Raw genomic sequence first — 50,612 nt, 5'->3', positions numbered from 1 at the left:
ATAATTGGCACTGGCTTTACAAGCACCCTGTTGAGTTCTCAAAGAACAACCACACACCGACCAGAAGCCCCACCACAGTGGAACCCCAACCGGGGTATTTCCCGCTCTCGCACCCGGCGCTTTCAGCGCCAGGCACTTTTACTACGTTACCCGCTCGTTTCCGCCGTGTCAAACCGATATTTCGCGGTTCGTCATTGCTTCACCCGATAATGCGGGCACCATGTCGCAACCGGCTTGCGCCGCTCTCGTCATGGATTCGGTAGGCCGGCCGTCGCAGTTTCCCGCGACCCGCCCGGTGCCCTACCGGTTCGTAACCATACCCGGTCGGTTTCGCCGCGCCAAATCCGCCTCGCGGCGTTTCTGGTGGCACCTCCCGGTTGGGGCTCCGGTAGGCGTGCCCACCCGACCCCCAGGCCGTTGACCTGCGCTCCGGCCGTTTTCGGCTTTCGCCTGTTTCGTCCGTTCCGCGCTGGCAGAGAGAAAGTTACGCGTCCGGCGGGATGATCGTCAAATCCGCCGGACGCGTCCCCCGTCACATCGTCGACAGGTGGCTATTCGCCCAGCTCAACGCCCGCGAACGAACGCTTCCCCCGGCGCAGCACCAGGTATCGCCCATGCAGCAGATCGGCCGGCGACACCTCGGCGTCCACAGCGGTCACCCGGTTGTTGTTGACGTAGGCCCCGCCTTCGGCGATCACCCGCCGAGCCTCCTTGAGGCCACTCACCAGACCGGAGTCCCGCAGCAGACCCGCCACATCCGGCAATTCGCCGGTGAGGCGTACGAGACCCGCCTCGGTCAGGGCGGCGCGCAGGGTCTCCGGCGCCAGCTCGTCCAACGATCCGCGGCCGAAGAGCGCCTGGCTGGCGGCGATCGCCTGTCGGGTCTCGTCGGCACCGTGCACCAGGGTGGTCAGCTCCTCGGCGAGCGCCCGCTGCGCCAACCGGGCAGCCGGTCGTTCGGCGGTCGCCTTCGCCAGCTCCTCCAACTCGTCACGGGTCCGGAAGCTGAAGTACCGCAGGTAGCGGTCGACCTCCTGGTCCTCGACGTTGAGCCAGAACTGGTAGAACGCGTACGGGCTGGTCATCGTGGGGTCGAGCCAAACGGCGCCCCCCTCGCTCTTGCCGAACTTCGTGCCGTCGGCCTTGGTGACGAGGGGCGTCGTGAACGCCTGCACCGGCCCCGCGCCGCGTCGGCGGACGTAGTCGACGCCGGCGGTGATGTTGCCCCACTGGTCGGAGCCACCGAACTGGAGCTGACAGCCATGCCGGCGGTGCAGTTCGAAGAAGTCGTTGCCCTGAAGCAGCTGGTAGCTGAACTCGGTGAAGCTGATGCCGGTCTCCAGCCGGGCCCGCACCACCTCCCGCGCGAGCATCTTGTTCACCGGGAAGTGTTTGCCCACGTCGCGGAGGAACTCGACGATCGACATCTCGCCGGTCCAGTCCAGGTTGTTGACCAACTGGGCCGCGTTGTCCCCGGTGTACGACACGAACGGCGCCAGCTGGTCACGGATGCGCTCGACCCAGCCGGCGATCACCTCGGGCGGGTTGAGGGTCCGCTCGGCGCTCTCCTTCGGATCACCGATCTGCCCTGTCGCCCCGCCGACCAGCAGCAACGGGCGGTGGCCGGCGAGTTGCAGCCGGCGGGCCGTGGTGACCTGCATGAGGTTGCCGACGTGCAGGCTCGGGGCGGTGGGGTCGAAGCCCACGTAATAGGTGGCGGCCGTCCCGCCGTCGAGCAGCTCGCGCAGCTCGTCGAGGCCTGTCGAGTCCTGTATCAGGCCACGCCAGAGCAGGTCGTCGGTCAGGGAGTCCCGCCCGGGCGGCGGAGGGCTGCTGTCGGTCACGGTCACCGATTCTCCCCCATCGCCGGCATCGACCCGTACCGGGTTTGGCGCAACCCGCCCCGGCTAGGCTTGCGCCCCGTTGATCGAGGAGGGCTTTGCCATGGAGATTCCGGATCTGACGGGCGGTTTCGTTGCCCTGCTCGGCCTCACGTTCGAGGAGGCCAGCGCCGATCGGGTGGTCATCAGCTGGCAGGTCCGCCCGGAGCTGCACCAGCCGTTCGGCATCCAGCATGGCGGGGTGTACTGCTCGGTCGTGGAGACCGCGGCCAGCGTGGGCGGCTCCCTTTGGCTGGCCGACCGGGGCACTGTGGTCGGGGTGTCGAACCAGACCGACTTCCTGCGGGCCGTCCGGGACGGCGAGCTGAGGGCGGTCGGCACTCCCGTGCACCGGGGCCGCAGCCAGCAGCTGTGGCAGGTGGAGATCACCGACGCCGACGAGCGGCTGGTGGCCCGTGGTCAGGTCCGGCTACAGAACCTCTCGCCCGCCTGAGCGACGGCACTCGTCGGACGGGTCAGCTACGCGCCTCGTCCAGCACCGGCTCCGCGGCCTGGTCGGTGTCGGCGTCGCCGTCGGCTTCGTCGGGTACGCGGCTGACCCGTACCTCGGTGATCGCCCGGTGGTCGATGCCGGCCACCACCAGCACCCAACCGTCCAGCGTGACGTCCTCTCCGGCGACGGTGGGGATGTGCCCGAGCCGGGCCAGCACCAGCCCGGCGACTGTGGTGTAGTCACCAGCTGGGCGCGACGGCAGCTCCACGCCGATGTCCGGGAGGTCGTGCACCGGGAAGGTGCCGGGCAGCAGCAGAGCGCCGTCGGGGTCGCGGCGTACCGAGCGCACATCCCGGTCGGTCTCGTCGTAGATCTCGCCGACGATCTCCTCCAGGATGTCCTCCAGCGTCACGATGCCGTCGACGGCGCCGCGCTCGTCCACGACGAGCGCGATGTGCTGACGCTCGGCCTTGAACTGGCGCAGCGCTTCCACCACCGGTAGCGAGTCGGGCAGCAGCATGGGCGGTCGGGCGATCTCGTCGACCGGGCGGTCGTCGGGCACGCCGACCAGGTCACGCAGGTGGATCACTCCGGCCGTGTCGTCCAGGCCGCCGTGGCGCACGACCGGAGCCCGGGAGTGCCCGGTGGCGGCCAGCACGAGTCGCGCGGCCTCCGCTGTGGTCCCGCTGTCGAGCGTGAAGACCTGCAACCGGGGTACGAGGACAGCCCGCAACCGACGGTCGGCGATCTCCACGGCACCCGCGATGATGGTGCGCTGCTCCTTGGTGAAGCCGTGGTTGCCGGCGACGATGTCGCGCAGCTCGTCCGGGCCGATCTCCTCCGGCTCGTGTTTGGGGTTGAGCCCGACCAGGCGGACCACCACGTCGCTGGTGGCGCCGAGCGCCCAGACGGCCGGCCGGGTGATGCTGGCGAGCAGGTCGAGCGGGCGGGCCACCAGCAGCGCCCAGCGCTCGGCGGACTGCATGGCGATCCGCTTGGGCGCCAGCTCGCCGAAGACCAGGGTGACGAAGGTCAGCGCGAGGGTGACCGCCACGATCGCCACCGTCTCGGCGGCACCGCCGAACACCCCGAGCAGCGGCACCAGGGGTTTTGCCAGCGAGACCGCAGCGGCGGCGGAGGCCAGAAAACCAGCGAGGGTGATGCCGATCTGGATGGTGGCCAGGAAGCGGTTCGGGTCCTTGGCGAGCCGGGCCAGCACCCGCCCGGCCCGGCTGGTGCGCTCCAGCCGCTGGATCTGGCTGTCTCGCAGCGACACCAAAGCCATCTCGCTGCCCGCGAAGAGCGCGTTGATCACGACCAGGACTCCGACCAGGGCCAGTTGGCTCCCGTAGCTCTGCACGCCCGGTTCGCTCCCTCGTGGTGGTGGCACCGGCCGCTACGCGCGGCACCCGCCGGTCGGCGAGCCCGCCCGGCGTAGGCGTGTCTTTGCCCCGTCCGGCGCCGGACGAATCCTGCCTGGGCGAGGCTACGCCGAATCGGGCGACGGTGACGCTAGGCCGAATCGGGCGACGTGACGCAACGCCGGCTGGAGCGACGGTGAGTCAGGCCGACCGGGGCGCCGGTGAACCCGGCAGGTCGAGGACGTACGAGTCGCCGTCCCGGCGGAAGCCGAGCCGGTGGTAGTAGGGGGCCACCATCCGGGGCGGGCTGACCACCCGGTGGAAGCCCCTTTCGGTGAACAGGTGGCTGCGCCGGTAGACGAACTCGCCCGGGGTGAAGTCGCGGAACTTCGGGGTCACGTAGTCCAGGTCGATCTGGGCGACGCCTGGCGCCTCGGCGTGCGACAGGACCACGCCGACCACCTCGTCGGCCGTGACCACGAGGAACGCCGAGCGCCCCGACGCGGCCGGGTCCCAGTGGAAGCCGGGGTTGAACCGGGCGATGTCGGCGGAGTGCACCCGCAGCGTGTGCGCGAGGAACTGGTCCCCGACGCCGACCTCCACCACCTGGTAGGTCTTCTCGTCGTGCCGGGTGGCGAGCATTCCGCGCAGGTACCAGATGTTGATCACCGCGAGCACGACGTTGAGCCCGACGCCGGGCCAGACCTCGATGGCGGCGTTGTAGCCGATCAGCACGAAGCAGCCGACGAGGTTGAGCGCCCGCAACCGCAGGATGCGCGACTGCAGCAGCGACCAGACCAGCACCGCGGAGCCGGCCCAGCCGACGAGATCCAACCAGTTCACGCCGCGAGACTAGTGCCCGCCCAGGTCAGGGCCGTCGGCGGGCAGCTCCAGCAGCCACTCCTCCATGTCTTCGCCGCGGCCGTTGGCGTACCCCGAGTCTTCGCCGACCACCACGAACCCGCACTTGCGGAGCACCGCGAGGGAAGCGGCGTTGTCCTTGGCGGCGCGGGCGTGCACCGGCCTGGGCAGCTCGCGCAGCAGGGCGGCCAGGGCCGCCGTGGCGTGGCCCCGACCCCAGCGCGCCCTGTCGATCCAGTAGCTGACCTCGGTCTGCCCCTCGGCCGGCCAGGCGCTCACGTAGCCGACCACCTCGCCGTCGACCTCGGCGGTGCGGACCAGGTTCGCCGGGTTGGTGAGCACCCGGGCCCAGTGTGCGGCGAACTCCCGACGGTCGGACGGGTCCTTGGGGCCGAAGGCGGCCATCCGGTTGGCCTCCGGGTCCTGCTGGTGCAGGAAGAACTCGACGAGGTCGTCCTCACGGACCGGGCGCAGCAGCAGATCGGAGGTCATCGGCCGAGGGTACGCAACGGGGGCGCTGAGTCAGCCGGCGACGGCGACGACCGCCAGCACGGCGGCGCCCACTGAACTCGCCACCGACAGCAGTCGACGCCACGGCACCCGCGCGTCGACCACCGGCAGGGCGCGCCACCGGGTCGCCGCCAGGGCCACCCCCGCCGCCGACAGGCCGGCGCCGAGCGGCCACAGCCAGGCCGGCACCATCGACCAGTCCCCCATCCGGTGCCCCAGCCCGAGATAGGCGAACGCCCAGACCGCCGCCGCCAGCAGCGTCACCTGGTCCAGTTGGCGACGGCGGGCGGCGCCGAGCAGGGAGAGGCCGCCGAGGAAGGTGAGGACGACCGCGAGGCCGGCGCCGATCCACGGCAGCACCATCGACGTCGCCGAGTCGGCCTCCTTCGGCGGCACCCCGAGCAGCCGCAGCCCGATCGGCTCGACGCCCTTGTCGGTGTTGCCGAGCACCACCACCGCCCGGCCGGTCGCCCGTTCGAGGCCGACGTAGGACCGGAACCCGCCGGTAGCGCCGTTGTGCCAGACCACCTCGCGATCGCCGTGCCGGGTGGTGAACCAGCCGTACCCGACGTGGGTGTCGTCGTCCTCGCGGAAGCGGGCGGTGGCGGCGTCGGCACCCGGTGCGGTGCCGGCGAGGGTCGCGGCGAGCAGCAGGCCGAGGTCCTCGGCCGTCGACCAGGGGCCGGCGCCGGCCGGCGCGTAACCGGCTCCCGCCCACGGGTCGAGCGGTCGGCCGCCGGCCCGGCTGCCCTGGGCGCGATCGGCCGGCAGGTCGTCGTCGCGGGTGGCGACGACGGTGGCCGTCATGCCGAGCGGCCGTAGCAGCCGGTCGTGCAGCAGCTCGGGGTACGCGACGCCGGCCTTCGCGGCGAGCGCGTGGCCGAGCACCGACGGCCCGAGGTTGGAGTAGTGGACCTCGCCGCGCTCGTCGTCGTCGGTGCTGACCCGGTCGGTGGCGCTGCGGATGGCGTCGACGCCCTGCCCGGCGTAGGGGTTTCCGCCGGAGACGTTGGACCAGAGGATGCGTGCCCACCCCAGCGGGGAGCCGGGGGCGAGCCGGGGCAGGCCGGCGCGGTGGCTGGCGAGTTCGGCGAGTGTGACGTCGTGGGTGGGGCCGGTGACCTCGGGCCAGGTGGCGCCGAGCCGGTCGTCGGGGCCGACGACACCGGCGGCGACCTGGTCGGCGAGGAGCATGCCGGTGAGCGCCTTGGTGACCGAGCCGATCTCGAACGGGGTGCCCGGTTCCACGGATCTACCGGCGAGGTCCCGGTCACCCAGTCCGGCGGTGCGGATCCGGCCGTTCTCGACCAGGGCGACGGCGAGCCCGCGGAGCCCCGACGGGTCGGGCGTGGCCGAGCGTGCGGCAGCGGCCAGGTCGCGATCGCCGGTGGTCTGCCCGCCGAGTCGGGGCACCCGGGGCATCAACGCGACCCCGGCCAGGCCGGCGATCAGCGCGACGACGAGGACGGTGACTGTCGTCCGACGCATTGTGGTTCCTCCGTGGGGTCGTCGGATGGGCATCAGAGCCGCGTCTGGTCAGCGGCCGGCGGCGGTGAGGATGGCGAGCAGCGGCACCACGCGTTCGGCGGGGACCTCGTACCGGCCTCGGCCGGCGCTGCGCAGCCAACCGGCGGCGGTGATCTGGCGCAGGTGGTGGTGCAGTTGGCCGGTGGTGCCCAACTCCTCGATCTCGGCCAGCTCGCCGGTGCTCTGCCGGCCGCCGAGGATCTCCCGCAGCAGCCGCAGCCGCACCGGGTGAGCCAACGCGGAGAGGGTGCTGGGCAGCTCCTCCCAGTCGGCGGCGAGCAGGTCGTCGACGGTGCGGCCGTACTGCCAGTCGTAGTGCTGGCCGGCGACGCGGACGGTGCCGGTGTAGAGCACCGCGCCCGACCCGTCGGCTGGAAGGCGCTGCTTGAGGCCGTCGAGCGCCCAGAAGGTGCCCTCGGGCGCGGGTGGTGGTGGCGCGGCGGCGAGCCGTTCGCTCAGCGCGGCAACCTGTGCCTCCAGCGCGGCGAGTCGATCTTCCACGGTGTCCATACGACGATACTACGCACATACGTAGTTACGTGGAAGTGCGAACCGACAGGCCGCCGAGACCGGCGCGTCCGGCCCTTCCGGCGCGCGGGGCGGTCGACAATGACCTGACCGACCCAGGGAGCGCAGATGAACCGACCTGTCGTGGTGGGCGTGGACGGATCGCCGTCCAGCCTTGTCGCCGCCGAACACGCGGCGCGGGCCGCCGTGCTCCGCTCCCGGCCGCTGCTCCTGGTGCACGGCTACCTGCATACGTCCGGCTACGGCGTGCCGCTCAACCCGTACGACCTCGGGGTGCCGGCGCCCTCCGAGGAGGCGCAGCAGATGTTGGAGCGCACGGCGGCCGAGCTGACGGGCCGGTGGCCCGGCCTCGACGTCGAGGTGCGTCAGGTCCTCGGCGGCCCGGGGGCCACCATGATCGAGGAGTCCCGCCGGGCGGAGCTGGTCGTGGTGGGCAGCCGTGGCCTGGGCGGGTTCACCGGGCTGCTGCTCGGCTCGGTCGGCGCGCAGGTGGCCGCGCACGCGCACTGCCCGGTGCTGGTGGTCCGCCCGGACGAGCAGCCGATCCCGGTGGACGGCCCGGTGCTGGTGGGCGTGGACGGGTCCGAGTCGTCCCGGCTCGCCGTGGGCCTGGGCGCCGACGAGGCGGCGCTGCGGGACGTGCCGCTGGTGCTGGTGCACGTCGGTCCTCCGGACGGGGACCGGACGGTGCCGGAGGAGATCGAGGAGACGCAGGCCGCGTACCAGGCGGAGGCGGTGCGACTCCTGGCCGACGCCTCCGCCGTGGTGCGCGCCGACCACCCCGACCTGGTGGTGCGGGAACATCCGGTCCGGGCAGCCGGCGCGGCCCAGGGGCTCATCGAGGCCAGCGGCACTGCGTCGCTGCTGGTCGTGGGCACCCGGGGCCGGGCCGGGTTCGCCGGTCTGCTGCTCGGATCGGTCGGTCAGGCGGCGATCCAGCACGCGCACTGCCCGGTGCTGGTCGCTCACCCGGTCAGCTGACCGGCGCGCCGCCGTCGCCTCGGCCGAGCATCTGCAGGAAGTCGGTGGTGAGGGCGAACGGGTCGGCCGGCCCGGTGGCCGGTGGTCGGCGCTCGATCTGGTCGGTCAACTCCCCCGCGGCACGCCGGATCCGAGCGCGCAACGCGCCATCGGCGGTGCCGTCGGACCAGTCCTCCGGGGCGGCGAAGACCGCTGTCGGGACGACCACCGACCGAAGGTAGGCGAACATCGGGCGGACGGCGTGCTCCAGTGCCAACGAGTGCCGGGCGGTGCCGCCGGTCGCGCCGATCAGCACCGGCCGGTCGACCAGCGACTCGGAATCCAGCACGTCGAAGAAGGACTTGAACAGCCCGTTGTACGAGGCGCTGAAGATCGGGGTGACGGCGATGAGCCCGTCCGCCCCGGTCACCGTGTCGATGACCTCGCGCAGCGCCGCCGGCGCGAACCCGGTGAGCATGTTGTTCACCACGTCGTGGGCGTACTCGCGCAGGTCGACGACGTGCAGCTCCACTTCGGAGCCGCGCCGGACCAACTCGTCGCGGGTGGCCGCGACGAGCTGGTCGGCGAGCAGCCGGGTCGACGAGGGCTGGCTCAGCCCCGCCGAGACGACGGCCAGGGTGCGGCGGGTCATCGGGTCGCCCCCTCCGGCGCCTTGCCCGTGACGTCGTCGACGGCGTGCACGGTGCTGTCCTTGGCACCGCCCGCGGCGGCGACCAGCGAGGCGTGCGTCGGCGCCGCCGGCACGTGCGCCGGACGCAGCGCGGCGAACTCCTTGCGCAGCACCGGCACGACCTCCTCGCCGAGCAGGTCGAGCTGCTCCAGCACGGTCTTCAACGGCAGCCCGGCGTGGTCCATCAGGAACAGCTGCCGCTGGTAGTCACCGACGTACTCACGGAAACCGAGCGTGCGGTCGATGACCTGCTGCGGGCTGCCCACGGTCAGCGGGGTCTCCCGGGTGAACTCCTCCAGCGACGGCCCGTGCCCGTAGACCGGGGCGTTGTCGAAGTAGGGCCGGAACTCCCGGACCGCGTCCTGCGAGTTGCGCCGCATGAACACCTGCCCGCCGAGGCCGACGATGGCCTGGTCGGCGGAGCCGTGGCCGTAGTGCGCGTACCGCTGGCGGTAGAGCGCGACCATCCGCTGGGTGTGCTCCTTGGGCCAGAAGATGTGGTTGGCGAAGAAGCCGTCGCCGTAGTACGCGGCCTGCTCGGCGATCTCCGGGCTGCGGATCGAGCCGTGCCAGACGAACGGGGGCACGCCGTCGAGCGGGCGCGGCGTCGAGGTGAACGACTGCAACGGGGTGCGGTACTTGCCCTTCCAGTCGACCACGTCCTCGCGCCACAGCCGGTGCAGCAGGTCGTAGTTCTCGATGGCCAGGGGGATGCCGGCGCGGATGTCCTTGCCGAACCACGGGTAGACCGGGCCGGTGTTGCCGCGGCCCATCATCAGGTCCACCCGGCCGTCGGACAGGTGCTGGAGCATCGCGTAGTCCTCGGCGATCTTCACCGGGTCGTTTGTGGTGATCAGCGTGGTGGCGGTGGACAGCAGCAGGCGCTCGGTGCGCGCCGCGATGTAGCCGAGCATGGTGGTCGGTGACGACGGCACGAAGGGCGGGTTGTGGTGCTCGCCGGTGGCGAAGACGTCCAGACCGACCTCCTCGGCCTTCAACGCGATCGCGACCATCGCCTTGATCCGCTCATGCTCGGTCGGCTCCCGACCGGTGGTCGGATCGACAGTGACGTCACCGACGGTGAAGATTCCGAACTGCATGACCAGCTCCTCGCGTGTCAACCGGGTGCCGTCGTGGTACCCGGACGCAGCTCTCAACTTATTTGACGACGCAACTATTCCGACGGCGGGACGCCCCACAGTGGCGCCGATCACGCATATAACCGGACACCGGGTCGGGAATCCCCCCTCTGTCGGCCCGGTCAGCCGCCCGCCACCGAGGGGAGCACCTGCACCTCCGCGCCGTCCTTGACCGGCGTGGCCAGACCGCCGGCGTGGCGGCAGTCTTCCCCGTCGACGAAGACGTTGACGTAACGGCGCAGCTCGCCGCGCTCGTCACGGATGCGCCGGGCCAGCCGGGGGTGCGCGACGGCCATCTCGTCGAGGACCGCCCGTAGCGTCCCGGTGGCGGTGACGCTCAGCCGACTCGCGCCGCCGGCCTCGCCACGCAGCGGGCCGGGCAGCAACACGGTGACCACGCTCAGACCTCCGCTGCGCGAACACAGAGCACGTCGGGCAGGTGCGCCGCGACAGTCGACCAGGAGTCGCCCTCGTCGCGGCTGGCGAAGACCGAGCCGGAGCGGGTGCCGAAGTAGACCCCACCGGGGGTGGCGCCGTCGGCGCACATCGCGTCGCGCAACACCGCCGGATAGAACGGGCCCTCAGGCAGCCCGACCGACAGCGGCTCCCACTTGCCGCCGGCGTCGGCGGAGCGGAACACCCGGCAGCGGTGGTCGGTCGGGAACCGCTCGCCGTCGGCCACCAACGGGAACGTCCACACCACGCCGCCGCGCCCCGGGTGGGCCACCATCGGGAAGCCGAAGTCGCTGGGCAGCCCCTCGGCGATCGAGGTCCAGGTGCGGCCGTCGTCGTCGGAGCGGTAGACGCCGTGATGGTTCTGCGCGTACAGCCGCTCGGGGTTGCCGGCGTCCCGGGCGACCTTGTGCACGCACTGGCCGAACTCCGGCCACTCGTCGGGCATGAAGTAGGCGCGGATGCCGGTGTTGCCCGGTGCCCAGCTCGCCCCGGCGTCCTCCGAGCGGTAGACCCCACCGGTGGACATGGCGACCAGCAGCCGAGCCGGGTCACGCGGGTGGGGCAGCACGGTGTGCACGGCCTGACCACCGAAACCGGCCTCCCACTGCGGGCGGTGCGGGTGGTCCCAGAGGGAACGGACCAGCTCGAAGCTGCGGCCACCGTCGGTGGACTTGAACAGTGCCGAGGGCTCGGTGCCGGCCCAGATGACGTCCGGCTCGTCAGGGCCGGCAGGCATCAGCTGCCAGACCCGCCCGAGGGAGACGCCGGTGTCGGCCGGAAACGCGACAGGCGCCTCGTCGGGCTCGTCCCAGGAAGCGCCGAGGTCGTCGCTGGTGGCGACGCTGGGGCCGAAGTGTGAGCTGGTCATGCCGGCGAGCAGCCGTGGGGTGGAACGACGGGTGTCGACAGCGACCGCGTAGACACCGGTCATCGGGAAGTGCGGACCGGTGATCTCCCAACTGCGCCGGTCGTCGGTGCTGGTGGCGAGGAACAACCCCTTGGCCGTGCCGATCGCGAGCAGTGTTGCCATGACGTCCTCCGAACCGTCGGTGAGCAGGTCCGGTGATTATGGCCACACCCCCCGACAGAGTCCGCCGACCACACGCCGGACGGCGCGCTCAGCGCAGGCGCGGCACGTGCCGGCGGTAGGCGCTGACCGTGGGGTCGGCGTCCAGCCAGAACCGCCAGGGCAGATCGTGGGCGCCGGTCACGCCGACCCGGGGACCCGCCACCACCGTCTCCGGCGGCACCGGCCGGGCCGGAGGGCGCAGGCGGACCGGGCCGTCGCCGAGCAGGTACGCCCCGTACGCCTCGCGGTCGATGCCGAGCGCGGAACAGAGCCGTGCGGGCCCGCGGGCCAGGTCCACGTCCCGCCGGATGGCCGGCCGGCGCTCCCGTGCCGTGGTCAGCCCGTCGACCACCTCGCCGGCGCGCAGCAGCACGGCGGAGGCCTCTCCCTCGGCCCCGGTGACCACGTTCATGCACCAGTGCATGCCGTAGGTGAAGTAGACGTAGGCGTACCCGGCGGGGCCGAACATCACGGCGTTGCGCGGGGTGCGGCCCCGGTGGGCGTGCGAGGCGGGATCGCCGCCACTTCCCGCGTACGCCTCGACCTCGGTGATCCGGACGGTGACCCCGCCGGCGTACAGCCGGCAGCCCAGCAGCCCGCGCGCCGCCGGCAGCAGTGCACCGGCGAGCAGGTCCGCCAGCACCGCCAGGTCGGCGTCGGTGCCGCGATCACCGGACGACAGGGCCATGTCTCCGACGGTACCCATCCCGGTTCCCCGGCATCCGGCCGGGCGCACCGACCACCAAGCGCCGGACCGAACAAGACTCCCGTCGCACATCGGACAGCCGGCCGAACAGTGAAACCGGACCGTCGGCTCGGGAGTGTTCCCGATGTCGTCGCAGGGAGCGACGACATCACGGGAGGAAGTCACCATGACCGTACGAAGCATCCGACGACCACTGATCGCCACCGGCCTGGTCGCGGCAGCCGCGACACTGGCCTTCACCCCGTCGGCCAGCGCGAGCGTCCCGCTGCGGGCCGCGGCGCAGGCCGACAACGCGGCGCTGCCCACGATCGCGGTCGGCGCAACGGGCAAGATCGAGGCGAACGGCGCGGCGGCGATCGTGCCGGTCACCGTCACCTGCTCGAAGGCCCTCGAGTTCGACGTCACGGTCAAGGTCGCGCAGGCGGTCGGCCAGACGATGCGCGCGGGCACGACGGTTCGGAGGGTCACCTGCGCGGAGGGCACCCAGCAGGTGCGGATCGCGGTGGTTCCGGTCGAGCGTCCGTTCGCAGCGGGCGTCGCGTTCGGTGTGGTGACCGCGAGCCCCTGTGACCCGTACTGCACGCCCATCTTCGACGAGCGCAAGTTCAACCTGGCGCTCTGAGAGATCGCCTGGCGGCACGGCATCGCCCGTGCCGCCAGGCTTAAACAATCTGTTGACAATCAGACGTTCATACGGTGTGCTCGGGGTATGACGACCGAGGACATCTTCACCGCGCCGGACCCGGGCCGGGCCCGCGCCCACCGCACCCACGAGGCGTTACAGCGGATCAGCGAGCGGCACGCCGGCACCGACACGCGGCGGGGCCGGTGGGCCCACCCGTACGTGCTCGACCCGTGGGAGGCGGTAGCCCTGGTCACCGCGCTGGCCGCCGGCGGGGCCGAGCACGAACCCGCGGAGGAGCCGATCGACGCCGCCGACCTGACCGCCGCGCTGACCCTGCTGCCCCACGTCCGCGCCGAGTTGGACGCCCTCGAGGCCGGCCTGCTGACGCTGGCCCGCGACCGGGGGCTGACCTGGCAGGCGATCGCGTACGGGCTGGGGTTGGGCAGCGCGCAGGCGGCCCGGCAGCGCTACGAGCGGGTTGCCGCCCGCTCGGCCGAGCAGACCCCCTGACGACAAGCGCTCGCCCGTGTGCGAGCGCGAGCGGGCCGGGCGGATCGGCACGCCGCGCTTGCGACGGCGTCCGGGCGGGCACACTGTGCGCACGACGAGGAGGCACCCATGGAGCGCGCGGAGATGCTGGCGTACTGCCTGGCCAAGCCGGGAGCGTGGCTGGACCAGCCGTGGGAGGGCGACGAGGTGGTGAAGGTGGGCGGCCGGATCTTCGCGTTCCTCGGCAGCGACAGCGGCAAGCCGACGGTCGGCATCAAGTGCGGGGCGACCCGGGAGGTGGCCGACGAGTGGCTGCACCGCCACCCCGGCGACGCCAGCGTGATGCCCTACATCGGCCGGTCCGGGTGGAACACGCTGCGCCTGGACGGCGGGATCGACGACGAGGAGCTGACCGAGGCGGTCGACTCGTCGTACGACATGGTGGTGGCCAAGCTCCCCAAGCGGGAGCGCCCGACGGCCTGAACCGCCGCGGCGCCGGCGGCCAGCGCCGACGCCACGGCACAGCTCAGCGGGGAACGACCCGCTCGGAAGCCCACTCCCGCCAGCTGGCCAGCCGGTCCGCCGCATCGGCGAGCTGGTCGGCGACCGGGCCGGGGCCGGTGGAACCGGGCGTCGTCCGGGCGGCGAGAGCCGAACGGACCGAGAGCACGTCGCGCACCGACGGGTCGAGGTGCCCGCTGATCGCGGCCAGGTCCTCGTCGGAGACGTCGTTGAGCTCGCACTCCCGAGCCGCGCAGAGCGCCACCAGCTGGCCGGTGATCTCGTGCGCGTCGCGGAACGGCACGTTGCGTCGGACCAGCCAGTCGGCGACCTCGGTGGCGAGGGAGAAGCCGACCGGGGCGGCGGCGACGAGGCGGTCCACCCGCACCGTCATCGTGGAGATCATTCCCGCCAGGGCCGGAAGCAGCAGTTCCAGGGTGTCGACCGCGTCGAAGGCCGGCTCCTTGTCCTCCTGCATGTCCCGGTCGTAGGTCATCGGCAGGCCCTTGAGCATGGTGAGCACTGTCATCAGACCACCGACCAGACGCCCGGACTTGCCCCGGGCCAGCTCGGCGATGTCCGCGTTCTTCTTCTGCGGCATGATCGACGAGCCGGTGGCGAAGGAGTCGTCCAGCTCCACCCAGCCGAACTCGTGCGAGGTCCAGAGCACCACCTCCTCGCCGAGCCGGGACAGGTGCACCCCGATCAGGGCGGTGGTGAAGAGGAACTCGGCGACGAAGTCCCGGTCGGCGACGGCGTCCATGGAGTTGGCGAACGACGTACGGAAGCCCAGCTCCTTGGCCACCGCCACCGGGTCAAGTGGGAGCCCGGAACCGGCCAGTGCGCCCGCGCCGAGCGGGCTGATCGCCGCCCGGTGGTCCCAGTCGCGCAGCCGCTCAAGGTCGCGCAACAGCGGCTGCACGTGGGCGAGCAGCCAGTGCCCGAAGGTGACCGGCTGGGCGTGCTGGAGGTGGGTCATACCCGGCGCGGCGGTGTCGATGTGCCGCTCGGCCTGCTCGACCAGCGCCTCCGCCAACTCGACCAGGCGGCTGGCCACGCCCCGGGCGTGGTCGCGCAGGTAGAGCCGCAGGTCGGTGGCGACCTGGTCGTTGCGGGACCGGCCGGCGCGCAGCTTGCCACCGAGGCTGCCGAGACGCTCCAGCAGGCCGCGCTCCAGCGCGGTGTGCACGTCCTCGTCGTCGATGGTGGGGCGGAACGTTCCGGAGGCGCACGCGGCCTCCAGGTCGTCCAGCGCGGCCAGCATCCGGCCCAGTTCCTCCGGATCGAGCAGGCCGGCGCCGGCCAGGACCCGGGCGTGCGCCCGGGAACCGGCGATGTCGTACGGGGCCAGGCGCCAGTCGAACTGCACGCTCACCGACAGTCGGGCGAGCGCCTCGGCGGGGCCGCCCGCGAACCGGCCACCCCAGAGGCTCGTCCGGTTGGTGGCGGCGCTGTTCTCGGTCAGGCTCTTGTCGTCCACGTCGCCCATCATTGCGTTGGTTGCCTCTCGCTCGCGACTGCGGGGCCCGCTCGTCGCGCCTGCTCGGTCTTCGCGCTCACACGTGTCACTGTCCGTCACCGCCCAACCGGCCCGCCGGAGTACGCGAGCACGATCCGCTCGGTCATGACGTGGTGTTCCCTTCAGCGGTGTCGTCCCGGCGGGCCCAGCCGGCGAGCTTGTCTCCGAGCGCGGCCCCGCCGACGGCCTCACGGGCCACGACGAGGATGGTGTCGTCCCCGGCGATGGTGCCGACGATCTCGGGCAGGCCCGCCCTGTCCAACGCGCTGGCCAGGTACTGGGCTGCGCCCGGCGGTGTCCGCAGCACGGCGATGTTGCCGCTGGAGTCGACCCCGTTGAGCAGCTCGCGCAGCAGCCGTACCAGCCGGGCCGGCGCGGCCTCGGCGTCGCGCAACGGTCGCTGCCCGTCCTCGGGGATCAGGTAGACGGCCGGACCGTCGCCGCCGCGCACCTTGACCGCGCCCAGCTCCTCCAGGTCCCGCGAGAGGGTGGCCTGGGTGACGCCGACCCCGTCGGCGGCGAGCAGGTCGGCCAGCTCGGTCTGCGACCGGATCGACCGGTCGCGGATCAGCTCCACGATCCGGGCGTGCCGGGCCGCGCGAGTGAGCGGCGCGGTCATCGCGGCCCTCCGGTGGCGGCATCGCCGGTCGCGGGGCCTCCCGTCGCGGTTCCCAGCAGGAACGTCAGCAGCGCCTTCTGCACGTGCAGCCGGTTCTCCGCCTGGTCGAAGACCGCGCTCTGCGCGCCGTCGAGCACCTCGTCGGTGATCTCCTCACCACGGTGTGCGGGCAGGCAGTGCAGCACTATCGCGTCCGGTGCGGCCTGACCGAGCAGTTCCTTGTTGACCTGGTACGGCAGGAACGGGGTGATCCGGTCCAACCCGTCGGACTCCTGCCCCATCGACGTCCAGGTGTCGGTGGCCAACACGTCGGCGTCGCGTACCGCCTGGGCCGGGTCGGTCAGCACCCGCACCGACCCGCCGGTCTCCGCGGCGATCTGGGCGGCCCGTTCCACAACGGCCGCGTCCGGCGCGAACCCGGCCGGGCCGGCGATCCGCACGTGCATCCCGGCGGTCGCCCCGGCCAGCAGGTACGACTGCGCCATGTTGTTCGCGCCGTCCCCCACGTACGCCAGGGTCCGTCCGGCCGTGCCACCGCACCGCTCCCGGATGGTGAGCAGGTCGGCCAGCAGCTGGCACGGGTGAAAACCGTCGGTGAGCGCGTTGACCACCGGCACCGTCGCGCCCGCCGCCACCTCGGCGATCCGCTCGTCACCGTGGGTCCGCAGCACGATCGCCGCGACGTAGCGGGACAGCACCCGCCCCGCGTCGGCGAGCGACTCTCCGCGACCGAAGTGGGTGACCTGCGTGTCCACGACGAGGGGGTGCCCGCCCAGCTCGGCGATGCCGGCGTCGAACGAGATCCTGGTCCGCAGGCTCTGCTTGTCGAAGAGCACCGCCACCGAGCGGGGGCCGACCAGCGGCCGGTGGCCGAACCGGTCCGCCTTCATCCGCGCCGCCAGGTCGAGGACCGCTGACTGTTCGGCCGGCGAGAGGTCGTCGTCGCGCAGGAAGTGCCGGGTCATCGAGTCGTTCCCGTCGTGGTGGTCACTGTGGCTGGCGTGGTCTGCGCACCGGCGGCGGCCGGGGCGGTCACGTCCAGTGCGGCGGGCAGCGCCGCCAGGAAGGTGTCCGCCTGGGCGGCGGTGAGGATCAGCGGCGGGGCCAGCCGGATCACACCCGGCTGCACCGGATTGACCAGGAATCCGGCTTCCCGCAGGGCCTCGGCCAGCACCGACGACACCGGCGCGGTGAGCGCCACGCCGAGCAGCAGACCGGCGCCGCGTACCTCACCGATCAGCGGGTGGCCCAGCGCCTCGATGCCGCGACGCAGCCGCTCACCGACCCGCTTGACGTTGTCGAGCAGGCCCTCGTTGGCGATGGTCGCCACCACGGCGAGCGCCGCCGCGCAACTGACCGGGTTGCCGCCGAACGTGGTGCCGTGCGAGCCGGGGGTGAGCAGGTCCGCGGCGGGGCCGAAGGCCAGCGTCGCGCCGATGGGCAGCCCGCCACCCAACCCCTTGGCCAGGGTGACCACGTCCGGCTCCACACCCTCGGCCTGGTGCGCGAACCAGTGCCCGGTGCGCCCGATGCCGGTCTGCACCTCGTCGAGGACCAGCAGCGCGCCGTGCCGGGCGGTGATCCGCCGGGCCGCGGCGAGGTAGCCGGCCGGCGGAACGAGGACGCCGTTCTCACCCTGGATCGGTTCCAGGATCACCATGGCGGTGGCCTCGGAGACAGCCGCGTCGAGGGCGGCGACATCGCCGTAGTCGACGTGGGTCACCTCGCCGGGCAGCGGTCGGAACGGGTCGGCCTTGGCCGGTTGGCCGGTGAGCGCGAGGGCACCCATGGTGCGGCCGTGGAAGCCACCCCTGGTGGCCACCACCTGGGTGCGGCCGGTGCGCCGGGAGAGCTTGAACGCCGCCTCGTTCGCCTCCGCGCCCGAGTTGGCGAAGAACACCCGGCCCGGTCGGCCGGCGAGCGCCAACAGCAGCTCGGCGAGGGCGACCGGCGGCTCGGCCACATAGAGATTGGAGACGTGCCCAAGGGTCGCGACCTGCTTCGACACCGCCGCCACCACCGCCGGGTGGGCGTGACCGAGGGCGTTGACAGCGATGCCACCCACCAGGTCCAGGTATTCCCGGCCGGCGTCGTCGACCACGACGGCACCGTGACCGGAGACCAACGCCATCGGCGGCGTGCCGTAGTTGTCCATCATGGACTGCTTCCACCGCTGCGCCAACGTGCTCATGTCGCGTCCGTCCCGTCTCCCGGCACTACCATCGTTCCGAACCCTTCCGAGGTGAACACCTCAAGCAACGTGGAGTGCGCCACCCGGCCGTCGACGACGTGCGCGGCTGGCACTCCACCACGCACCGCTCGCAGGCAGGCCTCCATCTTCGGCACCATCCCCGACTCCAGGCTGGGCAGCAGCTTGGCCAGGTCGTCCGCGGCGATCTCGGAGACCAGGCTGGTGGTGTCCGGCCAGTCCGCGTACAGGCCGGCCACGTCGGTGAGCACGACCAGCTTGCGGGCCCGCAACGCGATGGCCAGCGCCGCGGCGGCGGTGTCCGCGTTGAGGTTGTGCAGCACACCCTCCACGTCCGGTGCCACAGTGGAGATCACCGGAATCCGACCGGCCTCGATCAGGTCGGTCACCGCTGACACGTCGACCGACTCGACGTCGCCGACCTGGCCCACGTCGACCGGCACCCCGTCCACGTACGCCGGACGCCGCACCGCTGTGAACAGCCGGGCGTCCTCGCCGGAGAGGCCGACGGCGTACGGACCGTGCGAGTTGATCAGACCCACCAGCTCCCGGCCCACCTGACCGACCAGCACCATCCGGACCACGTCCATCGCCTCGGCGGTGGTCACCCGCAGACCGCCCCGGAACTCGCTGGCGATGCCGAGGCGACCCAGCATGGCGGAGATCTGCGGACCACCACCGTGCACCACCACGGGCTTCAGGCCGGCGTAACGCAGGAAGACCATGTCGGCGGCGAACGCCCGCTGCAACTCCGGATCGGTCATCGCGTTGCCGCCGTACTTGACCACGACGGTCGAGCCGGTGAAGCGTGCCAACCAGGGCAGCGCCTCGATCAACGTCTCCGCCTTGACCTGGGCGCGAGCCAAATCGCTGCTGAGACTCACAGTGCCGGCCTTTCGTTAGCGACTGCGGGACTCCGCTGCGCTGCGTTCCTCGCGCTCACGTCGCCGGCCTTTCGTTCGCGACTGCGGGACTCCGCTGCGCTGCGTTCCTCGCGCTCACGTCGAGTACGCCGAGTTCTCGTGCACGTACGCGTGGGACAGGTCGTTGGTCCAGATCGTGGCGGCCGACGTACCCGCGTGCAGGTCGATCCGGATGGTCACGTCCCGCCCGGTCAGGTCGACCTTCGAGCGGTCCTCGGCGGCGGCGCCGCCCCGGCACACCCATACCCCGTTGACCGCCACGTCCACCTCGTCCGGCTCGAACGCGGCGGCGGTGGTGCCGACGGCGGCGAGGATCCGACCCCAGTTCGGGTCGTTGCCGAACAAAGCCGTCTTGACCAGGTTGTTGCGGGCCACCGTACGGCCGACCTCGACCGCCTCGTCCTCGTCCGCCGCGCCGACCACGTCGATGGCGATCTGCTTGGTGGCGCCCTCGGCGTCGGCCACCAACTGCTGGGCCAGGTCGTGACAGGCCGCGGTGACGGCGGCGGCCAGCTCGGCCGGCGTCGGCTCGATGCCGCTCGCGCCGCTGGCCAGCAGCAGCACCGTGTCGTTGGTGGACATGCAGCCGTCGGAGTCGACCCGGTCGAAGGTGACCCTGGTGGCCGCGCGCAACGCCTCGTCCAGCGTCGCCGGCCCGGCCACCGCGTCGGTTGTCAACACGCAGAGCATGGTGGCCATCCCGGGCGCGAGCATCCCCGCGCCCTTGGCCATGCCGCCGACAGTCCAGCCGCTCCCCCGGGCCACAGTGGTCTTCGGCCGGGTGTCCGTGGTCATGATCGCCTCGGCGGCGGCCGGGCCACCGTCGCGGGACAGCCCACGGATCGCCGATCGGACGCCCGGCAGCAGCTTCGGCATCGGCAACCGCTCACCGATCAGGCCGGTCGAGCAGACCGCGACCTCACCGGCACCGAGGATCAACCGTGGGCTGACCGAGGTCAACACGGCGGCGGTGTGCTCGGCGGTGGCGTGCGTGTCCTGGAAACCGGCCGGGCCGGTGCAGGCGTTGGCGCCACCGGAGTTGAGCACCACGGCGCGGACCACACCGCCCTGCACGACCTGCTGGCTCCAGAGCACCGGCGCGGCCTTGACCCGGTTGGTGGTGAAGACACCGGCCACGCCGGCGTCCGGACCGTCGTTGACCACCAGGGCGACGTCCGCGCCGCCGCTGGCCTTGAGGCCGGCGGCCACACCGGCCGCCCGGAACCCCCGAGGGGTGGTGACGCTCAAGGGGTGACTCCCCAGATCGACAGGCCCGTCGTCTCCGGCAGCCCGAGCATCAGGTTGGCGTTCTGGACGGCCTGACCGGCCGCGCCCTTGCCCAGGTTGTCCAACGCGCTCAGCACGATCAGACGACCCGAGTCGACGTCGACGGTGGCCTGGAGGTGACACGAGTTGGAGCCCAGGGTGGCGGCGGTGTGCGGCCAACGGCCCTCCGGCAGCACGTGCACGAACGGCGCGTCCGCGTACGCCCGCGCCAGCACCTCCTGCGGGTCGACTCCGCGCGCCGGCACCGCGGTGACGGTGGCCAGGATGCCGCGCGGCATCGGCGCCAGGACCGGGGTGAGCGACAGGCCGGTCGCGCCCGTGGCCTGCTTGATCTCCGGTACGTGCTGGTGGGTGCCCACCCGGTACGGCGACAGGTCGCCCATCACCTCGCTGGCCAACAGGTGCGGCTTGGTCGCCCGGCCGGCGCCGGAGGTGCCGGAGGCGGCGACCACCACCACGTCGGCGGGGTTGGCCGCGCCGTCGGCGATCAGCGGCGCGAGCGCCAGGGTGATCGCTGCGGCGTAGCAGCCGGTGTTCGCCACCCGGGTGGAGCCGGCGATCAGCTCCCGCTGACCGGGCAGCTCGGGCAGGCCGTAGGTCCACTGCCCGGCGTGCGTGCCGCCGTAGTACTGCGCCCAGGCGTACGGGTCGGCCAGCCGGTGGTCGGCACCAAGGTCGACGATTCGCACCTCGGCCGGAAGCTGGGCCGCGAGAGCCGCCGACTGGCCGTGCGGCAGGGCCAGGAAGACCAGGTCCGCATCGGCAAGGGTCGCCGGATCGGTCTCGCCGAGCACCAGGTCGAGCCCGGTGAGCTGCGGGTGCACCACGTCGACGCGATGCCCGGCCTGGCTGTGCGCGGTGGCGGCGACCAGGTCGAACTCCGGGTGCCCGGCGATGAGGCGCAGCAGCTCGCCCCCGGCGTACCCGCTCGCTCCGGCGACCGCGACTCGGATCCCCATACTCACCTCCGCATGACTATGCAGCGAAGATTAACAAGGACGACTCACGAGTGCAAGTTCATGCAGCGTAGTGCATGGTAATGAGTAGATCGACTGCATGGCAATGTGCTCCCAGCCCAGCGATCATGCTTCTGGCTCCCCGGGCCGCGGAGAGCCGGTCTCAGTCATTCGGTAGGAGCGGGTGTGTCGGGCCGGCCAGCCAAGGAATCGATCGAACATGTCACTGGCGCACCCGGTAGTGGTCGGGTTGAGCTTGTGTAGGTCGTCGATGGCGTCGTGGAGCAGACTGGCCAGGTAGAGGAACAGGCTGACCGGGTTGCCGTCGTACTCGGTGACGAGAGCGAGCTTCGCCCGCCCACAGGGCCAGGGTTGGCCGCAGGCACGGCAGAGCCAAATTGGGCGCAGCGCGATGTGCTCTCGGGGCCGGTCTCGCTCCTGGGCGCTCACTTCTTTCCCCACTCAGTCGGTCGGGTTTGAAATGGCAGCGGAACGGGCGGGAGCCCACGTAGGCGCCACACCTTGCACAGCGGCTTCTGCTCTCACCCGTTCCGGCCATGCGTCTACACAAGTCCCGGCGGTCGCCGGTGCCCAGCGCGGCAAGGGCGCAGAACTGGCGCATCCCCATTGCGTCATACGGCTTGAGCTGGATGAATGGACCATGACGGATGGCGGCCAAGGGAGGCGGGCGGCACGTGGCGGACAGGCGTCGGCACCGGCTTGCACAGCGCCGCAAGACAATCGGGCTGAGCCAGGAACGCCTCGCCGAAGCCCTCGGCGTCGACCGCTCCACCATCGTGCGGTGGGAACGGGCGGAGACAGACCCGCAGCCCTGGCACCGGCCGCGTCTCGCTGCGGCCCTCAAGCTGTCGATCGAGGAACTGGCCGACCTCCTGGCCGACGTCGGCCAGGCACCGTCACCGCCCGACGAGCGTCTCGGCTACGTGCTGCGCAACCCCGGCCGCGTCGACCTGGTCGCTGTGGCGTACCTGAGGGAACGCGTACGGCGCCTCGACGAGCGCTACGACCAGACGCCCTCGACGCTCCTGCTCGCCGAGGCCGGGCAACTACACGGTCAGGCGATCTTCCTTCGCCAGCACGCCAGCAACGGGCCGGTCCAGCGCGAGCTGGCGGCAGCAGTCGCGGAGTCCGCGACGCTGATGGGTCAACTCGTCTGGGACGCCTCGCAACGGCGCGACCACGTCGCCAGCGCCGCCTATTTCGATCAAGCGATCAGCGCATCCCAGGAAACGCGAGACCCAGTCGCCGAGGCCAACGCGTTGCTCCGCAAGAGCTACCTCGCCCTCTACGGCACCAAGCAACCCAACGCCGGCCTGGTCCTGACGACCCGCGCCGCCGCCATCAGCCACAGCGACAGTCACGTCATCGCCGGCCTCGCCCAACTGCATCGAGCTGAGGCACACGCGATGCTCGGTCAGGCCGGGGACTGCTCCAACGCTCTCGGTACCGCTGAAGCTCACTTCGCCGCCGTCGACGCCCGAGATCCAGCCACCGACATCTTCTGTCCCAGCCACTACACGAGGCTCGCGGGCTCCTGCTGGCTCTCGCTCAACAAGCCAGACCAAGCAGTGCCGGCGTTAGAAGACGCCCGACAACTGATTGCCGCACGCCGCAAATCCACCGCCGTCATCCTCGGCAATCTCGCCCTCGCCAGCATCCTGCAACGCGACGTCGACGCCGCAACGTCCTACCTGCATCAGGCCATCGACGTCATCGAGCGGACACGTGCCGGCGGCGGACTCAACCTCGCCTTCGCCGCCGCCCGACAGCTACGCCCCTGGCGCAACGAGCCCGCGGTCCAGGACGTGAACGACCGACTCCTCACACTCATGAGCCCATAGGAGCACCCACGTGACCGACATCGACCGCGCCAAACACGCCGTTCGGCAACACGTATGGGACCTCCTCGAACGTCAAGGTGCCGTCCCACTCGGCGTGCACGGTCACATCCCAAACTTCGTTGGCAAGGAAGAAGCCGCAGCCCACCTCGCGGAGCTGGACATATGGAAGAACGCCCGAGTTATCAAATGCAACCCCGACCGGGCACAGCTTCCCGTCCGGGTACGAGCCCTGCAGGAAGGCAAGCTGCTCTACATGGCGGTCCCGAAACTCGCCACCCCCAAGCCCTTCTATCTACTCGACCCCGCCGACCTCACCGCACCAATCGAGATAGCAGCTACGAGTAGCAGTGCGCCGCAGGTCGCTCCCACCGTGGGACCCGACGAGATGCGCCCGGTGGACCTCATCGTCTGCGGCAGCGTCGCCGTCAGCCGCCAAAGCGGCGTGCGAGTCGGCAAAGGAGCCGGCTACTCCGACCTGGAGATCGCCCTCCTCACTGATGCCGGCCTCGTCACCACCGAGACCGCCATCGCCACCACGATCCACCAGACTCAGCTAATCGAGGATGATCTGCCCGACGCGGAGCATGACTTCAGCGTCGACTTCGTGATCACGCCGAATGAGGTAGTGGCTTGCAGGCCCGACCGGGGACGGCCGTCCGGCATCATCAGATCAAACCTTCGGCAAGATCAGCTCGACAGCATTCCGGTACTGCGCGCCTAGCCACTTGCGCCATAGGACATCAGAAGGCCGCCGTCACCGTGGTGTTTGCTGGCGTGGTCGGGTCACCATCGCCGCCGGAGCGGAGAGGTCCCGGTGAGAACAATTCCGGCGCCGCCCCTGGATGAGCGACGCGAACGACGTGCTCGCGCTACCACCTCTGCCCGTCGAGGACCGGCCCGCTCCGACGAGGTCGACGTCCTGCACTGGAAGACCCGTGAGCTCGTCGAGTGGGCGCACGGACGCCCCTTCGTCGCGGTCGACGATGGCATCCCCCACCCCGGCCGGCAATGGGTATCGACTCATCACCGCGGCCCTGCTACATCGGGTCGACCCAGGCGTCCGCCCACCCAGGGTGTGCCGGAATCCGACAGCTGGAGCACCTTTACGTCAGAGTGACACTAACTCTAGGGTCGATCCATGTCCGACGATCGCTGGGTCGCCCCGAGGGTTCTTCTCGCGGTGGACCTCGTCATCCTCACGCTGCGCGGAGCCGTCCTTCAGGTCCTGCTGATCGAGCGCGGCGTCGAACCTGACCGCGGGGCGCTCGCGCTGCCCGGCGGCTTCCTCGGCCACAATGAGGAAGAGCTGCTCGCCGCCGCCCACCGCGAACTCGCCGAGGAAACCGGCTTCGCTGCCGACCGGCCGCACCTCGAACAACTTGGCGTCTACGGGACACCTGGACGCGACCCGAGGGGCCGGGTGATCTCGGTCGCCTACCTGGCGATCGCGCCGGCGCTGCCGGAGCCCGTCGCCGGCACCGACGCCTCTTCCGCCTATTGGAGGCCCGTGGACGAATCCCTCGCTGGCGACGTCCGGCTCGCCTTCGACCACCGGCGGATCCTCGCTGACGGGGTCGAGCGGGCCCGGGAGAAGCTCGAACGCACCGCACTCGCCACCGCTTTCTGCGGACCGACGTTCACGATCGCCGACCTCCGCACCGTCTATGAGGCGGTATGGGGCGCACCCCTCGATCCCCGCAACTTCTACCGCAAGGTTCGCAGCGTGGACGGCTTCATCGTCCCGGTGGAGGCGACCCGACGGACGGACGGCGGCCGGCCGGCCCAGCTGTTCCGGCCGGGCCCTCGCACCACACTGCATCCCCCCATGGTCAGGCCTTCTGGACCGGACCCGGCGGACAAGGAGACGGCATGAGCACCAAAGATCGGCTCGTCGTGATCCTCACGGCGCTCAATCTGGAGTACGAGGCGGTTTGCGAGCGGTTGTCCGACCTCACGGTGCACCGGCACGCTGCCGGGACCCGTTTCGAGGTCGGCCGGCTCGGCCGCGGAGGCTGCCGCGTCGCGCTGGCCTTGGTGGGCAAGGGCAACCATCCGGCCGCCGTCCTCGCGGAGCGCGCGATGGCCGAGTTCTCCCCGGCCGCCGTGCTCTTCGTGGGCGTCGCCGGAGGTCTGTGGCCGAACATCCGGCTCGGCGACGTGGTTGTGGCGAGCAAGGTCTACGCCTACCACGGCGGCACGAGCGAAAACGACGGGCTTAAGGCCCGGCCCAAGGCCTGGGAGATCCCGCACGAGGCCGACCAGATCGCCCACCACGTAGCACGCTCCGGGCGGTGGCGCGACGGGCTCACCGCCGAGCCACATCCCGCTACCGTCCACTTCGGTGCCATCGCGGCCGGTGAGGTAGTGCAGGACTCAGCGGTCTCGGAGCAGGCGCGGTGGATTCGCCAGCACTACAACGACGCGTTGGCGATCGAGATGGAGGCGGCGGGCGTCGCCCAGGCCGGGCACCTCAACCGCGCCCTGCCGGTTGTGGTGGTGCGGGGCATCAGTGACCACGCCGACGGCACCAAGACGAGCACCGACGGACACAACTGGCAGCCCCGGGCGGCACGGCACGCCGCCGCGTTCGCCGTTGCGCTGGCCCAGGAACTGGTGAAGAACCCCCCAACCCCCGCAACCAGTGACACCGACAGCGACAGGAGTGCGCCTGTGCGAATGACGAACCGGAACGTGGCCACCGGCAATGCTCGGGTGGGCATCCAGGCCGGGCAGATTCAGGGCGGCGTCGTCATCGGCGCCGGCGCCGGTGCCGATCGGCCGGCCGACCTGGCGGCGAGCCTCGGCGAACTGCGGCGTGACCTGAAGCAGGCACACCGGGACGGCGGCCTCGACAACGACACCTACGAGGCCGCCGAAGCGGAGCTGGACACCGCCGCCGACTGCGTCCGGGAGGGGGTGGCCGGCAGCAGGAGCAGGCTGCTACTCGCACTGCGGCGGCTGCGGGGCCTCGTCGGCGAGGTGGCCGAGTTGGCCGCACACCTCGCAGGCATCATCGCCGCGGTGAAGGCGCTCCAGTGACGACCGAAGCGGCGACGAACGTCGCGGACGGAGACGCGTACGTTGGCGTGCAGGCCGGTACCGTGCATGGCGGCATCAACTACTACACCCTGCCCCCCAATCCGACCCCGGAGCAGCAGTTCGAGGCTGGGGTGAAGTACCTCGACGCCCGGGTACGCGACGAGGCGGTGCGGCTGCTCGAACGCGCCGCCGCCGGTGGCCTCCAGACCACCGAAGTGCAGTTCTACAGGTTGATCGCCCTACTCAGCGGACGCACCCTGCGCCAACTCGGGGACGCTGAGCTGGACCGCCTCACGGCCATCTGCGGCAGCTTGCTGCCGCTCGATGCCAACGAACCGTGGGCCGCCGGCGTGGAGGCTGTCCTTCGGCTGCTGACCCCGGTCAGCCCGGCCGAAGCAGAATTCGTCATCAAGGAGATCGACGCGCTGGGTGATCGACAGCGGGAGAGCGTCTACGGCCACCTCGAGGCACTGCTCGACGGCACGATCCAGGACGAGATGTGGCAACGGTCCGTTGCTCTGGCGGTTTCACGGCGCACCAGCGACGACCGGGTCGACCGGGTATGGAAGTTTTTCCAACCTGTGCCCGCACAGCCCCGTACCCGGGAGGTGGCTCCCGCCGCCGTGACCGTGCGCAACTGGCTCCAGTTCGGTATCGCCGCGGCCATCGCCGCGCTCTCCGTCGTCTCCCTGGTCGCGCTGGCCATGGCGACGGGACGACTCGGTCCCATCGCCGGCGCACTCGTCGGCGTCGGCGGGCTCGCCGCCTACGGTGTCGGGGGCGCCGATCGCCACTACCGCTCGGCGCGCATGCACGCCAAGGAGGCACAGCTGCGCCCGCCCACCCAACGCCGTCCCGAAGCGCCGACGGGCGGATTCGCGAGCAGGGTGGACCGCATGTTCAATCACTACTTCGCCCTATATGTACCGCGGGGCACCGATCGCGGGTACTGGCTCGACCAGACCGCGGGCATACGGAGGCAGCTGCGTGACGAGCTGGTGGAGATCTACCGGGAACAGCGCATCGGAGCCGACCGCGTCGCCTGGTTGATCCGGCACCTCGTCGGGGACGTCCGAACCCGGTGGGAGCGCGACACTCTCACGGCCCACCGGCAGGAGCTGCGTCTCACCGTCCGCACACACACCCTCCATCTCGGCGGCCTGGTACTGCTCACCTGTGGCGGCATTCTGGCCATGGCGGGCAGTATCACGCTTGATCCCCTACACGCCGTCGTGTGGCTCCTGCTGGCGGTGGCCTCGGCGGTGCCGGCCAAACGTGCCGGGTTCCGCATCATCGCCGAACGGCGCCGCGTGGCCGACGATGACGCGGAACGGCTGCTCCGGGACCAAGCCCAATGGGCGGCGTACCGCAAGTGGCAGGCGAAGCTGGCCGACAGCCCCTCCGACGCCGAGATGGCGGCCTGGCTAGAACACGACCGCAAGGTCCTGGTCGACCAGGCCATGAGGCAATTCCAACTGCATCCCAGCCAGGTCATCGCGCACGCATTCATCGAGGCACCCGGCCGCGCCTGCAAGCGGGCCCGCTATCCCCGTGGCCCCTGGCGATACTCCCGGTATCAACTCCTGCTCTTCCTGCTCACTCAGGATGGTGTGCGGCAGGTCGACATCGAACTGGACTTCGAGCTGGCCACGAGCCGGATCACGCAGCGCCTCAACTACCGCTTCGACGCCGTCGCCGCCGTGCGAATCGAAGGGGTCGCCGGACAGCAGCAGACCTTTAAGCTGACGCTCTTCAACGGCGACCCGGTTTCGGTGCAGGTGAGCGTGCCAGAGGGCGAGACCGACCCACATGAGGACGACCCGACAAAGATCACCGAGCTGTCACAGGACGCGTCCGGACTCAGCCACACCCTGCACGTCCTGGAGGGGATCGCGGCTGAAGGTAAGCAGTGGGTGAGGCACCGCCGCCGCCGCGCCGATGAGAAACTTGCCAGCCTCGCAAGCGCCATTCGGGACGTGAACGACTGACGACGACTCGTTTCCGGGAATTGCGGCGGACGCTGCCGCCCGCCAACACCAGCCACGATCACGTCGTGATCGGCTCCCTCAGCCGCCCTGGCGTGCACTCGCTAGCATCCATCGGCGAATACTGGTCGAACCAGTCCTCGCTGGTGCCGGAACTCGACGCCAGCACCCGGGGAACACGAAAAGGCCCCGACCCAGTGTGAACCACCAGGTCAGGGCCTTTCTCGTTCATGCGCCGCCAGGGACACGAACCCGAATCCGCGAATTAAGAAATCGCTCGCCGGGGCCGCGTCGACTCCGTCAGGCGCCGCGCAGGGTGGCGCCGAGGCGTTCCGCCGCGACGGCGACCGCCGCGTCCCGTGCCGCGACCGCCTCCTCGACGGTGAGCGTCCGGTCCGGCGCCCGGAAGGTGAGCTTGTACGCCAGCGACCGGCGGCCGGCGCCGAGCTGCGCGCCGGAGTACACGTCGAACAGCCGCACGTCCTCCAGCAGCTCACCGGCACCCGCCTCCAGTGCCCGGCGCACCTGCTCCGCCGGCACCGAGTCGTCCACCACGAGGGCCACGTCGATCAGTGCCGGCGGGAAGCCGGAGACCGTCGGCGCCGGCGTCACCGGGGTCGGCGGCAGCGTGTCGAGGTTCAGCTCCATCGCGCTGGTGCGGCGGGGCAGCTCCAACGCCGCGACCACCACCGGGTGCAGCTCGCCGGCGTGTCCGACGACCGAGCCGTCGACCCGCAGCTCGGCGCAGCGACCCGGGTGCCACGGGGCGTACTCGGCGGCACGCACCTCGACCCGCTCGTCGGGGATCCCGGCGGCGGCCAGCACGTCACGGGCCGCCTCGATCGCGTCCGCCCATCCGGCCGGGCGACCGGCACCCCACCAACCGGCCGGGTCCAGGTCGCCGGAGAGCACCACCGCGACGTGCACCGGCTGCGCCGGTACCACCGCGTCGGCGGCCGCGAACTCGGCGTCGGTGGGACGCCGGTCCACCCCCATCGCCGGCGGGCTGCCGGCGCCGACGCGCGGGTGGAAGACCGCACCGATCTCGTAGAGGGCGAGGTCGCGGTGACCCCGGCCGAGGTTGCGCTTGAGGATGCCGAGCAGCGGGCCGAGCAGCGTGGTACGCAGCAGCGGCTCCTCATCGGACAGCGGGTTGGCCAGCCGCACCGCGGGCCGACGCGGATCGTCGGCCGGCAGGCCGAGCTGGTCGGCAAGCTCCGGCGACACGAACGGGTGCGCGAGCACCTCCACGTACCCCCGCTCGGCCAGCGACCAGGCGACGGCCCGGCGGCGACGCTGCCGCGGCGTCAGACCACTACCCGGAGGCGCGGTGGGAAGTACCGACGGCACCCTGTCGTACCCGTCGAGGCGGACCACCTCCTCGACCAGGTCGGCCGGGTCGGTCAGGTCGGGACGCCAGGTCGGCGGGGTCACGCTCAGAACCGTCCCGACGCCGCTGGCCACGCCGACAGCGCCCGGGTCCTCGGACAACCGGTCCGCGCCCTGCGCGACAGTGCAGCCGACCCGCTCCAGCAGGGCGACCACCCGCGCCGGCGGGTACTCGACGCCGACCCGCCGGGTCGGCAGGTCCGCCGGAAGGCTGATCGGGGTACGCGGCCGGACGTGGTCGATGTCCAGGATCTCCGCACTCGGCGTGCCCCCACCGTGCTCGGTGAGCAGCCGCACGGCACGCTCCAGCGCGACCAGCGCCACGGCCGGGTCGACGCCCCGCTCCCAGCGCTTCGCGGCCTCGCTGAACAGCTTGTGCCGGCGGGCGGTGCGCCCGACCATCGCCGGGTCCCAGTGCGCCGCCTCGAAGAGCACCGTCGTGGTGTCGGCGACGACCTCGCTGGTCTCGCCGCCCATCACCGCCGCCAGGGAGATCGGACCGGTGTCGTCGCAGATCACCATGTCGTCGGCGGTGAGCACCCGGTTGACCCCGTCGAGGGTGGTCAGCTTCTCCCCCGCCTCGGCGCGACGGACCACCAGCGGCCCGACGATCCGGTCGGCGTCGAAGGCGTGCATCGGCTGGCCCAGCTCCAACATCACGTAGTTGGTGATGTCGACGGGCAGCGAGATGCTGCGGATGCCGGCGGTGACGAGCCGCTGCTGCATCCAGGACGGTGTGGGCGCGCTCGGGTCGACCCCGCGGACCAGGCGGGCCGTGAACCGGTCGCAGCCGACAGTGTCGCGGACCTCCACCGGGTACGCCGGCGTCTCGGTGCCGCCCGGGGCCGGCGTCAGGGCCGGGTCGCGCAGCGGCACGTCGAACGCGTGCGACAACTCCCGGGCCAGGCCGCGCAGGCTCAGCGCGTACCCCCGGTCCGGGGTGATCTCCAGATCGAGGACGACGTCGTCGAGGCCGACCACCGGGCGCGCGTCGTCACCCGGCTTGGCCGTCACGTCCGGCCCCAGCACGATGATCCCGGAGTGGTCGTCACCCAGGCCCAGCTCCTTGGCCGAGCAGATCATGCCCGCCGAGTTGTGCCCGTACGTCTTGCGAGCGCCGATGGCGAAGCCGCCGGGCAGCACGCCGCCGGGCAGGATCACCACCACCCGGTCACCCTGGGCGAAGTTACGGGCACCGCAGACGATCTCCTGCGGCTCGCCGGTGCCGTTGGCGGCACCCACGTCGACCCGGCAGAACCGGATCGGCTTCTTGAAGCCGGTGAGCTCCTCGATCTCGCGGACCTCACCGACGACCAGTTGGCCGGTGACGGTCTCGGTCAGGTCCACAGCGGACTCGACCTCGATGCCGAGGTCGACCAGGGCCTGCTCCAGGTCACCGGTGGGCAGGTCGGCGGGGAGGTCGACGTACTCCCGCAGCCAACTGACAGAAACTCGCATGACTTCAGACCACCGTTCCCGTGTCTCGTACCCGCATCGCCTACGCCCCGGTCCCGAGCGCGCGGCTGAACCGCACGTCGCCCTCGAAGAGATGGCGGATGTCGCTGACCCCGTGCCGGACCATCAGGGTCCGGTCGATGCCCATGCCGAAGGCGAATCCGGAGTAGACCTCCGGGTCGACGCCGCAGGCGCGCAGCACCCGGGGGTTGACCATGCCGCAGCCACCCCACTCGACCCACTGCGGGCCGTCCCGGTGCTCCGGGAACCACACGTCGAACTCCGCCGACGGCTCGGTGAACGGGAAGTAGTGCGGCCGCCACCGGGTCTTCGCCTCCGGGCCGAACATCGCCCGGGCGAAGTGGTCGAGCGTGCCCCGCAGGTGGGCCATCGTGATGCCCTTGTCGACCACCAGGCCCTCAGCCTGGTGGAACACCGGGCTGTGGGTGGCGTCGATCTCGTCGGTGCGGTAGACGCGGCCCGGCACGATCACGTAGATCGGCGGCTTGCGGCTGAGCATCGTGCGGGTCTGCACCGTCGAGGTGTGCGTACGCAGCACCAGGCCGGAGCCCTCCGGTGCGATGTGGAAGGTGTCCATCAACCCGCGAGCCGGGTGGTCGGCGGGGATGTTCAACGCGTCGAAGTTGACCCACTCCAGGTCGACCTCGGGCCCCTCGGCCACCTCGTAGCCCATCCCGACGAAGAGGTCGCTGATCGACTCCATCAGGATGCTCAACGGGTGCCGGGCGCCGCGCGGACGCCGGTCGTAGGGCAGGGTGACGTCCACCCGCTCCTCGACCAGCACCCGCTCGGCCTGCTCGCGCTCCACCACCTCGGAGCGCTCGGCGTACGCGGACTCGATCGCCCGCCGGGCCTCGTTGACCCGCTTGCCGGCGTCGGACTTCGCGGCCGGCGGCAGCGCGCCGATCTCCCGGCGAGCGAGGGAGACCGGTGACCGGTCACCCAGGTGCACCGAGCGCAGCGCGGTCAGCGCGTCCGGGTCGGCGGCGGCCTCGAACGCCTTGGTGGCGTCCGCGACGGCCTCGGCCAGGGCGGCGGGGTCGAGTAGGGCGACCTGCTTCGGGTCGTACGGATCGTTGCGGTAGCTCATGGCGTACGGGCACTCCCTCACGGCGGCGCCAGCCCTCACCGGGGCGGCTAGGCGAGTCTACGGACGCGCGGCTGTGCCGCAGCCCGCCGGTAGGAGTTGCGCAGGGAGCAGGTCAGGCCCGCCGCCCGCCGACACCGGCGGGCTGGCTAAACGAACGCCGTGTCGCGTTCATGGACGGACGCTCTCCCCTGCTGTCAGTCGCGCCGGAGGCAATCACCCTCAGCGCTGCGCTCTCGCTGAAGCGTACAGGCAGACCGCTGCGGCGGCAGCCAGGTTGAGGCTCTCCGCGCGCCCGTACAGCGGCACCCGCACAGTGGTGTCGGCCGCCGCGGTCAACTCCTCGGACAGCCCGTGCGCCTCCGAGCCGAACAACCAGGCGGTGGGTCCGACGAGCCGACCGTAGTCGGTCAGATCGTCCAGGTCGTTGTCGCCGTACCCGGTGGTGGCGAAGATCGACAGCCCGGCGGCGCGCAGCGCGTCGACCACCGCGACCGGGTCGCTGGCGCGCACCACGTCGACGTGGAAGAGGCTGCCGGCCGAGGCCCGCACACACTTACCGTTGTACGGGTCGACGGCGTCTCCGGCGAAGATCACGGCACCCGCGCCGGCCGCGTCGGCGGTGCGCAGCACGGTGCCGGCGTTGCCCGGATCACGGATCTCGGCGAGCACCGCCACCAGCCGGGGCGCACCCGCGAGGGCCTGCTCCAGTGAGACGTCCAAATGCCGGCAGACGGCGACCAACCCCTGTGGGGCGACGGTCTCGGTCAGCGCCGCGAGGGCATCGTCGGTCACCTCGGAGACCGGCACGTCGGCGCGGGCCGCCGTGGCGGCCAACTCCGGGTACCTGTCGAGCGCGGTGGTCGTACCGAACAACTCGGTGACCACCTCCGGCCGCGCGAGGGCCTCGCGGACCGCCTGTGGGCCCTCGGCCAGGAAACGGCCGGTGGCGTCGCGGTCCCGGCGGCGTTGCAGGCGGCGGGCGGCGACAACCCTTGGGGTACGCGGGGTGAAAGCCATGATGTGCGCTCCTCTGGCACGATTGAGGCGCCCCCCGGACGGCGGTGCCGACACGGGAGACGCCTCGCTCTGGTGCGTGGGGATCAGGCGGCCTGAGCCGCCGCGCCGCCGGTGCCCTCGGCCGTGACCGCGGCCCGGGCCAGCTCGACGATCGCCGCGAAAGAGGCGGCGTCGTTGACAGCCATGTCGGCCAGGATCTTGCGGTCGACCTCGATGCCGGCCAGACGCAGGCCCTGGATCAGACGGTTGTAGGTCATCCCGTTGGCCCGGGCGCCCGCGTTGATCCGCTGAATCCACAGCTGCCGGAAGTCGCCCTTGCGGTCGCGACGGTCCCGGTAGGCGTACTGCATCGAGTGCAGCACCTGCTCCTTGGCCTTGCGGTACAGGCGGGAGCGCTGACCGCGGTAACCACTCGCGGACTCCAGCAGGGTACGACGCTTCTTCTGGGCGTTTACAGCCCGCTTGACGCGTGCCATCTCAACTCCTAATTACGTAAAGGTGGCGCGCGTCAGCGGCCGAGCAGCTTCTTGATGCGCTTGACGTCGGCCTTGGCCAGCACGACCGTGCCGGTCAGCCGGCGGGTCTGGGTGGAGGGCTTCTTCTCCAGGTTGTGGCGGAGGCCGGCCTGCTGGGCAACGATCTTGCCCTTGCCGGTCACCTTGACCCGCTTACCCATACCCGTGTGGCTCTTCATCTTCGGCATGTGGAACGTCTTCTCCCCTGTTACTCGCCGCTGGTGTCGGCGGCGAGGCCGGTGTCACCGGCTGCTGCGGTCTCGCTGACCGCCGCGGTCTCATCGGCTTCCGGAGCGGCGGACTCGTCCCCTGCCCGGTCCCGAGGTCCGCCGCGAGACGCCGTAGCGGCGACCGCGGAGGCCTTGACGGCCCGATGCGGGGCGAGAACCATGATCATGTTTCGGCCGTCCTGCTTCGGAGCGGCCTCGACGTATCCCAGTTCCGTGATCTCGGATTCGAGCCGGCGAAGGAGCCGGTAACCCAGCTCCGGGCGGCTCTGCTCGCGACCGCGGAACATGATCGTCACCTTGACCTTGTCGCCCGCCTTGAGGAACCGCACCACGTGACCCTTTTTGGTCTCGTAGTCGTGCGGGTCGATCTTCGGCCGAAGCTTCATTTCCTTGATGACGGTCTGCTGCTGATTACGCCGCGCTTCGCGCGCCTTGAGTGCGCTCTCGTACTTGAACTTGCCGAAGTCCATGAGCTTGCACACCGGCGGGCGCGCCATCGGCGCAACCTCGACCAGGTCCAGATCGACGTCCGCGGCCAGCTGAAGAGCGCGCTCCAGCGGGACGATGCCCACCTGCTCACCCTCTGGGCCGACCAGTCGGACCTCACGTGCCCGGATCTGCTCGTTCACGCGTGGTTCGACGCTGATGGGGCCTCCTCGAGTCGTTTCTGCTCACTCGCCGACCCCTGCGGCTCCCGGGAGGGAACCGACTCGAAAAGCAGAAGGCCCCGGCGCATGCCAGGGCCCGCTCGACCGGTCAGCACGATCACAAGGATCGCGCACCCGGCACCGGGACATGCCCGGAACCGGTGACCGGACCCGGCCACCGTAGCGGCGACTCGGGTGGGAGCAGGCGCTCCGCTTTCAAGGCTGTCTGCTCGCACGCGGAGACAGCCTGGTCGACTCGATAACACTACACCGGCGCCCCGGCGACCCCCAAACCGGGCACGACCCGCGGCCGGCACGAGCCGGTGGGTGGTTTCGCCGGGGTCAGCGGCCGACGGCGCGTTCGGCGAGACGGACCTGGTGGGCCTCGTGCAGCCGGCGCAGCGCGCGGACCCCGTCGACGGCCAACTCCTTGTCGGCGGCCTGCAACGCGACCATCGGCAGCAGGTCGTCGTCGTGCAGCTCCAGGCTGGCCCACGGCGCGCCCCGGTCGAAGCGGACGCCCCGGACAACCTCCCAGGGCAGCTCGTAGGAGCTGATGACGTTACGGACCCGGATGCTCCGAGCGTCCGCCTCCACCCGGGGACGGGTGAACAGCAGGAAGCCCAGCGCACCGAAGACGCCCAGGCCGATCATGGCGATCTGGTCGCCGCGCTGGAAGCTGCCGTAACCATCGCCGGTCGGGCCACTCAGCGAGGTGGCGACCAGACCGAACACCACCACCAGGGCGGCCGCCGCCGACCAGCAGACCACGCGGATGCGGCGGGGCTTCAGGCGGACCAGCTCGGTTTCACTCACCCCACCAGTCTGCCATCCGCGCTCGTCCACCAAACGCACCACCCGCCGAGCCACCCCCGACTCCTGTGCCCCCCTGGCGAGCGGAAGGGTCGCCGATCTTGCGGTTTCGGTTGTCGATACAGGGTGATATTCACCTTGTATCGGTGCAGAAAGTGCAAGATCGCGGAGCAGGATCAGGTCGGGCTTGCCGATCATGGAGTTGTGGTGCCTGATTTAGGGTCTTCCGGGCGTTTTGTCGCCCAGCACAACTCCATGATCGGCTAGGCATCGCTGGGACGGGCGCGCGGATAACCCCGGTCCACCGGCGCTCTTGACCTGGACGGTCAGAGGCGGCAGGCGTGGATGTTGGTGACGAGGATGGCGCGGGCACCCAGTTCGTACAGCTCGTCCATGATGCGGTGCACGTCGTCGCGGAGCACCATCGCCTGCACCGCCACCCAGCCCTCGCGGTGCAGCGGCGACACGGTGGGCGACTCGATGCCCGGGGTGAGCCCGCTGGCCCGGTCCAGCAGACCGGCCGGCACGTCGTAGGCGAGCATCACGTAGCGGCGAGCCACCAGCACACCGTGCAGGCGGCGCAGCAACTGCTCGGCCTGCGGTTGCGCGGGCGCGCCGGCGCGCCGGACCAGCACCGCCGACGAGCGCAGCAACGGCTCGCCGAAGACCACCAGGCCCGCCTGGCGCAGGGTCGCGCCGGTTTCCACCACGTCCGCGATCACGTCCGCGACACCGAGGCGTACGGCGTTCTCCACAGCGCCGTCGAGGCGGATCACGTCTGCCTTGACGCCCACCTCGCCGAGGTGCCGTTCGACAAGCCCCGGGTAAGCGGTGGCGATGCGGTGACCGCCCAACTCCTGCACGGAGGCGATGTCGTCGGGGCGGGCGGCGAAGCGGAAGGTGGCCCGGCCGAAGGCGAGGTCGACGACCTCCTCGGCTGGCGCGGCCGAGTCGATCAGCAGGTCCCGGCCGGTGATCCCGAGGTCGAGGTCACCGGAGCCGACGTAGGTGGCGATGTCCTTCGGACGCAGGTAGAAGAATTCGACGTCGTTGGCCTCGTCCCGGCAGACGAGGTCCTTGGGGTCGGTGCGCTGGCGGTAGCCCGCCTCGCGCAGCATCTGGGCGGCCGGTTCGGCCAGGGTGCCCTTGTTGGGAATGGCGACACGCAGCATGACGGAGTGCTCCTTCGATCCGGTTGGCGATCAACAGGGGTGGGGGCACTCACAGATGTCGGTAGACGTCCTTGAGCTCGAGACCGCTGGCGAGCATCAGCACCTGGACCTGGTAGAGCAGCTGGGAGATCTCCTCGGCGGTGCGCTCCGGCCCCTCGTGCTCGGCGGCCATCCACGACTCGGCCGCCTCCTCGACGACCTTCTTGCCGATGAAGTGCACGCCCTTGTCCAGCGCGGCGACGGTGCCCGAGCCCGGGGTGCCGGCGGCGGCCTTGGCCTGCAGCTCGGCGAACAACTCCTCGAACGTCTTCACGGGGAACGATTCTTCCAGCCACCCGGGCGGCACCCCGCGTCCGGGTCCATCGGAATCCAGTAAGCGGACAATTCCCTACCAACATGGTGGGACAATTGTCGATCGATGCCCATGGAGCTCTACGCTGTCCGCCATGGCCAGCCGCTCACGTCTCCTCGCGCTCACCTTCGCCGGCGCCGTCGTCGTAGCCACCGCCGGATGCGCGCCACAGGACGAGAAACCCACCCCCACTGTCACAGCAACGCCGTCCTGCGCCAAGGACAGCCTGCCCACGCGTACGCCGGGCAAGCTGACCATCGCCACCGACCAGCCCGCGTACGAGCCGTGGTTCGCCAAGGACAAGCCGGACAGCGGCGAGGGCTTCGAATCCGCCGTCGCGTACGCGGTGGCCGAGAAGCTCGGCTACGCCCGCGCCGACGTCACCTGGACCAGGGTCAAGTTCGACACCGCCATCGCGCCGGGGCCGAAGGACTTCGACTTCGACATCAACCAGTTCTCCATCACCGACGAGCGCAAGCAGGCTGTCGACTTCTCCGCGCCGTACTACCTGGTGCGGCAGACAGTCATCGCGTTGAAGTCCTCGAAGATCGCCGGCCGGAAGTCGCTGGCCGACCTGCGGGACGCTCGGCTCGGCGCGCAGGTCGGCACCACCAGCTACCAGGCGATCACCGACGTGATCAAGCCGGCCGCCAAGCCGCAGGTCTACAACAGCAACGACGACGCCAAGAAGGCCCTTCAGAACGGGCAGCTGGACGGTCTCGTGGTGGACCTTCCGACCGCCTTCTACATCACCGGCGCGGAGATCACCGACGCCACGATCGTCGGGCAGGTGCCGCAGGTCGGTACGCCCGAGGCGTTCGGGTTGCTGCTGGACAAGAACTCCCCACTGACCTCCTGCGTGAGCGGGGCGGTCAGTCAGCTCACCACGGGGGGCACGCTGAAGGAACTGGAACAAAAGTGGCTCGCGCAGGTGGCGGGGGCGGCCGAGCTGCGGTGACGCTACTGGATCAGGTGCCCTCGGAGGCGCAGCTGCGGCGGTCGGCGTACCGGCGTCGGCAGACCGTCTACAGCGTGCTCGTCGCGGCGTCCTCGACGGCGGCGCTCGGCACGCTGCTGGTGATCGCGGTGACCGGGGCGCCGGGCTGGGACCGGGTCCGGCGGTCGTTCCTGGATCCGGAGATCGCCCGCGACGCGCTGCCGACGGTGCTGAGCGGGCTCTGGCTCAACGTACGGCTGCTGGTCTGCTGTGCGGTCGGCGCGCTGCTGCTCGGGCTGGTGATCGCCGTGCTGCGGACGCTGCGCGGGCCGGTCTTCTTCCCGGTCCGCGCGCTGGCCGCCGGCTACACCTACACCTTCCGCGGCCTACCGCTGATCATCGTGCTGTACCTGCTCACCCTCGGCGTGCCGGGGCTGCGGTTGCAGGGCATGCCGCCGGTGCTGGTGCTGGGTGGGATCGCGTTGGTCCTCACCTACGGCGGCTACCTCGCCGAGGTGTTCCGGGCCGGCATCGAGTCGGTGCACTCCAGCCAACTCGCCGCGGCCCGCTCGTTGGGCCTGACGTACCGGCAGACGATGCGCCACGTGGTCCTGCCGCAGGCCGTCCGCCGGGTGGCGCCACCCCTGCTCAACGACGTGGTGGCGTTGCAGAAGGACGTCGGGCTGGTCTCGCTGGCCGGGCCGATCGACGCGGTCCGCGCCGCGCAGATCGCCACCGCCCAGACCTTTAACTACACGCCGTACGTCGTGGCGGGGGTGCTCTTCGTGCTGCTCGCCATCCCGCTGATCGCGGTCACCGACTGGGTGACGCTACGCGCCGCCCGCCGACAGTCGGGAGGCTGACCCATGGCATTGCTGCGCTGTCGGGGCCTGCGCAAGGAGTTCGGCGGGCACACCGTGCTCGACCACCTCGACCTGACCGTCGCCGAGCATCAGGTGGTGGCGGTGATCGGCGCGTCCGGGTCCGGCAAGTCGACACTGCTGCGCTGCGTCAACCTGCTGGACGAACTCGACGACGGCACCATCGAGTTGGACGGGGAGGACATCTCCGATCCCCGGGTCGACCCGGACCGGGTCCGGCGGCGGATCGGCATGGTGTTCCAGGCGTACAACCTCTTTCCGCACCTGAGCGTGTTGGACAACATCACCCTCGCGCCGCGCCGCGTACACGGGCGGGGACGGACGGAGGCCGAGGCGCAGGCCCGGGAGCTTCTCGACCGGGTGGGGCTCGGAGCCAAGGCGGACGCCTACCCGGACCGGCTCTCCGGCGGGCAACAGCAGCGGGTGGCGATCGTCCGGGCGATGGCCAACTCACCTCGTCTGATGCTGCTCGACGAGGTCACCTCCGCGCTCGACCCGGAGCTGGTCGGCGAGGTCCTGACGATGATCCGCGACCTGAAGGCCGACGGCATGACAATGGTGCTGGCCACCCACGAGATGGGCTTCGCCCGGGAGGTCGCCGACGAGGTGTGCTTCCTCGACGCCGGGCGGGTCGTCGAGAGCGGCCCGCCCGAGCAGGTGCTCGGCGAGCCGACGCAGCCCCGTACCCGACAGTTCCTGCGCCGGATCATCGAGGCCGGCCGTCTCTGAAGGCCCGCCTTCAGAGACGGCCCGGGCGTCAGCCGCCGAAGCCGACCCGCTGGGCGTTGCCCGCAGCCACCGTCCGCACGGCCAGCGCGGCGTCGAGCGCCGCCACCGTGGCGGCCCAACCCTTGTCCTCGGCCGAGCCGGGCAGACCGGCCCGGTCGCGGGCCTGCTCGATGGTCTCCACTGTCAACACCCCGTGCGCCACCGGCTTGCCCTCGTCCAGCGCCACCCGGGTCAGCCCGTCGGTGACCGAACGGCACACGTAGTCGAAGTGGGCGGTGGACCCACGGACCACCACGCCGAGGGCGACCACGACGTCGCAGCGGCGGGCGAGGGCCTGCGCGACCACCGGCAGTTCGACCGAACCGGCGACCCGGGCGACCACGGAACGCGCACCGCACGCCTCGGCGGCGGCCACCGCACGCTCCAGCATGTGGTCGGTCAGCTCGCCGTGCCAGCGGGCGGCAACGACCCCGACGGTCAGCCCCGCGGCGTCGACCGCCTCGACTCCCGGCTCACCGAAACCCGCCATCGTCATGCTCCGATCTCGTCGTTGGCGACCGGACGCCCCAGCGGCGCCTCGGACACCTCGTCCAACTCGTCCAGCAGGTGACCCATCCGGTCCCGCTTGGTGCGCAGGTAGCGCATGTTCTCCGGGTGCGCGCCGACCGGCAGCCCCTCGCGGCCGGTGATGGTCAACCCGTACCCCTCCAGCCCGGCCCGCTTGGCCGGGTTGTTTGTCAGCAGCCGCATCGACCGCACGCCCAGGTCGTAGAGGATCTGCGCGCCGGTGCCGTAGTCGCGGGCGTCGGCCGGCAGGCCCAGGTCGAGGTTGGCGTCGACGGTGTCGCGGCCCAGGTCCTGCAACTGGTACGCCTGCAGCTTGTGCAGCAGGCCGATGCCGCGCCCCTCGTGCCCACGGACGTAGAGCACCACGCCCCGGCCTTCCTGCCCGACCCGCGCCAGCGCGGCGTCCAGCTGCGGCCCACAGTCGCAGCGCAGCGAGCCGAACACGTCCCCGGTCAGGCACTCGGAGTGCACCCGGACCAGCACGTCCTGGCCGTCACCGAGGTCACCCAGCACCATCGCGACATGTTCGGCCGGGTCGTGCTCGGCGCGGTAGCCGAGCGCCCGGAACACCCCGTGCTTCGTCGGCATCCGGGCGTCGGCGACCAGCTCGACCTGCTTCTCGGTACGCCGACGGTAGGCGATCAGGTCGGCGATGGTGACGAGCGTGAGGCCGTGCTCGGCGGAGAACTTCTCCAGGTCCGGCAGGCGCATCATGGTGCCGTCGTCGTTGACCAGCTCGCAGAGCACGCCCGCCGGACGCAGCCCGGCCAGCCGGGTCAGGTCGATCCCCGCCTCGGTGTGCCCGGGTCGGCGCAGCACCCCGCCCTCGCGAGCGCGCAGCGGCACCACGTGCCCGGGGCGGGCCAGGTCGGTCGGGTCGGTCGCCGCGTCGGCGAGCAGCCGGCTGGTGTGCGCCCGGTCGGCCGCCGAGATGCCGGTGCTGACCCCCTCGCGGGCGTCCACTGTCACCGTGTACGCGGTGCCGCGCCGGTCCTGGTTGGTGTGGTGCATCGGCGGCAGGTCGAGCCGGTCGGCTTCGCTCTCGGTCAACGCCACGCAGACGTAGCCGGAGGTGTAGCGCACCATGAACGCCATCAGCTCCGGCGTGGCCAACTCGGCCGCGAAGATCAGGTCGCCCTCGTTCTCCCGGTCCGCGTCGTCGACCACGACGACCGGCCGCCCGGCCGCGATGTCCGCGATCGCCTGCTCAATATCCCCAAAGCTGGTCACGCGACAGCCTCCCGGTAGATGGGCGTACGGACGGTCGCCGCGGCGCGGGAGGTGCGCCACCAGGCGGCGAAGCCCCAGACGCAGAGGGCGCCGTAGATCAGGTACATGACGGCCGACGGGTAGAACCCGCCGCGCAGCAGCAGCGGCACCCCGACCGCGTCCACAGCGATCCAGAGCAGCCAGAACTCCACCCAGCCGCGGGCCATCCCGTACGTGGCCAGCAGGCTGCCGGTGAGGATCCAGGCGTCGGGCAGCGGGCCCCACGAGCCCAGGGCCTTGAGCAGCGGGTACGCCGCGGCGGTGCCGATCACGGCGGCCACCAGCAGCATCAGCCGCTCCCGTCCGGTGGCCCAGCGCGGCACGACAGCGGCCTGCCCGCCGTCGGCGCGACGGTTGCGCTGCCAGCGCCACCAGCCGTAGACGCTGACAGCGAAGAAGAACACCTGCCGGCCGGCCTGCCCGTACAGGTCGTGCTCCTGCGGTGTGGCGAACACCCCGCCGAGGAAGACGGTGAGGAGCAGCGCGTTACCGACCATGCCGACCGGCCACGCCCAGACCAGCCGGCGCAACCCGAGCAGCGCCGAGACCAGCCCGAACGCGTTGCCGACGATCTCCCTGGCCAGCACCGGCGAGCCGGCGACGTGCACCTGCGCGTCCAGCAGCCAACTGAGCGGGCCCATCAGGCCACCCCGCCCTGGTTCGCGGCCAGCCCGCTGGTGTCGGTGAGCCGGTCGCCGAGCAGCCGCTCGACGTACTTGGCCAGCACGTCCACCTCCAGGTTGACCGGGTCGCCGACGCCCTTCGCGCCGAGCGTGGTCAGCTTGAGCGTGGTGGGGATCAGCCCGACGGCGAATTCGTCAGCGCCGACGGCGGCGACTGTCAACGAGACACCGTCGATGGTGATCGAGCCCTTCTCCACCACGTAGCGGGACAGGGCGGCGGGCAGTCGGAACCGGACGGTCTCCCACTGCTCGGCCGGTTCCCGGGAGATGAGTTCACCGACGCCGTCGACGTGGCCCTGCACCAGGTGCCCGCCGAGGCGGCTACCGAGCGCGGCGGCCCGCTCCAGGTTGACCGGGTCGCCGGGGCGCAGCGCGCCGAGCGCGGAGCGGCGCAGCGTCTCCCCCATCACGTCGGCGGTGAAGACGCCGTCGCCCACCTCCACGACGGTCAGGCAGACACCGTTGACGGCGATCGAGTCGCCGTGCCGGGCGTCGGACGTGACCAGCGGGCCGCGGACGCCCAGCAGCGCCGAATCGCCTGCCGTCGGCTCCACCCGGACGATCTCGCCCAATTCCTCGATAATGCCGGTGAACATCTCAGCCCTCCCTTTTGCGGGGCAAAGCGGTGATCCGGAGATCCGGACCGATCTGCGTAACGTCGACGAACTCCAGATCGATTGCCTCGGCGATGGTGGTCACTCCCACGTCGACCAGAGCCGTCGGGCCGGCGCCGAGCAGCCGCGGCGCGACGTATCCGACGATCTTGTCGACCAGGCCGGCCTTCAGAAACGCGCCGGCCAGCCGGGGGCCGCCCTCCAGCAGCACCGCGCGGACTCCGCGCTGGTGCAGCGCCGCGAGCAGCGCCGACAGGTCGACCCGGCCGTCCGGGTCGGCGCCGACCTCGTCGGCGGTAGCGATCCACGTGCGCGCGGCGCCGTCGCGGACCTTGGCGTCAGCCGGGGTACGCCCCGAGCTGTCCACCACCACCCGCAGCGGCTGCCGGATGGCCAGGCTGCCGTCACGCAGGTTGCGGGCGGTCAACCGGGGGTCGTCGGCGAGCACTGTGCCCACCCCGGCGATGACCGCGTCGACAGTGCCGCGCAGCGCGTGCACGTCGATCCGGGCCGCCTCCGAGGTGATCCACATGCTGGTGCCGTCCGCCGCGGCGGAGCGCCCGTCGAGCGTGGCGGCGTACTTCCAGATCACGTACGGCCAGCCCCGGCGCATCGAGGTCAACCACGCGACGTTGCCGGCCTCGGCCTCCTCGCCGCGTACCCCCAGATCGACCCGGACCCCGGCGGCGCGCAAGGTGGCGGCGCCCCCGGAAGCGACAGGGTTCGGGTCGGGTACGGCGATGACCACCCGGCCCACCCCGGCCTGGACGAGCGCGGAACTGCAGGGGCCGGTGCGGCCGGTGTGGTCGCAGGGTTCCAGAGTGACGACAGCGGTGCCGCCCTTGGCCCGCCGCCCGGCCTGCGCCAGGGCGACGATCTCGGCGTGCGGCCCCCCGGCGTACGCGTGGAAGCCCTCGCCCACGACCTCGCCGTCGGAGTCGAGGAGCACGCACCCGACCACGGGGTTGGGGCTGGTGGTGCCGAGCCCGCGCGCCGCCAACTCGATCGCACGCCGCATCGCCTCATCAACGGAGACGCTGGCCATCGCGCTGCCCCTGCCCTCTCACTCGCCGGTCCGCGCGCGGGCGGTCAGGGAGGCGGTGGCCATGGGGCCACGGGCAGGCGGTGGCGGATTCCGGGAACGGCACAGCCGCCCCGGGGGGTCGGCACGGCACGCTGAAGCCAGCGGCCGGCTCGGACCCGTCCGTCCCGCGCGCTGTCTCCCATCCGGACTGTCTGGGCGCGGACGAACCGCCCCCAACCGTCGGCCCCGGATTTTCACCAGGTCCACCGGACGGCAGAGCCGTCCGGGTCGCGGGCTGACCACGGTTGGACCGTGGATCACCGCCGGTTCGGAATTTCACCGAGTCCCGCCAGCGCGTGGTGGGTACACGGGAAGTCTTACACGCCGATCCGGCTCCGCCGCCACCTAGGCGAGCTACTTCACAGCGGTATCACGCTCAGGTGACGCCGCGACGCCGGTCCACCGCCACGTACGAGCCCGGTTGGCTCTTGGCCACCGTCTTCATCTCCGAGGCCACAGCTATCGCTTCGAGCGGGTCGGTGAACCGTTTGCCGGCGTCGGAGAGGGACACCCCGATGGAGAGCGTGACCAGGGCCGCCCGCCGGATGTTGCCGCGTCGATCCTTCAACTCGACGAAGCCGCGCTCCCGGTCGGTCTGGTCGTAGAGCGTGTCGGCGGCGTTCTCGAAGTCGACGACCGCCCGGGACGTCAGTGGGCGCACCTGGTCCGGGGCGCAGACGATGACGAAGTCGTCGCCGCCGACGTGACCGAGGAAGGCCGGTGGCAGCCCGACGCCCACCACCGCCCGGTGCAGGCTGCGGGCCAGCGCGGAGATGAAGTCGTCGCCGCGCACGAAGCCGTACCGGTCGTTGACGCTCTTGAACCGGTCGATGTCGACGTAGCCGACGGCGTAGTCCACGCCGTTTCGCACCCGATCGCTGATCTCCCGACGGATCCGGCTGTTGCCGGGCAGCCCGGTCAGCGGGGAGACCTCCCGGAACTCCTTGTTGCGGCGCAGCGTGGACGAGACCCGGGCCACCAGCTCGGCAGTGTCGAACGGCTTGACCAGGTAGTCGTCCGCGCCGGCGCTGAGCCCGTGCACCTTGTCGACTGTCATCCCCTTGGCGGTCAGCATGATCACCGGAAGGGCGGACGTCATCGGGTCGGCGCGCAGCCGGCGGGTCAGCTCCAGCCCGTCGATCCGGGGCATCATGAGGTCGACCACCGCCAGGTCCGGCCGCTGGCGCTCGATGACCTCCAGGGCCTCCTGGCCGTCGCTGGCGTGGATCACCTCGAAGCCGTGCAGCCGCAGGTTGAACTCGACGAACCGAGCGATGTCCTCGTCGTCGTCCACGACGAGGATGATGTCCTTGCGGTCGGCCTCGGGCTCCACCTCAGGCCCCGGGCGCCGCGCGTTCCGCCAGTGCCCGCAGGTGCCGTACCGCCTCCGCCGGGTCGGCGGCCCCGTACACCGCGGTGCCGGCCACGAACGCGTCAGCGCCAGCCGCGGACGCCTGCTCGATGGTGTCGGCGGCGATCCCGCCGTCCACCTCGATGCGCAGTTCCAGGTGCCCGGCCGACGCGTGCCGCCGGGCCGTCCGCACCTTCTCCAGGAGCTGCGGAATGAACCGCTGCCCACCGAAGCCCGCCTTGATCGTCATGATCAACAGGGTGTCGAAGCTGGGCAGCAGGTCCAGGTAGGGCTCGATCGGGGTGTCCCGGTCGATGGCCAGGCCCGCCTTCGCACCGGCCGAACGCAGGTCCTTGGCGAGCGCCACCGGGTCGTCGGACGCCTCCGCGTGGAAGGTGACGTTGTACGCCCCGGCGTCGGCGTACCCGGGGGCCCACCGGCGCGGGTCCTCGATCATCAGGTGCACGTCGAAGGGCATCGCCGTGACGGCCCGCAGGCTCTGCACAACGGGCAGCCCAATGGTCAGGTTCGGCACGAAGTGGTTGTCCATCACGTCGACGTGCAACCAGTCCGCGGCGTCCTCGACGGCACGGACCTCTTCGGCGAGGCGGGCGAAATCGGCGGCCAGGATGCTCGGCGCGACGATCGGCGGCGGTACGGTCACGGGGCCAGTGTACGAACGTGGCCACCCGCCACCCGCATCGCGGCACCTGTGGGGACGCGCTGTGACCCAGCAGTGACCATTGGTGCAGAATTGGACGCTCCGGACCCCCGAATCCGGACGAACAGACATCAGCCACTGGCCGATCGACGGAAACGCGACGACACTCCATCCGGGACGGTGCCGTAGGCTGCACGCCCGCCGGGGTCTCGCCGCGGGCGCGGCGACCGGCCGCCAGCTCCCGGGAGGGCGGACGATGCGACGGTGGCTTCCAGCGCTGGTGCTGGCCAGCGTCACGACTTTGCTGCTGGCCGGCTGCGCGCCGGCGCGGGGCGCGGACGGTGATCTCACCGACGACTGGCCGACGCTGCGGGTTCCGAAGCCGTTCACACCCGCCACCGACACCTGTCTGCCGCGGATCGCCACCGTTGTGCAGGCCAGCACGTACGAGACGGTGGACTGCGCGCGCAACCACCTGGCCGAGACCATCCACGTCGGCACCTTCGTCGGGCCCGACGCGCTGACCGAGGCCCGACCGGCACCCGGATCGTCGGCGCTGCGCACGGCTCGCGCCGAGTGCGACCAGCGGGCCCGGGAGGTGCTCGGCGGCGACTGGCACACGGCCCGTCTCGCGCTGTCCCTCGCGTTGCCGTCCGGGCCCGCCTGGGCCGGCGGCGCCCGCTGGTTCCGCTGCGACCTCAGCGAGACCGGCAGCATCGACAACACCCGCCCGGTGAACCGGACCGGCAGCCTGCGCGGCGCGTTGATCGGCGACACGCCCCTGACGCACCGCTGCTTCGACCCCAAGCTGATCGGCGACAACCTCAACTACATGGCGCCGGTGCTCTGCACCGAGCCGCACCGCGCCGAGTTCGTGGGCGTCTACGAGGAGCGGGACATGAGCTGGGCGGAGTTCGCCAGGTCCGCCGAGCAGGCGCACCGACGCTGCATGGCGCTGATCGCCGAGTACGCGGCGGTGCCCAACAACAGCGAACTGCCGTACCGGGCCGGGTCCATCTACTACCCGCCGTCGCAACGGGAGTGGGAGGAGGGCGACCGTGGAGTGCGCTGTTTCCTGTGGAGCGACGACCGCAAACTCACCCGCTCGATGCGCGGCGCCGGTCCTGAGGGACTGCCCGCGATCTGAGCATCGTTGCCGTATGCTGCTGCGCCGTGGCGCTATCGACCGGCTGGGTCCGGTCGGGGGCCGGCAGCGGCGGGAGGTCGGGATGCGACGGTGGTTGGCGGCGTTCGCCGGGGGTGGGGCGCTGGCCCTGGCGCTGGCCGGGTGCGGCGCACCCGCCGGAGTCGACAGTGACCTCATCGACGACTGGCCGGCGCCCGTCGCGGCGCAGCAGTTCGTCCCCGCTGCCGACGTCTGCCACCAGAGCTCCCAGCAGGTCGGCTTCCTGACCGGCTACAACCCGACGGCGTGCACGGAGGCGCACCGGGTGGAGACCATGCACGTCGGCACCCTCACCGGCCCGGGTGCCGAGGGTGGCACGCCCCCGCAGCCCGGCTCGCCCGGCATGCGAGCCGCGCAGACCGGGTGCGACACGGCGGTCAACAAGGCGGTGGGAGCCGACTGGCGTTCCGGGCGGCTCGGCCTGACCGTCGTGCTGCCGTCGCCGCAGGCCTGGTCGGGCGGGGCCCGCTGGTACCGCTGCGACGTCACCGAGATCGCCAGCATCGACGACACCGCCGTCGACCTGCGCACCGGCAGCCTCAAGGGCGCGCTGTCCGGAACGGCCCCGCTGGCGTACCGCTGCTTCAACCCGAAGCTGGTCAAGGACGACATCGACGAGATGGTGCCGGTCTCCTGCACCGCCAAGCACCACGCCGAGTTCGTCGGCGTCTGGCAGGCGCCGGACACCAGCTACACCGAGTTCACCCGCAGCACCAAGCGGACCCACCGGGCCTGCCAGACGATGATCGCCAAGTACGCCAAGGTCCCGGACAACTCCCAGCTCGACTTCCGCGCCGGCACGATCTACTACCAGCCGTACGAGGAGGAGTGGCGCAACGGGAACCGGGGCGTGCAGTGCTTCCTCTGGATCTCCGACCGGAACCTGACCCGCTCGATGAAGAACGCCGGCACCAAGGGCCTCCCGGTCACCTAGCGCGTGTCGGTCGGGCCGAGCGTTGTCGCACCGCGTCCGGCCGGTCGGCTGACCGGCCGGACGCGTGGAACGGATCAGCCTCGGCGCAGGACGGCGAGGAACATCGCGTCGGTGCCGTGGCGGTGTGGCCAGAGCTGCACTGTCGGCCCGTCACCGAGACCGGGCATGCCGGCCGGCAGCAGCGGGCGGGCGTCCACGAAGTCCACAGCAACCCCGCTACGGCGGGCCGCCTCGGTAACCGTCACGTGCGTCTCGACGGTGTGCGGCGAACAGGTGACGTAGGCGACCAGGCCACCCGGGCGGACCGCCCGTAGCGCCGCGCCGAGCAGTTCCCGTTGCAGCCGGGTCAGCGGCGGCAGGTCGGACGGTTGGCGACGCCAGCGCGACTCCGGCCGACGACGCAGCGACCCCAGCCCGGTGCACGGCGCGTCGACAAGCACCCGGTCGAAGTGCTGCTCCGGCAGCTTCGGGTCCCCGCCGACCTCACGGCCGTCCATCGTCAGCACGGCCACCGGCAGATCCCGGGTCGCCAGGGAGACCAGCCGGGCGCGGTGCTCGGCCACCTCCACAGCTGTCACCCGGGCACCCCGCTGCGCGGCCAGCGCGCCGAGCAACCCGGCCTTGCCACCCGGGCCGGCGCACAGGTCCAGCCAACGCCCGTCCGGGCCGTCCAGCGGCGCGTCGGCGAGCGCGGTGGCCACCAGTTGGGAGCCCTCGTCCTGGACGTGGGCCCGGCCGTCGACCACCGCGGGGATGTCGCCCGGCGACCCGCCGGGCAGATAGACGGCGTACGGCGAGAAGGCACCGGGCGCTCCACCAACCTGGTCGGCCAGCTCGACCGGGTCGATCAGGCCGGGCCGGGCACACAGGTGCACCGGCGGGCGCTCATTGTCCTCGATCAGGAGGCGCTCCGTCTCACCCAGATCGCCGCCGAGCGCCTCGGAGAAGGCCCGCACGATCCACTGCGGGTGGCTGTACGCCAACGCGAGGTGCCCGACCGGGTCGGTCTCCATCGGTGGGGCGAGCTTCGCCACCCAGGCGTCCGCGTCACGGGTGGACACCTCGCGCAGCACCGCGTTGGCGAACCCGGTAGCGCCCGGTGCGACCGAACGGACCAGGTCCACAGTCGACGAGACAGCGGCGTGCGGCGGCACCCGGGTGTGCAGGAGTTGGTACGCCCCGAGCCGCAGCGCGTCGCGTACCGGCGGGTCGATCCGGGCCACATCCCGGCCGGCCGCGTCGGTCAGGATCGCGTCCAACGTGCCCAGGTGGCGCAGAGTGCCGTAGGTCAGCTCGGTGGCGAAGGCCGCGTCCCGACCGAACAGCCCCTCTTCCCGCAGGATGATGGGCAGCACCAGGTTGGCGAACGCGTCGTCGCGGTGCACCGCCGCCACCGCCTCGTACGCGGCGCGGCGCGGTCGGTCCAGCGGTGGTCGGACCGGGCGGCGATCCCCGCCACGGCCGGTCGACGGGCCGGAGCGAGTCGGTCGGGTTCCCTCCGGTGCCGTCACGCGAAGTCCTCTCCAGTGCCGACCCGGACGCCGCGCGCCCAGTCGGTCGCGTCCATCGCCCGCTTGCCCGCGGCGCGGACCTCGCCGAGACGTACCGGCACTGTCGCCGTGCCGGCCAGCACCCGGGACTTCTCCACCAGCAACTCCCCCGGCTTCAGCTCGGGGCCGTCGGGCACCGGGACGACCGGGCCGAGCTTCACCCGCTCGTCGCGGAACGTGGTCCAGCCACCCGGCGCGGGCGTGCAGGCCCGGATCCGCCGATCCACGGCGAAGGCCGGGTCGCTCCAGCGCACCCGCGCGTCGTCCACTGTCAGCTTCGGCGCCAGCGACACCCCGTCGGCCGGCTGCGGCTCGGCGCGGGCGGTGCCGTCGGCGATCGCGTCGAGCACCGCCACCAGCAGCCCGGCACCGGAGTCGGCGAGCCGCCCCAGCAGATCGCCGGAGGTGTCGGTGGCGCGGATCTCGTCGGTCAGCGTGCCGTAGACCGGGCCGGTGTCCAGGCCCTCCTCCAACTGGAAGACGCTGGCCCCGGTCAGCTCGTCGCCGTGCAGCACGGCGTGCTGCACGGGTGCGGCGCCACGCCACGCGGGCAGCAGGGAGAAGTGCAGGTTGATCCAGCCGTGCTGGGGGATCTCCAGGGCCGCCGGCGGCACCAGCGCGCCGTAGGCGACCACCGGCACGCAGGCCGGCTCCAGCTCGCGCAGCCGGTCGAGGAACTCCGGCTCGCGGGGACGGGCCGGTGTGAGCACCTCGACGCCGTGCTCGTCGGCCCACGCGCCGACCGGCGAGCGGGACAGGCCCCGCCCACGCCCCGCGGGCGCGTCGGGCCGGGTGACCACGGCCACCAGCTCGTGTCGGGAGGCGGCGACGGCGGCCAGGGCGGGTACGGCGACGGCCGGCGTACCGGCGAAGATCACGCGCATCCGGGTCAGCGCCCCAGACCGAAGGGGTCGCTGATGTGCGGGCTGAGCTTGACAGTGGGCGGGGCCGCCGCGTCGTACCACTCGGCCTGGCGGATCGCCTTCATGGCTTCCTTGCGCCCCTCCGGGTCCAGGCGGTCCAGGAAGAGCACCCCGTCGAGGTGGTCGGTCTCGTGCTGCACGCAGCGCGCCATCAGGCCGGTGCCGACGATCTGCATCGGGTCGCCGAACGAGCTGAAGCCCTTGGCGATGACGTTCTGCCGACGCTTGGTGTCGAAGTAGAGCCCGGGGATGGACAGGCAGCCCTCCGGGCCGTCCTGCTCCTCCTCGTCGGGAAACTCCAGCACCGGGTTGATCAGGTGTCCGAGGACGTCGTCGACGTCGAACGTGAACACCCGCAGGCTCACACCGAGCTGCGGCGCGGCCAG

Annotated in this window: 53 protein-coding genes and 1 riboswitch (1 of these 54 only partly in view); of the genes, 15 read left to right on the top strand and 38 right to left on the bottom strand. The window is 71.4% G+C overall.

Annotation, left to right across the window (positions count from 1 at the left end):
• Positions 1 to 551: 551 nt before the first annotated feature.
• On the bottom strand, positions 552 to 1,844 hold the full coding sequence (tyrS, locus tag AB0C20_RS01700) for a tyrosine--tRNA ligase (protein ID WP_357189796.1): 1,293 nt from the start codon (positions 1,842 to 1,844) through the stop codon (positions 552 to 554).
• Positions 1,845 to 1,944: 100 nt separating this feature from the next.
• Between tyrS and AB0C20_RS01695 the strand changes: the two genes are divergently transcribed.
• Positions 1,945 to 2,334, top strand: coding sequence for a PaaI family thioesterase (locus AB0C20_RS01695; RefSeq protein WP_354945736.1), 390 nt, complete (start codon positions 1,945 to 1,947; stop codon positions 2,332 to 2,334).
• A 22-nt stretch (positions 2,335 to 2,356) separates the two neighbouring features.
• Here AB0C20_RS01695 and AB0C20_RS01690 read toward each other — a convergent pair whose 3' ends face one another.
• The 5 genes from AB0C20_RS01690 to AB0C20_RS01670 all read right to left on the bottom strand — a co-directional run bounded on the left by AB0C20_RS01690 (position 2,357) and on the right by AB0C20_RS01670 (position 7,103).
• Positions 2,357 to 3,694: a hemolysin family protein gene (locus AB0C20_RS01690; protein WP_357189664.1), complete on the bottom strand. Its 1,338-nt coding sequence runs from the start codon at positions 3,692 to 3,694 to the stop codon at positions 2,357 to 2,359.
• A gap of 202 nt (positions 3,695 to 3,896) precedes the next feature.
• A complete protein-coding gene (locus AB0C20_RS01685) occupies positions 3,897 to 4,538 on the bottom strand; it encodes a hypothetical protein (RefSeq protein WP_357189666.1) in 642 nt (213 codons plus the stop codon).
• Between the two features lie 9 nt (positions 4,539 to 4,547).
• Positions 4,548 to 5,048, bottom strand: a complete 501-nt coding sequence (locus AB0C20_RS01680; RefSeq protein WP_357189668.1) for a GNAT family N-acetyltransferase — start codon at positions 5,046 to 5,048, stop codon at positions 4,548 to 4,550.
• Positions 5,049 to 5,078: 30 nt separating this feature from the next.
• Positions 5,079 to 6,554, bottom strand: a complete 1,476-nt coding sequence (locus AB0C20_RS01675) for a serine hydrolase domain-containing protein (RefSeq protein WP_357566993.1) — start codon at positions 6,552 to 6,554, stop codon at positions 5,079 to 5,081.
• Between the two features lie 48 nt (positions 6,555 to 6,602).
• Positions 6,603 to 7,103 carry a helix-turn-helix domain-containing protein gene (locus AB0C20_RS01670; RefSeq protein ID WP_357189672.1) on the bottom strand — a complete coding sequence of 167 codons (501 nt, stop codon included), beginning with the start codon at positions 7,101 to 7,103 and terminating at the stop codon, positions 6,603 to 6,605.
• A gap of 126 nt (positions 7,104 to 7,229) precedes the next feature.
• Between AB0C20_RS01670 and AB0C20_RS01665 the strand changes: the two genes are divergently transcribed.
• Positions 7,230 to 8,102, top strand: a complete 873-nt coding sequence (locus AB0C20_RS01665) for a universal stress protein (RefSeq protein WP_357189674.1) — start codon at positions 7,230 to 7,232, stop codon at positions 8,100 to 8,102.
• Here AB0C20_RS01665 and AB0C20_RS01660 read toward each other — a convergent pair.
• The 5 genes from AB0C20_RS01660 to AB0C20_RS01640 form a co-directional block, all read right to left on the bottom strand.
• Complete coding sequence (locus tag AB0C20_RS01660; RefSeq protein ID WP_357189676.1) at positions 8,095 to 8,733, bottom strand: FMN reductase; 639 nt, start codon at positions 8,731 to 8,733, stop codon at positions 8,095 to 8,097. The genes AB0C20_RS01665 and AB0C20_RS01660 overlap by 8 nt on opposite strands.
• On the bottom strand, positions 8,730 to 9,872 hold the full coding sequence (locus AB0C20_RS01655; RefSeq protein WP_357189678.1) for an LLM class flavin-dependent oxidoreductase: 1,143 nt from the start codon (positions 9,870 to 9,872) through the stop codon (positions 8,730 to 8,732). Before AB0C20_RS01655 ends, AB0C20_RS01660 begins: the two co-directional genes overlap by 4 nt.
• Before the next feature lie 161 nt (positions 9,873 to 10,033).
• Entirely contained in the window at positions 10,034 to 10,309 is a 276-nt protein-coding gene (locus tag AB0C20_RS01650; protein WP_357189680.1) for a ubiquitin-like small modifier protein 1, read from the bottom strand.
• A 2-nt stretch (positions 10,310 to 10,311) separates the two neighbouring features.
• Positions 10,312 to 11,397: an exo-alpha-sialidase gene (locus AB0C20_RS01645; RefSeq protein WP_357189682.1), complete on the bottom strand. Its 1,086-nt coding sequence runs from the start codon at positions 11,395 to 11,397 to the stop codon at positions 10,312 to 10,314.
• A gap of 88 nt (positions 11,398 to 11,485) precedes the next feature.
• Complete coding sequence (locus AB0C20_RS01640) at positions 11,486 to 12,124, bottom strand: DNA-3-methyladenine glycosylase (RefSeq protein ID WP_357189683.1); 639 nt, start codon at positions 12,122 to 12,124, stop codon at positions 11,486 to 11,488.
• A gap of 184 nt (positions 12,125 to 12,308) precedes the next feature.
• On the opposite strand from AB0C20_RS01640, the gene AB0C20_RS01635 reads away from it, so the two are divergent.
• The 3 genes from AB0C20_RS01635 (at position 12,309) to AB0C20_RS01625 (ending at position 13,739) form a co-directional block, all read left to right on the top strand.
• The gene (locus tag AB0C20_RS01635) at positions 12,309 to 12,764 is read left to right on the top strand and encodes a hypothetical protein (protein WP_357189685.1); all 456 of its coding nucleotides are present in this window, start codon (positions 12,309 to 12,311) and stop codon (positions 12,762 to 12,764) included.
• Between the two features lie 87 nt (positions 12,765 to 12,851).
• Complete coding sequence (locus AB0C20_RS01630) at positions 12,852 to 13,277, top strand: DNA-binding protein (RefSeq protein ID WP_357189687.1); 426 nt, start codon at positions 12,852 to 12,854, stop codon at positions 13,275 to 13,277.
• A gap of 108 nt (positions 13,278 to 13,385) precedes the next feature.
• Entirely contained in the window at positions 13,386 to 13,739 is a 354-nt protein-coding gene (locus AB0C20_RS01625; RefSeq protein WP_357189689.1) for an MmcQ/YjbR family DNA-binding protein, read from the top strand.
• A 43-nt stretch (positions 13,740 to 13,782) separates the two neighbouring features.
• Here the strand turns inward: AB0C20_RS01625 and argH are convergent, their stop codons facing one another.
• From argH to AB0C20_RS01585, 8 genes are all read right to left on the bottom strand, one after another.
• Positions 13,783 to 15,246, bottom strand: a complete 1,464-nt coding sequence (argH, locus tag AB0C20_RS01620; RefSeq protein ID WP_112668626.1) for an argininosuccinate lyase — start codon at positions 15,244 to 15,246, stop codon at positions 13,783 to 13,785.
• A 133-nt stretch (positions 15,247 to 15,379) separates the two neighbouring features.
• On the bottom strand, positions 15,380 to 15,895 hold the full coding sequence (locus tag AB0C20_RS01615) for an arginine repressor (protein ID WP_350855532.1): 516 nt from the start codon (positions 15,893 to 15,895) through the stop codon (positions 15,380 to 15,382).
• Complete coding sequence (gene argF / locus AB0C20_RS01610; RefSeq protein ID WP_357189692.1) at positions 15,892 to 16,860, bottom strand: ornithine carbamoyltransferase; 969 nt, start codon at positions 16,858 to 16,860, stop codon at positions 15,892 to 15,894. The genes AB0C20_RS01615 and argF overlap by 4 nt, the downstream gene beginning before the upstream one ends.
• Positions 16,857 to 18,086: an acetylornithine transaminase gene (locus tag AB0C20_RS01605; RefSeq protein WP_357189694.1), complete on the bottom strand. Its 1,230-nt coding sequence runs from the start codon at positions 18,084 to 18,086 to the stop codon at positions 16,857 to 16,859. Before AB0C20_RS01605 ends, argF begins: the two co-directional genes overlap by 4 nt.
• Positions 18,083 to 18,988 (bottom strand): acetylglutamate kinase, encoded by a 906-nt coding sequence (argB, locus tag AB0C20_RS01600; RefSeq protein WP_091402003.1) that lies wholly within the window; start codon positions 18,986 to 18,988, stop codon positions 18,083 to 18,085. Before argB ends, AB0C20_RS01605 begins: the two co-directional genes overlap by 4 nt.
• Positions 18,989 to 19,102: 114 nt before the next feature.
• Positions 19,103 to 20,275, bottom strand: coding sequence for a bifunctional glutamate N-acetyltransferase/amino-acid acetyltransferase ArgJ (gene argJ / locus AB0C20_RS01595; protein ID WP_357189696.1), 1,173 nt, complete (start codon positions 20,273 to 20,275; stop codon positions 19,103 to 19,105).
• On the bottom strand, positions 20,272 to 21,273 hold the full coding sequence (argC, locus tag AB0C20_RS01590) for an N-acetyl-gamma-glutamyl-phosphate reductase (RefSeq protein WP_357189698.1): 1,002 nt from the start codon (positions 21,271 to 21,273) through the stop codon (positions 20,272 to 20,274). The genes argJ and argC overlap by 4 nt, the downstream gene beginning before the upstream one ends.
• A 123-nt stretch (positions 21,274 to 21,396) precedes the next feature.
• The gene (locus AB0C20_RS01585) at positions 21,397 to 21,720 is read right to left on the bottom strand and encodes a hypothetical protein (protein WP_357189700.1); all 324 of its coding nucleotides are present in this window, start codon (positions 21,718 to 21,720) and stop codon (positions 21,397 to 21,399) included.
• A gap of 218 nt (positions 21,721 to 21,938) precedes the next feature.
• On the opposite strand from AB0C20_RS01585, the gene AB0C20_RS01580 reads away from it, so the two are divergent.
• From AB0C20_RS01580 to AB0C20_RS01560, 5 genes are all read left to right on the top strand, one after another.
• Positions 21,939 to 23,132 carry a helix-turn-helix transcriptional regulator gene (locus AB0C20_RS01580; protein ID WP_357189702.1) on the top strand — a complete coding sequence of 398 codons (1,194 nt, stop codon included), beginning with the start codon at positions 21,939 to 21,941 and terminating at the stop codon, positions 23,130 to 23,132.
• 10 nt (positions 23,133 to 23,142) lie between these two features.
• Positions 23,143 to 23,853: a 5-formyltetrahydrofolate cyclo-ligase gene (locus AB0C20_RS01575; protein ID WP_357189704.1), complete on the top strand. Its 711-nt coding sequence runs from the start codon at positions 23,143 to 23,145 to the stop codon at positions 23,851 to 23,853.
• A gap of 417 nt (positions 23,854 to 24,270) precedes the next feature.
• The gene (locus AB0C20_RS01570) at positions 24,271 to 25,005 is read left to right on the top strand and encodes an NUDIX domain-containing protein (RefSeq protein WP_357189706.1); all 735 of its coding nucleotides are present in this window, start codon (positions 24,271 to 24,273) and stop codon (positions 25,003 to 25,005) included.
• Positions 25,002 to 26,171, top strand: a complete 1,170-nt coding sequence (locus tag AB0C20_RS01565; RefSeq protein ID WP_357189708.1) for a 5'-methylthioadenosine/S-adenosylhomocysteine nucleosidase — start codon at positions 25,002 to 25,004, stop codon at positions 26,169 to 26,171. The genes AB0C20_RS01570 and AB0C20_RS01565 overlap by 4 nt, the downstream gene beginning before the upstream one ends.
• Positions 26,168 to 28,159 carry a hypothetical protein gene (locus tag AB0C20_RS01560; protein ID WP_357189710.1) on the top strand — a complete coding sequence of 664 codons (1,992 nt, stop codon included), beginning with the start codon at positions 26,168 to 26,170 and terminating at the stop codon, positions 28,157 to 28,159. The genes AB0C20_RS01565 and AB0C20_RS01560 overlap by 4 nt, the downstream gene beginning before the upstream one ends.
• A gap of 297 nt (positions 28,160 to 28,456) precedes the next feature.
• On the opposite strand, the gene pheT is transcribed toward AB0C20_RS01560, so the two are convergent.
• From pheT to AB0C20_RS01515, 9 genes are all read right to left on the bottom strand, one after another.
• Positions 28,457 to 31,003, bottom strand: coding sequence for a phenylalanine--tRNA ligase subunit beta (gene pheT / locus AB0C20_RS01555; protein WP_357566992.1), 2,547 nt, complete (start codon positions 31,001 to 31,003; stop codon positions 28,457 to 28,459).
• Between the two features lie 40 nt (positions 31,004 to 31,043).
• Positions 31,044 to 32,111, bottom strand: coding sequence for a phenylalanine--tRNA ligase subunit alpha (gene pheS / locus AB0C20_RS01550; RefSeq protein ID WP_357566991.1), 1,068 nt, complete (start codon positions 32,109 to 32,111; stop codon positions 31,044 to 31,046).
• Positions 32,112 to 32,330: 219 nt separating this feature from the next.
• The gene (locus tag AB0C20_RS01545) at positions 32,331 to 33,182 is read right to left on the bottom strand and encodes an RNA methyltransferase (protein WP_357189716.1); all 852 of its coding nucleotides are present in this window, start codon (positions 33,180 to 33,182) and stop codon (positions 32,331 to 32,333) included.
• Between the two features lie 29 nt (positions 33,183 to 33,211).
• Positions 33,212 to 33,604, bottom strand: coding sequence for a 50S ribosomal protein L20 (gene rplT, locus AB0C20_RS01540; protein WP_030488429.1), 393 nt, complete (start codon positions 33,602 to 33,604; stop codon positions 33,212 to 33,214).
• A 32-nt stretch (positions 33,605 to 33,636) separates the two neighbouring features.
• Entirely contained in the window at positions 33,637 to 33,831 is a 195-nt protein-coding gene (rpmI, locus tag AB0C20_RS01535) for a 50S ribosomal protein L35 (RefSeq protein WP_007458415.1), read from the bottom strand.
• Between the two features lie 20 nt (positions 33,832 to 33,851).
• Positions 33,852 to 34,502, bottom strand: a complete 651-nt coding sequence (gene infC / locus AB0C20_RS01530) for a translation initiation factor IF-3 (protein WP_124818759.1) — start codon at positions 34,500 to 34,502, stop codon at positions 33,852 to 33,854.
• Positions 34,503 to 34,862: 360 nt separating this feature from the next.
• Positions 34,863 to 35,336: a PH domain-containing protein gene (locus AB0C20_RS01525; protein WP_357189718.1), complete on the bottom strand. Its 474-nt coding sequence runs from the start codon at positions 35,334 to 35,336 to the stop codon at positions 34,863 to 34,865.
• Between the two features lie 323 nt (positions 35,337 to 35,659).
• Positions 35,660 to 36,505, bottom strand: a complete 846-nt coding sequence (hisG, locus tag AB0C20_RS01520; RefSeq protein WP_030488425.1) for an ATP phosphoribosyltransferase — start codon at positions 36,503 to 36,505, stop codon at positions 35,660 to 35,662.
• A 49-nt stretch (positions 36,506 to 36,554) separates the two neighbouring features.
• Positions 36,555 to 36,818, bottom strand: a complete 264-nt coding sequence (locus tag AB0C20_RS01515; RefSeq protein ID WP_030335709.1) for a phosphoribosyl-ATP diphosphatase — start codon at positions 36,816 to 36,818, stop codon at positions 36,555 to 36,557.
• 133 nt (positions 36,819 to 36,951) lie between these two features.
• Between AB0C20_RS01515 and AB0C20_RS01510 the strand changes: the two genes are divergently transcribed.
• From AB0C20_RS01510 to AB0C20_RS01500, 3 genes are read left to right on the top strand one after another with little or no spacing between them, the layout of a single operon-like run.
• Entirely contained in the window at positions 36,952 to 37,815 is an 864-nt protein-coding gene (locus AB0C20_RS01510; RefSeq protein WP_357189720.1) for an ABC transporter substrate-binding protein, read from the top strand.
• Positions 37,816 to 37,820: 5 nt separating this feature from the next.
• Positions 37,821 to 38,657, top strand: a complete 837-nt coding sequence (locus tag AB0C20_RS01505; RefSeq protein ID WP_357189798.1) for an amino acid ABC transporter permease — start codon at positions 37,821 to 37,823, stop codon at positions 38,655 to 38,657.
• Positions 38,658 to 38,660: 3 nt separating this feature from the next.
• Positions 38,661 to 39,404: an amino acid ABC transporter ATP-binding protein gene (locus tag AB0C20_RS01500; RefSeq protein WP_357189722.1), complete on the top strand. Its 744-nt coding sequence runs from the start codon at positions 38,661 to 38,663 to the stop codon at positions 39,402 to 39,404.
• Between the two features lie 28 nt (positions 39,405 to 39,432).
• Here the strand turns inward: AB0C20_RS01500 and ribH are convergent, their stop codons facing one another.
• The 7 genes from ribH to rpe form a co-directional block, all read right to left on the bottom strand.
• Positions 39,433 to 39,933, bottom strand: a complete 501-nt coding sequence (gene ribH, locus AB0C20_RS01495) for a 6,7-dimethyl-8-ribityllumazine synthase (protein WP_091401939.1) — start codon at positions 39,931 to 39,933, stop codon at positions 39,433 to 39,435.
• 2 nt (positions 39,934 to 39,935) lie between these two features.
• Entirely contained in the window at positions 39,936 to 41,201 is a 1,266-nt protein-coding gene (locus AB0C20_RS01490) for a bifunctional 3,4-dihydroxy-2-butanone-4-phosphate synthase/GTP cyclohydrolase II (RefSeq protein WP_357189724.1), read from the bottom strand.
• Positions 41,198 to 41,881 carry a nicotinamide riboside transporter PnuC gene (pnuC, locus tag AB0C20_RS01485; protein ID WP_357566990.1) on the bottom strand — a complete coding sequence of 228 codons (684 nt, stop codon included), beginning with the start codon at positions 41,879 to 41,881 and terminating at the stop codon, positions 41,198 to 41,200. The genes AB0C20_RS01490 and pnuC overlap by 4 nt, the downstream gene beginning before the upstream one ends.
• Positions 41,881 to 42,519 (bottom strand): riboflavin synthase, encoded by a 639-nt coding sequence (locus AB0C20_RS01480; RefSeq protein WP_357189728.1) that lies wholly within the window; start codon positions 42,517 to 42,519, stop codon positions 41,881 to 41,883. Before AB0C20_RS01480 ends, pnuC begins: the two co-directional genes overlap by 1 nt.
• Position 42,520: 1 nt before the next feature.
• Complete coding sequence (gene ribD, locus AB0C20_RS01475) at positions 42,521 to 43,582, bottom strand: bifunctional diaminohydroxyphosphoribosylaminopyrimidine deaminase/5-amino-6-(5-phosphoribosylamino)uracil reductase RibD (RefSeq protein ID WP_357189730.1); 1,062 nt, start codon at positions 43,580 to 43,582, stop codon at positions 42,521 to 42,523.
• A 166-nt stretch (positions 43,583 to 43,748) separates the two neighbouring features.
• A riboswitch (FMN riboswitch) is annotated at positions 43,749 to 43,919 on the bottom strand.
• A gap of 78 nt (positions 43,920 to 43,997) precedes the next feature.
• Complete coding sequence (locus AB0C20_RS01470; protein ID WP_238686775.1) at positions 43,998 to 44,954, bottom strand: response regulator; 957 nt, start codon at positions 44,952 to 44,954, stop codon at positions 43,998 to 44,000.
• 1 nt (position 44,955) lies between these two features.
• The gene (gene rpe / locus AB0C20_RS01465; protein WP_357189733.1) at positions 44,956 to 45,636 is read right to left on the bottom strand and encodes a ribulose-phosphate 3-epimerase; all 681 of its coding nucleotides are present in this window, start codon (positions 45,634 to 45,636) and stop codon (positions 44,956 to 44,958) included.
• 253 nt (positions 45,637 to 45,889) lie between these two features.
• On the opposite strand from rpe, the gene AB0C20_RS01460 reads away from it, so the two are divergent.
• Entirely contained in the window at positions 45,890 to 46,780 is an 891-nt protein-coding gene (locus AB0C20_RS01460) for a septum formation family protein (protein WP_357189735.1), read from the top strand.
• Between the two features lie 82 nt (positions 46,781 to 46,862).
• Positions 46,863 to 47,753, top strand: a complete 891-nt coding sequence (locus AB0C20_RS01455; RefSeq protein ID WP_357189801.1) for a septum formation family protein — start codon at positions 46,863 to 46,865, stop codon at positions 47,751 to 47,753.
• A 74-nt stretch (positions 47,754 to 47,827) separates the two neighbouring features.
• On the opposite strand, the gene AB0C20_RS01450 is transcribed toward AB0C20_RS01455, so the two are convergent.
• The 3 genes in view from AB0C20_RS01450 to def are tightly spaced (at most 5 nt apart) and all read right to left on the bottom strand, a layout consistent with a single transcriptional unit that may run on beyond the window.
• Positions 47,828 to 49,264: a transcription antitermination factor NusB gene (locus tag AB0C20_RS01450; RefSeq protein ID WP_357189737.1), complete on the bottom strand. Its 1,437-nt coding sequence runs from the start codon at positions 49,262 to 49,264 to the stop codon at positions 47,828 to 47,830.
• Positions 49,261 to 50,187: a methionyl-tRNA formyltransferase gene (fmt, locus tag AB0C20_RS01445; protein ID WP_238686778.1), complete on the bottom strand. Its 927-nt coding sequence runs from the start codon at positions 50,185 to 50,187 to the stop codon at positions 49,261 to 49,263. The genes AB0C20_RS01450 and fmt overlap by 4 nt, the downstream gene beginning before the upstream one ends.
• A 5-nt stretch (positions 50,188 to 50,192) precedes the next feature.
• Positions 50,193 to 50,612 carry the 3' portion of a peptide deformylase gene (def, locus tag AB0C20_RS01440; protein ID WP_357189739.1) on the bottom strand. 138 nt of this gene lie beyond the right edge of the window, so 420 of the gene's 558 nt are visible here — the last part of the coding sequence; its start codon lies off the right edge, out of view; its stop codon occupies positions 50,193 to 50,195.

This window comes from Micromonospora sp. NPDC048843 (assembly GCF_040649965.1).
Taxonomy (GTDB): Bacteria; Actinomycetota; Actinomycetes; order Mycobacteriales; family Micromonosporaceae; genus Micromonospora; species Micromonospora hortensis.
This window is presented reverse-complemented; position numbering and strand designations above follow the sequence as displayed.

Bases quoted from the DNA above. Each gene is read 5' to 3' on its own strand.
- AB0C20_RS01630 (WP_357189687.1), top strand. From the start codon at position 12,852: ATGACGACCGAGGACATCTTCACCGCGCCGGACCCGGGCCGGGCCCGC.
- AB0C20_RS01695 (WP_354945736.1), top strand. From the start codon at position 1,945: ATGGAGATTCCGGATCTGACGGGCGGTTTCGTTGCCCTGCTCGGCCTC.
- AB0C20_RS01570 (WP_357189706.1), top strand. From the start codon at position 24,271: ATGTCCGACGATCGCTGGGTCGCCCCGAGGGTTCTTCTCGCGGTGGAC.
- AB0C20_RS01665 (WP_357189674.1), top strand. From the start codon at position 7,230: ATGAACCGACCTGTCGTGGTGGGCGTGGACGGATCGCCGTCCAGCCTT.
- AB0C20_RS01635 (WP_357189685.1), top strand. From the start codon at position 12,309: ATGACCGTACGAAGCATCCGACGACCACTGATCGCCACCGGCCTGGTC.
- AB0C20_RS01625 (WP_357189689.1), top strand. From the start codon at position 13,386: ATGGAGCGCGCGGAGATGCTGGCGTACTGCCTGGCCAAGCCGGGAGCG.
- AB0C20_RS01670 (WP_357189672.1), bottom strand. From the start codon at position 7,103: ATGGACACCGTGGAAGATCGACTCGCCGCGCTGGAGGCACAGGTTGCC.
- pnuC (WP_357566990.1), bottom strand. From the start codon at position 41,881: ATGGGCCCGCTCAGTTGGCTGCTGGACGCGCAGGTGCACGTCGCCGGC.
- argH (WP_112668626.1), bottom strand. From the start codon at position 15,246: ATGGGCGACGTGGACGACAAGAGCCTGACCGAGAACAGCGCCGCCACC.
- fmt (WP_238686778.1), bottom strand. From the start codon at position 50,187: ATGCGCGTGATCTTCGCCGGTACGCCGGCCGTCGCCGTACCCGCCCTG.
- AB0C20_RS01640 (WP_357189683.1), bottom strand. From the start codon at position 12,124: ATGGCCCTGTCGTCCGGTGATCGCGGCACCGACGCCGACCTGGCGGTG.
- AB0C20_RS01615 (WP_350855532.1), bottom strand. From the start codon at position 15,895: ATGACCGCGCCGCTCACTCGCGCGGCCCGGCACGCCCGGATCGTGGAG.
- pheS (WP_357566991.1), bottom strand. From the start codon at position 32,111: ATGAGCTACCGCAACGATCCGTACGACCCGAAGCAGGTCGCCCTACTC.
- AB0C20_RS01500 (WP_357189722.1), top strand. From the start codon at position 38,661: ATGGCATTGCTGCGCTGTCGGGGCCTGCGCAAGGAGTTCGGCGGGCAC.
- pheT (WP_357566992.1), bottom strand. From the start codon at position 31,003: ATGCGAGTTTCTGTCAGTTGGCTGCGGGAGTACGTCGACCTCCCCGCC.
- AB0C20_RS01660 (WP_357189676.1), bottom strand. From the start codon at position 8,733: ATGACCCGCCGCACCCTGGCCGTCGTCTCGGCGGGGCTGAGCCAGCCC.
- AB0C20_RS01480 (WP_357189728.1), bottom strand. From the start codon at position 42,519: ATGTTCACCGGCATTATCGAGGAATTGGGCGAGATCGTCCGGGTGGAG.
- AB0C20_RS01455 (WP_357189801.1), top strand. From the start codon at position 46,863: ATGCGACGGTGGTTGGCGGCGTTCGCCGGGGGTGGGGCGCTGGCCCTG.
- AB0C20_RS01680 (WP_357189668.1), bottom strand. From the start codon at position 5,048: ATGACCTCCGATCTGCTGCTGCGCCCGGTCCGTGAGGACGACCTCGTC.
- AB0C20_RS01675 (WP_357566993.1), bottom strand. From the start codon at position 6,554: ATGCGTCGGACGACAGTCACCGTCCTCGTCGTCGCGCTGATCGCCGGC.
- AB0C20_RS01645 (WP_357189682.1), bottom strand. From the start codon at position 11,397: ATGGCAACACTGCTCGCGATCGGCACGGCCAAGGGGTTGTTCCTCGCC.
- rpmI (WP_007458415.1), bottom strand. From the start codon at position 33,831: ATGCCGAAGATGAAGAGCCACACGGGTATGGGTAAGCGGGTCAAGGTG.
- AB0C20_RS01510 (WP_357189720.1), top strand. From the start codon at position 36,952: ATGGCCAGCCGCTCACGTCTCCTCGCGCTCACCTTCGCCGGCGCCGTC.
- AB0C20_RS01565 (WP_357189708.1), top strand. From the start codon at position 25,002: ATGAGCACCAAAGATCGGCTCGTCGTGATCCTCACGGCGCTCAATCTG.
- ribH (WP_091401939.1), bottom strand. From the start codon at position 39,933: ATGGCGGGTTTCGGTGAGCCGGGAGTCGAGGCGGTCGACGCCGCGGGG.
- AB0C20_RS01460 (WP_357189735.1), top strand. From the start codon at position 45,890: ATGCGACGGTGGCTTCCAGCGCTGGTGCTGGCCAGCGTCACGACTTTG.
- ribD (WP_357189730.1), bottom strand. From the start codon at position 43,582: ATGGCCAGCGTCTCCGTTGATGAGGCGATGCGGCGTGCGATCGAGTTG.
- argC (WP_357189698.1), bottom strand. From the start codon at position 21,273: ATGGGGATCCGAGTCGCGGTCGCCGGAGCGAGCGGGTACGCCGGGGGC.
- argF (WP_357189692.1), bottom strand. From the start codon at position 16,860: ATGACCCGGCACTTCCTGCGCGACGACGACCTCTCGCCGGCCGAACAG.
- AB0C20_RS01655 (WP_357189678.1), bottom strand. From the start codon at position 9,872: ATGCAGTTCGGAATCTTCACCGTCGGTGACGTCACTGTCGATCCGACC.
- AB0C20_RS01580 (WP_357189702.1), top strand. From the start codon at position 21,939: ATGGCGGCCAAGGGAGGCGGGCGGCACGTGGCGGACAGGCGTCGGCAC.
- AB0C20_RS01605 (WP_357189694.1), bottom strand. From the start codon at position 18,086: ATGAGCACGTTGGCGCAGCGGTGGAAGCAGTCCATGATGGACAACTAC.
- rplT (WP_030488429.1), bottom strand. From the start codon at position 33,604: ATGGCACGCGTCAAGCGGGCTGTAAACGCCCAGAAGAAGCGTCGTACC.
- hisG (WP_030488425.1), bottom strand. From the start codon at position 36,505: ATGCTGCGTGTCGCCATTCCCAACAAGGGCACCCTGGCCGAACCGGCC.